This window comes from uncultured Acetobacterium sp., from assembly GCF_927416815.1.
In the GTDB taxonomy this organism is placed as follows: domain Bacteria; phylum Bacillota; class Clostridia; order Eubacteriales; family Eubacteriaceae; genus Acetobacterium.
Map to the genome: position 1 here is coordinate 1 of NZ_CAKMJU010000002.1, position 57,671 is coordinate 57,671.

At 44.5% G+C, this 57,671-nt stretch carries 51 protein-coding genes and 5 tRNA genes (1 of these 56 running past the window's edge); 46 read left to right on the forward strand and 10 right to left on the reverse strand.

What is annotated here, in order from left to right; all coding sequences use genetic code 11:
- Nucleotides 1-138: 138 nt before the first annotated feature.
- The 5 genes from QZ998_RS00020 to murC are packed head-to-tail and all read right to left on the reverse strand — an operon-like array spanning nt 139 to nt 5,065.
- On the reverse strand, nt 139-1,464 hold the full coding sequence (locus QZ998_RS00020; protein WP_296556958.1) for a patatin-like phospholipase family protein: 1,326 nt from the start codon (nt 1,462-1,464) through the stop codon (nt 139-141).
- Nucleotides 1,465-1,513: 49 nt separating this feature from the next.
- Nucleotides 1,514-2,371 (reverse strand): DUF4190 domain-containing protein, encoded by an 858-nt coding sequence (locus QZ998_RS00025; RefSeq protein ID WP_296556960.1) that lies wholly within the window; start codon nt 2,369-2,371, stop codon nt 1,514-1,516.
- A gap of 58 nt (nt 2,372-2,429) precedes the next feature.
- Nucleotides 2,430-3,278: a prolipoprotein diacylglyceryl transferase family protein gene (locus QZ998_RS00030; protein ID WP_296556962.1), complete on the reverse strand. Its 849-nt coding sequence runs from the start codon at nt 3,276-3,278 to the stop codon at nt 2,430-2,432.
- A gap of 21 nt (nt 3,279-3,299) precedes the next feature.
- On the reverse strand, nt 3,300-3,587 hold the full coding sequence (locus tag QZ998_RS00035; RefSeq protein WP_296556964.1) for a hypothetical protein: 288 nt from the start codon (nt 3,585-3,587) through the stop codon (nt 3,300-3,302).
- 59 nt (nt 3,588-3,646) lie between these two features.
- Nucleotides 3,647-5,065: a UDP-N-acetylmuramate--L-alanine ligase gene (gene murC, locus QZ998_RS00040; RefSeq protein ID WP_296556966.1), complete on the reverse strand. Its 1,419-nt coding sequence runs from the start codon at nt 5,063-5,065 to the stop codon at nt 3,647-3,649.
- 261 nt (nt 5,066-5,326) lie between these two features.
- Here murC and purR point away from each other — a divergent pair, with 261 nt between their 5' ends.
- From purR to dusB, 26 genes are all read left to right on the forward strand, one after another.
- On the forward strand, nt 5,327-6,130 hold the full coding sequence (purR, locus tag QZ998_RS00045) for a pur operon repressor (RefSeq protein WP_296556968.1): 804 nt from the start codon (nt 5,327-5,329) through the stop codon (nt 6,128-6,130).
- A 208-nt stretch (nt 6,131-6,338) separates the two neighbouring features.
- Nucleotides 6,339-6,662 (forward strand): septation regulator SpoVG, encoded by a 324-nt coding sequence (spoVG, locus tag QZ998_RS00050; protein ID WP_026394661.1) that lies wholly within the window; start codon nt 6,339-6,341, stop codon nt 6,660-6,662.
- 83 nt (nt 6,663-6,745) lie between these two features.
- Nucleotides 6,746-8,104 carry a bifunctional UDP-N-acetylglucosamine diphosphorylase/glucosamine-1-phosphate N-acetyltransferase GlmU gene (glmU, locus tag QZ998_RS00055; protein ID WP_296556974.1) on the forward strand — a complete coding sequence of 453 codons (1,359 nt, stop codon included), beginning with the start codon at nt 6,746-6,748 and terminating at the stop codon, nt 8,102-8,104.
- Nucleotides 8,105-8,165: 61 nt separating this feature from the next.
- Nucleotides 8,166-9,125: a ribose-phosphate pyrophosphokinase gene (locus QZ998_RS00060; protein WP_296556977.1), complete on the forward strand. Its 960-nt coding sequence runs from the start codon at nt 8,166-8,168 to the stop codon at nt 9,123-9,125.
- Between the two features lie 8 nt (nt 9,126-9,133).
- Nucleotides 9,134-9,781 carry an aminoacyl-tRNA hydrolase gene (gene pth, locus QZ998_RS00065; protein ID WP_296556979.1) on the forward strand — a complete coding sequence of 216 codons (648 nt, stop codon included), beginning with the start codon at nt 9,134-9,136 and terminating at the stop codon, nt 9,779-9,781.
- Between the two features lie 103 nt (nt 9,782-9,884).
- The gene (gene mfd / locus QZ998_RS00070) at nt 9,885-13,331 is read left to right on the forward strand and encodes a transcription-repair coupling factor (RefSeq protein WP_296556981.1); all 3,447 of its coding nucleotides are present in this window, start codon (nt 9,885-9,887) and stop codon (nt 13,329-13,331) included.
- Between the two features lie 80 nt (nt 13,332-13,411).
- Nucleotides 13,412-14,899: a SurA N-terminal domain-containing protein gene (locus QZ998_RS00075; RefSeq protein WP_296556982.1), complete on the forward strand. Its 1,488-nt coding sequence runs from the start codon at nt 13,412-13,414 to the stop codon at nt 14,897-14,899.
- A gap of 140 nt (nt 14,900-15,039) precedes the next feature.
- The gene (locus tag QZ998_RS00080) at nt 15,040-16,674 is read left to right on the forward strand and encodes a polysaccharide biosynthesis protein (RefSeq protein WP_296556984.1); all 1,635 of its coding nucleotides are present in this window, start codon (nt 15,040-15,042) and stop codon (nt 16,672-16,674) included.
- A 23-nt stretch (nt 16,675-16,697) separates the two neighbouring features.
- Nucleotides 16,698-18,170: a nucleoside triphosphate pyrophosphohydrolase gene (gene mazG / locus QZ998_RS00085; protein WP_296556986.1), complete on the forward strand. Its 1,473-nt coding sequence runs from the start codon at nt 16,698-16,700 to the stop codon at nt 18,168-18,170.
- 90 nt (nt 18,171-18,260) lie between these two features.
- A complete protein-coding gene (locus QZ998_RS00090) occupies nt 18,261-18,548 on the forward strand; it encodes an HU family DNA-binding protein (protein WP_296556988.1) in 288 nt (95 codons plus the stop codon).
- 92 nt (nt 18,549-18,640) lie between these two features.
- Entirely contained in the window at nt 18,641-18,880 is a 240-nt protein-coding gene (locus QZ998_RS00095) for an RNA-binding S4 domain-containing protein (RefSeq protein ID WP_296556989.1), read from the forward strand.
- Between the two features lie 24 nt (nt 18,881-18,904).
- Nucleotides 18,905-19,261: a septum formation initiator family protein gene (locus QZ998_RS00100; RefSeq protein ID WP_296556992.1), complete on the forward strand. Its 357-nt coding sequence runs from the start codon at nt 18,905-18,907 to the stop codon at nt 19,259-19,261.
- Entirely contained in the window at nt 19,251-20,237 is a 987-nt protein-coding gene (locus QZ998_RS00105; protein ID WP_296556994.1) for a Ppx/GppA phosphatase family protein, read from the forward strand. Before QZ998_RS00100 ends, QZ998_RS00105 begins: the two co-directional genes overlap by 11 nt.
- Before the next feature lie 89 nt (nt 20,238-20,326).
- Nucleotides 20,327-20,414, forward strand: a tRNA-Leu gene (locus QZ998_RS00110).
- Between the two features lie 57 nt (nt 20,415-20,471).
- Nucleotides 20,472-20,548: transfer RNA gene (locus QZ998_RS00115), tRNA-Met, on the forward strand.
- A 22-nt stretch (nt 20,549-20,570) separates the two neighbouring features.
- Nucleotides 20,571-20,647, forward strand: a tRNA-Met gene (locus QZ998_RS00120).
- Nucleotides 20,648-20,670: 23 nt separating this feature from the next.
- Nucleotides 20,671-20,745, forward strand: a tRNA-Glu gene (locus tag QZ998_RS00125).
- 36 nt (nt 20,746-20,781) lie between these two features.
- Nucleotides 20,782-20,857: transfer RNA gene (locus QZ998_RS00130), tRNA-Val, on the forward strand.
- A gap of 59 nt (nt 20,858-20,916) precedes the next feature.
- Nucleotides 20,917-22,050 carry a tRNA lysidine(34) synthetase TilS gene (tilS, locus tag QZ998_RS00135; protein WP_296556996.1) on the forward strand — a complete coding sequence of 378 codons (1,134 nt, stop codon included), beginning with the start codon at nt 20,917-20,919 and terminating at the stop codon, nt 22,048-22,050.
- An 85-nt stretch (nt 22,051-22,135) separates the two neighbouring features.
- The gene (gene tilS, locus QZ998_RS00140; RefSeq protein WP_296556997.1) at nt 22,136-22,363 is read left to right on the forward strand and encodes a tRNA lysidine(34) synthetase TilS; all 228 of its coding nucleotides are present in this window, start codon (nt 22,136-22,138) and stop codon (nt 22,361-22,363) included.
- Entirely contained in the window at nt 22,332-22,868 is a 537-nt protein-coding gene (gene hpt, locus QZ998_RS00145; protein WP_296556999.1) for a hypoxanthine phosphoribosyltransferase, read from the forward strand. The genes tilS (QZ998_RS00140) and hpt overlap by 32 nt, the downstream gene beginning before the upstream one ends.
- 68 nt (nt 22,869-22,936) lie before the next feature.
- Nucleotides 22,937-24,793 (forward strand): ATP-dependent zinc metalloprotease FtsH, encoded by a 1,857-nt coding sequence (ftsH, locus tag QZ998_RS00150; RefSeq protein ID WP_296557055.1) that lies wholly within the window; start codon nt 22,937-22,939, stop codon nt 24,791-24,793.
- Nucleotides 24,794-24,882: 89 nt separating this feature from the next.
- On the forward strand, nt 24,883-25,284 hold the full coding sequence (locus tag QZ998_RS00155; RefSeq protein WP_296557001.1) for a thioesterase family protein: 402 nt from the start codon (nt 24,883-24,885) through the stop codon (nt 25,282-25,284).
- 67 nt (nt 25,285-25,351) lie between these two features.
- A complete protein-coding gene (gene fmt / locus QZ998_RS00160; protein WP_296557004.1) occupies nt 25,352-26,308 on the forward strand; it encodes a methionyl-tRNA formyltransferase in 957 nt (318 codons plus the stop codon).
- Nucleotides 26,309-26,424: 116 nt separating this feature from the next.
- Nucleotides 26,425-27,195, forward strand: a complete 771-nt coding sequence (locus QZ998_RS00165) for a type III pantothenate kinase (RefSeq protein WP_296557005.1) — start codon at nt 26,425-26,427, stop codon at nt 27,193-27,195.
- A 12-nt stretch (nt 27,196-27,207) separates the two neighbouring features.
- On the forward strand, nt 27,208-28,209 hold the full coding sequence (dusB, locus tag QZ998_RS00170) for a tRNA dihydrouridine synthase DusB (RefSeq protein ID WP_296557006.1): 1,002 nt from the start codon (nt 27,208-27,210) through the stop codon (nt 28,207-28,209).
- 88 nt (nt 28,210-28,297) lie between these two features.
- Here dusB and QZ998_RS00175 read toward each other — a convergent pair whose 3' ends face one another.
- Together QZ998_RS00175 and QZ998_RS00180 are read right to left on the reverse strand one after the other, a co-directional pair.
- A complete protein-coding gene (locus tag QZ998_RS00175; protein WP_296557007.1) occupies nt 28,298-29,596 on the reverse strand; it encodes a folylpolyglutamate synthase/dihydrofolate synthase family protein in 1,299 nt (432 codons plus the stop codon).
- Between the two features lie 6 nt (nt 29,597-29,602).
- Nucleotides 29,603-30,178, reverse strand: coding sequence for a 5-formyltetrahydrofolate cyclo-ligase (locus QZ998_RS00180; RefSeq protein WP_296557009.1), 576 nt, complete (start codon nt 30,176-30,178; stop codon nt 29,603-29,605).
- 199 nt (nt 30,179-30,377) lie between these two features.
- Here QZ998_RS00180 and QZ998_RS00185 point away from each other — a divergent pair, with 199 nt between their 5' ends.
- From QZ998_RS00185 to QZ998_RS00200, 4 genes are all read left to right on the forward strand, one after another.
- Nucleotides 30,378-31,049: a DUF1638 domain-containing protein gene (locus tag QZ998_RS00185; RefSeq protein WP_296557010.1), complete on the forward strand. Its 672-nt coding sequence runs from the start codon at nt 30,378-30,380 to the stop codon at nt 31,047-31,049.
- Between the two features lie 32 nt (nt 31,050-31,081).
- Nucleotides 31,082-31,726, forward strand: a complete 645-nt coding sequence (locus QZ998_RS00190; protein WP_296557012.1) for a hemolysin III family protein — start codon at nt 31,082-31,084, stop codon at nt 31,724-31,726.
- A 183-nt stretch (nt 31,727-31,909) separates the two neighbouring features.
- On the forward strand, nt 31,910-33,514 hold the full coding sequence (locus QZ998_RS00195) for a CTP synthase (protein ID WP_296557014.1): 1,605 nt from the start codon (nt 31,910-31,912) through the stop codon (nt 33,512-33,514).
- A 355-nt stretch (nt 33,515-33,869) separates the two neighbouring features.
- Nucleotides 33,870-35,816 (forward strand): NAD(+) synthase, encoded by a 1,947-nt coding sequence (locus tag QZ998_RS00200; protein WP_296557016.1) that lies wholly within the window; start codon nt 33,870-33,872, stop codon nt 35,814-35,816.
- Nucleotides 35,817-35,903: 87 nt separating this feature from the next.
- Here the strand turns inward: QZ998_RS00200 and QZ998_RS00205 are convergent, their stop codons facing one another.
- A complete protein-coding gene (locus tag QZ998_RS00205) occupies nt 35,904-36,308 on the reverse strand; it encodes a helix-turn-helix transcriptional regulator (protein ID WP_296557017.1) in 405 nt (134 codons plus the stop codon).
- A gap of 250 nt (nt 36,309-36,558) precedes the next feature.
- Between QZ998_RS00205 and QZ998_RS00210 the strand changes: the two genes are divergently transcribed.
- Both QZ998_RS00210 and QZ998_RS00215 read left to right on the forward strand, forming a co-directional pair.
- Entirely contained in the window at nt 36,559-38,238 is a 1,680-nt protein-coding gene (locus tag QZ998_RS00210; protein WP_296557019.1) for a DEAD/DEAH box helicase, read from the forward strand.
- Between the two features lie 124 nt (nt 38,239-38,362).
- A complete protein-coding gene (locus tag QZ998_RS00215; protein WP_296557022.1) occupies nt 38,363-39,748 on the forward strand; it encodes an MATE family efflux transporter in 1,386 nt (461 codons plus the stop codon).
- A gap of 65 nt (nt 39,749-39,813) precedes the next feature.
- Here the strand turns inward: QZ998_RS00215 and QZ998_RS00220 are convergent, their stop codons facing one another.
- Nucleotides 39,814-40,287 carry a ribonuclease III domain-containing protein gene (locus QZ998_RS00220; RefSeq protein WP_296557024.1) on the reverse strand — a complete coding sequence of 158 codons (474 nt, stop codon included), beginning with the start codon at nt 40,285-40,287 and terminating at the stop codon, nt 39,814-39,816.
- On the reverse strand, nt 40,272-41,669 hold the full coding sequence (cysS, locus tag QZ998_RS00225; RefSeq protein WP_296557025.1) for a cysteine--tRNA ligase: 1,398 nt from the start codon (nt 41,667-41,669) through the stop codon (nt 40,272-40,274). The genes QZ998_RS00220 and cysS overlap by 16 nt, the downstream gene beginning before the upstream one ends.
- 153 nt (nt 41,670-41,822) lie before the next feature.
- Here cysS and QZ998_RS00230 point away from each other — a divergent pair, with 153 nt between their 5' ends.
- The 14 genes from QZ998_RS00230 to brxC form a co-directional block, all read left to right on the forward strand.
- On the forward strand, nt 41,823-42,113 hold the full coding sequence (locus QZ998_RS00230) for a YerC/YecD family TrpR-related protein (RefSeq protein ID WP_296557026.1): 291 nt from the start codon (nt 41,823-41,825) through the stop codon (nt 42,111-42,113).
- Between the two features lie 40 nt (nt 42,114-42,153).
- The gene (locus QZ998_RS00235; protein WP_296557028.1) at nt 42,154-43,371 is read left to right on the forward strand and encodes a pyridoxal phosphate-dependent aminotransferase; all 1,218 of its coding nucleotides are present in this window, start codon (nt 42,154-42,156) and stop codon (nt 43,369-43,371) included.
- Between the two features lie 20 nt (nt 43,372-43,391).
- Nucleotides 43,392-43,703 carry a PspC domain-containing protein gene (locus QZ998_RS00240; RefSeq protein ID WP_296557030.1) on the forward strand — a complete coding sequence of 104 codons (312 nt, stop codon included), beginning with the start codon at nt 43,392-43,394 and terminating at the stop codon, nt 43,701-43,703.
- A gap of 1 nt (nt 43,704) precedes the next feature.
- Nucleotides 43,705-44,166 carry a tRNA (adenosine(37)-N6)-threonylcarbamoyltransferase complex ATPase subunit type 1 TsaE gene (gene tsaE / locus QZ998_RS00245; protein ID WP_296557031.1) on the forward strand — a complete coding sequence of 154 codons (462 nt, stop codon included), beginning with the start codon at nt 43,705-43,707 and terminating at the stop codon, nt 44,164-44,166.
- 117 nt (nt 44,167-44,283) lie between these two features.
- Nucleotides 44,284-44,988 (forward strand): 2-C-methyl-D-erythritol 4-phosphate cytidylyltransferase, encoded by a 705-nt coding sequence (gene ispD / locus QZ998_RS00250; protein ID WP_296557032.1) that lies wholly within the window; start codon nt 44,284-44,286, stop codon nt 44,986-44,988.
- Between the two features lie 188 nt (nt 44,989-45,176).
- Nucleotides 45,177-46,139 carry a thiamine pyrophosphate-dependent dehydrogenase E1 component subunit alpha gene (locus QZ998_RS00255; RefSeq protein ID WP_296557033.1) on the forward strand — a complete coding sequence of 321 codons (963 nt, stop codon included), beginning with the start codon at nt 45,177-45,179 and terminating at the stop codon, nt 46,137-46,139.
- Nucleotides 46,140-46,153: 14 nt separating this feature from the next.
- Nucleotides 46,154-47,155, forward strand: coding sequence for an alpha-ketoacid dehydrogenase subunit beta (locus QZ998_RS00260; RefSeq protein ID WP_296557056.1), 1,002 nt, complete (start codon nt 46,154-46,156; stop codon nt 47,153-47,155).
- Nucleotides 47,156-47,170: 15 nt separating this feature from the next.
- A complete protein-coding gene (locus tag QZ998_RS00265; RefSeq protein WP_296557035.1) occupies nt 47,171-49,171 on the forward strand; it encodes a 2-oxo acid dehydrogenase subunit E2 in 2,001 nt (666 codons plus the stop codon).
- Nucleotides 49,172-49,363: 192 nt separating this feature from the next.
- On the forward strand, nt 49,364-50,821 hold the full coding sequence (gene guaB / locus QZ998_RS00270; protein ID WP_296557036.1) for an IMP dehydrogenase: 1,458 nt from the start codon (nt 49,364-49,366) through the stop codon (nt 50,819-50,821).
- An 8-nt stretch (nt 50,822-50,829) separates the two neighbouring features.
- Nucleotides 50,830-52,377: a glutamine-hydrolyzing GMP synthase gene (guaA, locus tag QZ998_RS00275; protein WP_296557037.1), complete on the forward strand. Its 1,548-nt coding sequence runs from the start codon at nt 50,830-50,832 to the stop codon at nt 52,375-52,377.
- A gap of 313 nt (nt 52,378-52,690) precedes the next feature.
- The gene (locus QZ998_RS00280; protein WP_296557039.1) at nt 52,691-53,842 is read left to right on the forward strand and encodes a Fic family protein; all 1,152 of its coding nucleotides are present in this window, start codon (nt 52,691-52,693) and stop codon (nt 53,840-53,842) included.
- A 174-nt stretch (nt 53,843-54,016) separates the two neighbouring features.
- On the forward strand, nt 54,017-54,610 hold the full coding sequence (locus QZ998_RS00285; RefSeq protein WP_296557040.1) for a DUF1819 family protein: 594 nt from the start codon (nt 54,017-54,019) through the stop codon (nt 54,608-54,610).
- A 1-nt stretch (nt 54,611) separates the two neighbouring features.
- Complete coding sequence (locus tag QZ998_RS00290) at nt 54,612-55,187, forward strand: DUF1788 domain-containing protein (RefSeq protein WP_296557041.1); 576 nt, start codon at nt 54,612-54,614, stop codon at nt 55,185-55,187.
- A 64-nt stretch (nt 55,188-55,251) separates the two neighbouring features.
- On the forward strand, nt 55,252-57,671 hold the 5' portion of the coding sequence (gene brxC, locus QZ998_RS00295) for a BREX system P-loop protein BrxC (protein WP_296557043.1). Its footprint extends 1,153 nt past the window's final position; only the first 2,420 of its 3,573 coding nucleotides appear in the window; it begins with the start codon at nt 55,252-55,254; the stop codon falls past the right edge of the window.

Sequence of the window (57,671 nt, forward strand, 5' to 3'; positions counted from 1 at the left end):
CGAATCAGGTCATAATAATCAGAAAAAATATGCTGTAAAATACTCATGCTTTAATTTTACAACAAATCAAAGATAAAGAAAACCAAAAAACCCCTCAAGATTGAGGGGCAGGGGTGTTGACGTGCCGTAGGCACTTTTTTAGTGGTTGATTATTTCATGAATATAGAAAACGGTAATCATCGAAAGGGCAATATCCGGTGAAAATTTACTTAAGAAAGTCGACATCCGTTCTGGACTGAGATCGCTTCGGATACTCAAAAATACGATATAAAAGGTAATGAAATTATACCACAGAAGGTTGCTAGTGGCGGGGGTTAAAAAACTTCCGATGATTTTAGGATTGTCCAATAGGGTGAGGTTTTCATCTAAAAGCCGGTTTAGCTCTTTAAGGATTGCCTGAATGAAAAAATCAACAGGATAGTTTTCCAGTCGTGGCACACCAACGCTTTTTCCAGTAATTTCCAGCATCGCAAGGCCAAGGGGCTGATTTTTAAAAGCGGTTTTCTGCAACAGACTTTCCAGCGCTTTTACAACATCGCTTTGACTGGCATCGGCCGATAGGCTGAGTAAGGCCAGCATTTTGTGCATTTGTTTTTGGTTTGATAGTGGTTGCCCCAGCTTGTTGATAAATTTTCTAAAAAAGGCACTACTTTTATTGGTGTTCAAATAAAAATATCGGCCTTCCAAACGGCCAAAGACTTTTAAAGCATCCAGATAACCTAATTGGATATTCTGCTCGATTTGCTTGGAATTAAAATCGAGCAGCCCACCAAGATATTCGGAATTATTGACCGTAATGATCTTGGCATCTTTATCCCGTACCGATTTGCGCATCCCGATCACCGGGAATTCCACCGAAATAATCTGGTTGAAATGCTGGTCCAGCATAAAATTGATCGGAACATTATCAAAAAATCCCCCATCGAGATAGGTTTTACCATCGATTTCCTGCTTCTGAAAAATCGGTAGCGCAGCACTGGCCAGTAAATAGTCAATCAACTGGCCTTCTGGAATATCTTCAATCATCAGTTGACGTGGTTTGAGGCTGCTAATATCAACCGTTACCAGTCCGAACCGAATCGTTGAACGTCGGATGCTGTCTTCGCAGATCAACCGGGTCAGATTGTGGCGCAACGGCGAGATATCCAAACCGTCGGAAAAAAGTGCGGCTAGAAAACCGGTTCTGAAAATATCAAAACTCTCTTTTGACCACTTCTCCACATAGGTATTGGTCATTTTTTTATTTAAATCAAGAACCTGGTTAATGGTCAGATTAGACCAGAATTCCATGGCAATTTGATAGTCATCCTGGGCAATCATGGCAGCGTTTAGTGCCCCGACGGAGGTTCCGATTACTGCGCCAAGAGCGTAATCACTTTCTTTAAGCGCCTTCCAGACACCCATTTCAAAGGCTCCTTTAGCACCACCACCACTGAGAACCAGACCGTACTGTTGTTGCGACATTGAATGTTCACCTCTCTGTTATTAAGAAATGCCAGCTAAAGAATCTTTATTAGTAATACATACCGTTCATCAGACCACCTAGCATTCCCATACCACCAACTCCGATACAAGCGATGCAAGCAAAGACCATCAGTACCGTAAAGGCTATCCCGATAATAGAACAAATCAGACCAGCCATGGCCATGCCGGTAGGTAAGCCTTGAAGTTTTTGTTCCTTCATCGCGATCATCCCAAAAATAAGACCCACGGCTCCGGTGACCAGACCGCTGCCAATCAAGGTGATAAAGCTGACGATTGAGAAGATCCCGAGAGTCAGCGCCAGGATTGATTTTGAATCATAGGTTTCGACGATAACCCCTTCCGGATGGCGTTCATCGTAAGCATCGCGATTACGGATAATAAAGACAAAAATAGGACCGAGAAAAGGGAAGATAATGCTGAGAACCAGATATAGTACCCGGTGATCTTTGTCATAAATACTGTAAAGCCAGAACTGGGCGGCATAATAGTAGACGCTTAGTGCCAGCGATAGCAGGATTCCGATAAAGGCACCCAGATAAGGAATGAAGCCGAGAATCACCATGACAGCAGTTAAGGCCAGACCCATCAAGGGAAGAAAGAGTTTGGCATAGGGAATATGCCAGCTGCTGATGGAAACATCATCATTGATCAGTTCACCCATTAGATAGCGGTTGGCTAAGGGAATCCAGGCTAACCAGGGGTTATCGATATTGCGGTTTTTAGCCATGGTATAAAGACCAAGGGAATTAAAAATGTAGCAAATAAGTCCGATGACCAGACTAATTGCTAAGATAATACCAAGAACTGACATAATAACTGGCATAATTGCCCAAAAACTGTCCGGCTGGGAAGAAAAATCTCCCAAATAACCATCATAAAGATCCATAATAATACCTCCTAATAATTTCGGATACAGTGATTATACCCTAAAGCGCTGCAAATATCTAATCTTTCAAGTGTTTTTGATAAAGGGTCTGGGGAACTTTAATGATAAAAAGTAATCCTAATGCAATAATAATCAGGCTGATAAATTGCGAAGTGGAGAGCATTCCAATGTTACCGCGGGGATCCGAACGAAAAAATTCATTGATAAAACGAAAGATTCCTGAAGCGATTAAGTAGCACCCGGTGGTCAAGCCAGGGGTTTGACTTTTATTAAGCACGATCACCAAAACCAGGGTCAGGATAAAAAGAAAGCTTGACTCGGTTAATTGAGCGGGAAACAGGCCCACGCCTGAAGGCGGGTAGGCACCGATTGGATAGTGAACGGCGTAGGGGCCATCGTAGGGAATCCCGTAGCAGCAGCCATTAAAAAAACAGCCGATCCGACCAAAGGCCTGAGCAAGAGCCAGGCAGGGAACCGCAATGTCGAAAAATTTTACCGCATCAAGATGATAAACCTGGGTATAGAGAAATCCCCCCAGGATTCCGCCAATCAGTCCGCCATAAAAAATCGCTCCGCCAGTGGCAAGCCGAATCAAGGCGGTTTCCGGGCTGGCAATCAGATTCGGTAAATCGATCAGAATGTATAGCAATTTAGCTCCTGTGATGCCACCGATGATGCCAAAAAGTCCAAAAAACATCGCATCCATGGTCGTAATATCATATTTTTTAGCGGTTGGAATAGCCAGCAGAAAACCGCATCCGGTGCCAATTAGAAACAGGACGCCAAAGGTTGGAATGGTGCATTGAAAGATACCAATAAGGGGGTACATAAAACTCCTTTCATGGGGAAGGTAGGGATAAAAATAGCTCCACTTGATTCTCAGATAAAAAAAATAGACGATTCTCATCGTCTATTTTTAGCGCATCAATCAAGCGAACATCGCGGCTGTGCCTAATAATCCGACACAGGCCACACAGGCAATCAGAACGAGTGCGCACAGGGCAAGCCCGATGATATTAAGCACCAAACCGGCGGTAGCCATGCTATTTGGCTTAAAGCCTTCCATCTCACCAGCTTTACGGATCTGGATGGCAAAGATTAAACCAATGACCGCACAAATAATACCGATAATGGTAAAATAACTAAACCAGATGCTAACCAAGGATACGATTCCCAATACCAGCGAAGCAATGGCCTTATTATTATACTGTTCCATATAAGCCTCCTAAAGTAAAATTATTTCTCTCCTTAGAATACTCCTGTTGCGAAAAAATGTCAAGAATTATGAATTTCCTTTAACTTATCGACCAGATCAAAGGCAACGTGATTGATCGTTTGGGAACCGGCCACAAGAACCAGATCATTGGGCGATAGGTGGTCAGTCAAATGATTGACAATATCCTCAAAGGCTGAAATGGTGACAGTTGGGATACCATACTTTGCTTCAATCGCTTTTTGCAGATCTTCAGAATAAATATTCCAGTCATTGCCCTCCCGATCGGAATAAATATCGTTGAGAATGACGTAATCGGCTTTGGCAAAGGCGTCGACAAAATCATCAAAGAAAAAGAAGGTTCGGGAATAAGTATGGGGTTGAAAAACGACCCATAGTTTATGGTGTTCATAATTGAGACAGGCATCTACGACCACCTTTAATTCGGTCGGATGATGGGCATAATCCTCGTAAACGTTGATGCCGTTGACCTCACCGCGGAACTCAAAACGGCGTTTGGCGCCGCTGAATTTTGCCATCCCCGTGATCGAGGTTGCCACCGGGATATTGAGGAAGTCGCCACAGATAATCGCCGAGAGCGAATTAAGGACATTATGTTGACCGGGAATAATGAGTTGATAATGGCCATAAAAAGCACCGTTTTTGTAAACATCGAAGCTGGGTTTGCCAACCTTGTCATAGGTAATATTTTCGGGATACCAGTCATTGCTTTTATCCAAACCATAGGTAACCACCGGACAGGCTAAATCAGTGACGACATCGAGCGCATCCGGGGAGTCGCCATAGGCAATCATCAGTCCATCCGCTGGTAGGATTTTGCCAAAATTAGCAAAAGATTCCTTGATCTGTTTTAAGCCACCGGTAAAATAATCGAGATGATCTTCTTCGATATTGGTAATGATGCCAATCGAGTGGGAGGTTGTCAGGAAACTGTCAACATATTCACAGGCCTCAACGACAAAAAACTCTTTTCCGTCAATTACGGCATTGCCACCGAATTCATCGAGCTTGCCGCCAATACTGAGGCTGGGTCGTAGTTCGGCATGTTGGAGCAAGCAGGCAACCATCGAAGAGGTCGTGGTTTTGCCATGGGTGCCGGAAACGGCGATGGTTTTATCAAAGATATGGGAAAAAAGACCCAAAAAATCAGAACGTTCGATTTTGGGAAGATTCAAATCGCTAGCTTTAACCATATCCGGGTTATCCTCATGAATGGCAGCAGAATAAACGACACAATCGGTATCCGCAGGAATGTTTTTATAGTCGTGGCCGATATGAATCGTAATGCCCAGACTTTCCAATTTTTCAGTGTAGGATGAAGCAACCATATCAGAACCTTCAATGATGAAACCCTGAGATAAAGACATCGTCGCAAGACCACTCATGCTGCTTCCGCCAATGCCAATGAAAAATAATTTATTAATCGGTCGGTTAAATTTGTTTTCTAGTTGTGCTTTCAAATAATTAGCTCCTTTGTCGGTAATAAAATCTTAATTATTTCTTAACGATTTAGCTAAAAGTGTTGATTGCCTGGTCAGGCATAGTCATGAAACAATCAGAATACCAATCATAATTGGGAAAAACACTTTGAACCGAATTATAACACAGGTCTTTCCACCGAGTAAAGATTAAAAAAAACTTGCACTTTCATTAAAATATGAATAATATTATAGAGAATGAGAATAATGTTCGGATTTTAAAAAATCGATCATAGGTGAAAAATGAAAAAGAATGAAAGAATCAGTGTTATCACAAAAATTTTGTCAGACCATCCCAACCAGGTTTTTAGCTTCAATTATTTTACCGATTTACTAGAAGCAGGAAAATCAAGTGTCTGTGAAGATGTGGCGATCGTCAAGAATGCTATCGAACTAACCGGTAGCGGTTATATCGAAACTTTTTCCGGGGCATCGGGGGGGGTTGTCTATCATCCCCAGGTTACCAGCGATGAGGAGCTGCTGATCCTCAAAGATATTGCTGATCAGCTCCAGTCTCCGACCCGAAAAATTCAGGGCGGTTTTGTTTATTATAGTGATATCCTCTCGAATCCGCGCTATTCTAAAAATATTGGTCGGATAATTGCTTCAAAATATGGACAAATGGGGATTGAATATGTCATCACCACCGAAACCAAGGGAATCCCTGCGGCGATGGAAACAGCCCACTACCTAAATGTGCCAATGGGCTTGATTCGGCGTTCCAACCGGGTAACTGAGGGGGCGACGACCAGTGTAAATTATATTTCCGGGTCATCCAACAAAATTAATACCATGTATCTGAGCCGGCGCATTGACCTCAAGAACAAAAAAGTGCTGGTGATTGATGATTTTATGAAGGGCGGCGGAACCGCCAAAGGAATGACCAACCTGATGGAAGAGGTGGGCGCTGAAGTAATGGGAATATGTGTTATCTTTGTGACCCGGTCGCCGGCTGAAAAGCTGGTTGAACAGTTTACTCCGCTGATCTGGATGGATGACGAAAATCTGGAAGCTGGATTGCAGGTTTTTCTGCATTCTGAAAGCTGAAAAATTGAAAGAAGCATCGCTCATCAAAACGCACATTTGAACATTAAAGAGACGCTTAAATGAAAGAAAATTTTTGTTTTTTTAAACCCTTTTTGAAAATAATAAGAATCGAAAAAATTTAAGGTTTTTGTTTTAATATAGTTGAATTTGTGTTAGTATATACCTAGAATTAGACATGTGACTTTATTTCAAAGGGGAGGCTTACGAGATGGAAATAACGGACGTAAGAGTACGGAAAACGTATCCAGAGGGAAAAATGAGAGCAATTGTCTCAGTTACTTTCGATGATCAATTTGTTGTTCATGATATTAAGGTAATTGAGGGTCAAAGCGGATTTTTTATTGCGATGCCCAGTCGAAAAACGCCGGATGGTGAATTCAAGGATATTGCACATCCCATTAACATGGGTACCCGTCGCGAGATGCAGGAGAGTGTCCTGCGAGCTTACGAAAAGGCCATAGAAGAGGATAATCAAGTAACCAATGAAGAAGAAGCAGCAGTTGAACTAGAAGTAGATTACGAAGAAGAATAAAAAATTAAAAATTTAAAAGAAAAAGGGGAAGTACTTCCCTTTTTTTGTTGTTGTTAATAATTATTACAGTAGTGGAGATGAAAATGAACCATTCTAAAACCATCATATTGGCAGCCGGGGAAGGAACCCGGATGCGGTCTCACAAACCCAAGGTGCTCCATCAGGTCTGCGGCGAGAATATTCTGGATTATGTGATTGCCGTCAGTCAGGCATCAGGAATTTCAGAGATTGGCGTGATTGTCGGGTTTCAGGCCGAACTGGTCAAAGAAAGCCTGCCACCACAGATCTCTACCTATCTCCAGCAAGAACAGCTGGGTACCGGACATGCCGTTTTGCAGGCACTGCCCTTTTTTGAGGCGCTTGAAGGAAACCTGATCGTGTTAGTTGGCGATGCCCCGCTGATCAGGGCAGAAACCCTGACCGGTCTGATTGCGGCGCACGAAACCGGCGGCTATGCCGCAACGGTTTTAACGGCAGAATTTGATCAGCCGCGCGGCTATGGCCGGATGATCAAAAACAGAAGTGGGGAGTTACTTAAAATTGTTGAAGAGAAGGATGCTGACCCGGCTGAAAAAGAGGTCAAAGAAATCAATTCGGGGATGTATTGCTTTGACGCCCAGGCGCTGATTCTGGCGCTTAAGGAATTAAAAACAGATAATGTCCAGGGCGAGTATTATCTCACCGACGTCATCGAAATCCTGCGGAAAATGGGGAAAACTGCCGGTACCTATGTAACAATCGACCCCGAAGATATCCAAGCCGTCAATTCCCGGGTGCAGCTGGCTGAAGCTGAAACAGTGATGCGAAAACGGATTAATCGAAGGCTGATGGAGGCTGGGGTGACCATCATTGATCCGGCAGCCACCTATGTAGGATCCAGAGTACAGGTTGGACAGGATACGATCCTCTATCCCGGGGTTATCCTGGACGGTGCGACCGAGATTGGGAAAGATTGTGTCATTGGCGCAAATAGTCGGTTAGTGGACACCAAAATTGGGAATAATGTTACTATCCAGAGCTCGACAATTTTAGAGAGCAGCATCGATGATTACACCAACGTTGGACCTTACGCTTATATTCGTCCAGGCAGCCAGATTGGCAAGCATTGTAAAGTTGGCGATTTTGTCGAGATTAAAAATTCCACCATGGCTGATGGCGCAAAAGCTTCACACCTGACCTACATTGGCGATGGCGACGTCGGTGAAAATGTCAACCTGGGTTGCGGCACCGTTTTTGTGAATTACGATGGCAAAAATAAACACCGGACGATCGTCGAAAAGAATGCCTTTGTTGGTTGCAATACCAATCTGATTGCCCCGGTAACGGTTAAAGAAGGTGCCTATATCGCGGCCGGCTCGACCATCACGGACGATGTCCCGGAAGACAGTCTGGCAATTGCCAGAGCCAGACAGGTTAATAAGGTCAATTATTTAAAAAAGTAACACACCAGATGATTAACAAAAAAATAGAAAATAGAGAAGATTAAGAAGAGGTAAAAAACGCATGGATGGAAAGTATAGTGGAATTAAGATTATTGCTGGGAACTCAAATATGCCATTGGCACAGGAAATTGCCGAATATTTAGAAGTCCAGCTCTGTAACGCTGAGGTGGTTTCCTTTAGTGACGGAGAACTTGGCGTCAACGTTTTTGAATCAGTTCGGGGGGCAGATGTTTTTGTGATCCAGTCGACCGGCACCCCGGTAAATGAAAATTTGATGGAATTGCTAATTCTGATCGATTCCATGAAACGTGCTTCGGCAGGACGAATTAATGCCGTGATCCCTTATTATGGCTATGCCAGACAAGATCGCAAGGCGAAATCCCGGGATCCGATCACCGCTAAACTGGTGGCAAACTTGCTAACCACCGCTGGTGCTGACCGGGTTATCACGATGGATCTGCACTCGAACCAGATTCAGGGTTTCTTCGATATTCCCCTCGATCACCTGTCAGGCAGTGCCCTGATCACGGAATATTATAAAGAGAAAAAATTGGAAAATATGGTGGTAGTTTCTCCTGATGTGGGTAGTGTTAAGCGATCAAGAACGCTGGCCAGAAACTTAAACTGTCCCTTTGCGATCGTTGACAAGGAACGTCCCCGCCCGAATGAAACCGCGGTGATGAATGTTATTGGCGATGTTAAAGGGAAAAACTGCATCATGATCGATGATATGATTGATACCGCCGGAACCATTACCTCTGGAGCCAATGCCCTCCTTGATCTTGGTGCCAGTTCTGTATTTGCGGCTTGTAGTCATGGGGTATTTTCCGGTCCGGCAATCCAGCGGATTCAGGATTCCGCGATTGAGGAACTGGTCACGCTCAACACTTTGTGTATTCCCAAAGAAAAACGCATCGAAAAAATAAAAATTCTTTCCACCGGAACCCTTTTCGGCCGGGCTATTGACTATGTTCACTTTGGCCGGTCACTGAGCAAGCTTTTTGTGGGAAGATACGTATAGGAAAGCCGATGCATCTGATTGTCGGATTAGGGAACATCGGTAAAGAATACCATGGAACCCGTCATAATATTGGTTTTGAAACCCTTGATTATCTCAGTGATAAAAAAGGAATCACGATCACTAAAAAAGAACAACACGGAGTAACCGGCGTCTATCGTGAAGATGGACGAAAAATTATGCTGGCCAAGCCGACCACCTATATGAATAATAGTGGACTTTGTGTGGCTGGGCTAATGAATTTCTATAATATCCCGATAGAGAACCTGCTGGTGATCTATGACGATATTGATCTGGCCACCGGCGATGTGCGGATCAGGCAGCGCGGTAGCGCCGGTACCCATAATGGCATGCGCTCGATTATTTCGCATCTGGGAAATCCGGAATTTTCGCGCATTCGGATCGGCATCGGCCGACCCCGGATCGGTTCAGAATTGGTTCACTATGTTTTGGGTCGTTTTCCTAAAAGCGAATTTCCGGCGATCGAAAATGCTGTGATCGAAGCCGCCAAGGGAATTGACATTTTTGTCAAAGACGGTGTTGATCTGGCGATGAACCGCATTAATGTCAGAAAAAAAACGGCAGAAAAGAAACCGCCAGAAAAAAAACTGGCAGACCAAAAGTCTGAAGCAAGAGCAGTGCAAGAAGAATTAAACTAGCATAAAAGACGCGAAAAATCAAAACAAAAGACAAAGATTAAGACGTGTGAAAAGAATACAAACAGGTGCCTGGGTTTAAAACCCGGGCTATCCGTGTTTTAAAATGAAAGAAGAGCTCATGGAATTACTTTATCAAAACCTCTTGAAGGCCGAATCGATCCAAACGATATTGAACAGTTTATCGCCAGGAGAAATCATCAATCTCTCCAATGTCAACAACAGCTTTAAAGAAGTGCTTACCGGACTGATCATCAGACAGCAGCAAAATCGGATTCTATATGTTACAGCAAGCGATTATCAGGCTCAGAAAACAGCTGAAAATCTGGTGAAAATTCTGGGAGATCAGGTACTTTACTTGCCGGCAGAGCCGATTCATGACTATTTTGCCGATGTTCATAGCCAGGAAATCAATCATCAGCGCTTGCTGGTGTTTGAAAAACTATTGTCAACGCAGCGCTTTGTGGTGGTGATGGGAGCAGAAACCCTGTTAAAGAAACAAATGCCCAAAGAAAAATTTCAGGGACTGGGTTTTTCGCTGGCAGTCGAGGATAGCTGGGATCCGATGATTCTGAATAAAGGTCTTTTTGAACTGGGGTATGAAGCCGTTTCTCAGGTCGAGGCCAGAGGCCAATTTGCTCACCGGGGTGGGATCATCGATGTTTTTTCGACTACTGGTGGAGAAGCCTACCGGATTGAATTTTTCGGTGATACCATTGAATCGCTGCGAACCTTTGACCCCCAAACCCAGCTATCAACCGGTTCGGTTGAGCAAGTGTCGATTTTACCTGGTCGGGAAATAATTTTAAATGAAGATGAACGGGCTAATGCGCTAAAAAAAATAATCAAAAGTTATCGCGATAACCCCGGTTATCAAGCGCTGATCGAACGGATCAGCGAAGATCCGGGGAGTCATGATGAGACCCTGTTTTCCTTTATCAAGTCCGAGGGGATGCTGTTGGATTATCTGGGAGATGTTTTGGTTATTTGGGATGAACCGCCCCGGATCAAAGAAGCACAGACTGTTTTTGTCAATAAACTGCACCGTGATTTTTTGACCCTGACGGATGAACAGTTGATGTTTCCTGAAGAAAAAAATAAATTCTACTCATTTTCAAAAATTGAGAAGGCCCTCGAGCACCAGGCCCAGTTAAGGCTCCACCTTTTCACCGCCAGGGGCAAAAAAGGGATGGCCCTCGATTTAGGGGTCAAGGAAAACGATTCCTTCTTAGGTCAGGTTCCCCGCTTTATCGAATTTGTCCAAAAGCAGCTCGAAAAAGATGCCATTATCCATCTGCGGGCTCGTGATGAAGCGGGGCGCGAAAAGCTCAAAAGCATTTTAATCGATGCCGATATTCACCGCTTTAGCAATGAGGCGTCACCAGGGGTTCAGCTGGTCACCGGCGAAATCAGCGGCGGCTTTGAAATGACTGCAGAAAAGCTCATCTGTATGAATCAAAGTGAGATCATCAAAGAAGCACCCCGCGAAAAAAAACGTCGCCGCCAAAAGGGACGCAAGATCGATTCCTTCACGCAATTGAATCAGGGTGACTTTGTCGTCCATGATACCCATGGCATCGGGGTCTACCGGGGCATTGAACAACTAAAAATCGATGAGACCATTAAAGATTTACTGGTTATCGAATACGCCAACGATGCTAGGTTCTATTGTCCGGTGGATCAGATGGATGCGATCCAGGTTTATGTCGGAACCGGTGAGAAAAAACCGAGAATTAACCAGTTGGGTACCAATGACTGGAATAAATCCAAATCCCGGGTCAAAGCCGCCGTTGAAGAAATGGCCGATGAACTGATTGCCCTTTATGCCAAACGGCAAAATTTAAAGGGCTATGCTTTTGGTCCGGATTCCAGCTGGCAGCAGGAATTTGAGGATTCTTTTCCCCATGAGGAAACCAACGATCAGCTCCAGGCCGTCGACGAGATCAAGGAGGATATGGAATCGACCCGACCGATGGATCGGCTGCTCTGTGGCGATGTCGGCTATGGTAAAACCGAGGTTGCCCTGCGAGCCGTCTTTAAAGCGGTGATGGAGGGAAAACAGGTAGCCTTGCTGGTGCCGACCACGATCTTAGCCCAGCAACATTATCAGACCGCCTTAGACCGGTTTAAAAAATATCCGGTCAGCATTGGTCTGCTCAGCCGCTTTCGGTCTAAATCCGACCAGGACAAGACTTTAAAGGAACTGGCCGCCGGCCAGGTGGATCTGATCATCGGCACCCATCGGCTATTATCAAAAGACGTCATTTTTAAAGATCTGGGGCTGTTGGTGGTAGATGAGGAACAACGGTTTGGCGTCGGACATAAGGAACGGATCAAACAACTCAAAGAAAATGTCGATGTTTTAACCCTCAGTGCCACCCCGATTCCCAGAACCTTGCACATGTCGATGATCGGGGTCCGCGATATGAGTGTCATCGATGAGCCGCCGGCCGGTCGTCGGCCGGTACTGACCTACGTCATGGAATATAATGAAGCCATCGTCAAAGATGCGATCGAGCGGGAACTGGCCCGACAGGGTCAGGTCTATTTTGTCCACAACCGAATCCACGATATCTTTGAAGTGTCGCGAAAAATTCAGAAGCTGGTTCCTGAAGCCCGGATTGTGGTCGCCCATGGCCGGATGACCGGTCAGGAGCTGGAAGACATCATGGTCGATTTTTTAGAGCGGGAGTATGATGTCCTGATAACCACCACCATCATTGAATCGGGACTGGATATTAAAAATGCCAATACCCTGATCATCGATAACGGTGATTATATGGGTCTGTCGCAATTGTATCAGCTCCGCGGACGGGTGGGGCGGTCTGATGTTCAAGGCTACACCTATGTGACCCATCGGCCCAAGGTGCTCTCGGAAATTTCCCAGAAGCGCTTAAAGGCCATCAAAGACTTTACTGCCTTTGGTTCGGGCTTCAAAATTGCCCTTCGGGATCTGGAAATCAGAGGCGCTGGGAATATTCTGGGTGCGGCTCAGTCGGGCAATCTGGCCATTATTGGTTATGAACTCTATTGCCGGATTCTCGATCAGGCCATTCATGAGCGGCTGGGTAAAGAAATCGATTTCCCAACCAGCGAGCTGATGATCAATCTCAATGTCAGCAGTTATATTCCCGAAAATTATATTGCCGATGAGGAACTCAAATACGATATCTACAAGAAGTTGTCCTATGTGAAGTCACGGATAGATTATGACGAGCTGGAGGATGAGCTGTTGGATCGCTTTGGGGAAATCCCTGATGGGGTCTATAATCTGATGGCTCTGGCGATGATCAGACATCTGGGCAGATCGCTGGGGATGATCGAAATTCGGGAACGGGGCAACAGTGTGTTACTGACCTTTGACAATACCAGAGAAATTCCAATTCCTGATCCACAACTGATGCAGGCGCTGTATAATACTTATAATATTAAGTTCAATGCCGGAAAAGGCGATCAGATCCGCTGGCGGATTGTTTTAAAACATGAACAGGATCAGGCTTATCTTAAAGCCCTGGGTGAATTTCTGGGACAACTGGTTTCATCGAAGAATTAAGGTAAAGTCCAGTTGTAGTATGTTAAACTGGGCAAGGTTTAATGATATAATAATTTATTAAGAAGAGGAGAACGACAAAAATGAAGAAATCTCGGATCGTGGCGCTAATGCTGACAGGTGTTATCTGTGTCAGTCTTTTTGCTGGAGGTTGCAGTTTGGTTAAGGTAAATCCTGAACAGGATAAGAAGGTGGAAATCGCAGAAATTGATGGAACCCCTTTGTTAAAAGAGAGTTTTAATAACTATATGGCCTATTATCAGATGTATTTTGATGCCAGCGGGATGACCTTCCCAACCGAAACGGAGCTGACTGAGCTGAAAAAAGACATCCTGGATGATCTGGTTCGGGTCGAAACCCTTACTGCTAAAGCAAAAAAAGATGGGGTGACCGTTGATGAAACCGGGATATCAGACAATGCCACCAGCATGTTGGAATCCTTAAAAACAACCCTGGGTGAAGAAAAATATGCTGCGGTTTTAGAAAAGAATAATACCGACTCCGCATCATTTGAAGCATTTTTAAATAAATTTCTGTTGGATTACAGTTATGCCAATACCATGGAAACAAACTACAATAATACCTTAAAAGCTGATCCCAGCAAAGAACTAGATACTGTTGTGGGAACAGTTGGTAAGGATGAGGTTAAGAAAGATGTATACAATTATCGGCTGGCCAATGAGGAGTTATTAACCTATTACCAGACCCAACAGGCATTAAAAAGCGACGATGAAAGCATGAAAGCTACTAATGAAACGATCTTTAATACCATTGCGGAGCAAAAAGCGCTGGCTCAATACGCGGAAGAAAAGAAACTGACAGCTGACCAGACTAATATCGACAGCTATGTGACGACCCAGGAAGCATTTGTCAATTATCTGCTACAGGGTGATGAAGGGCTGCAAGAGTTCCTGGATACAAAGTTTTTAACGATTGCCCAGTTTAAAGAGTTTATGAAACAGGATGCGACCGCATCGGCTATTTCGAAAGCGGTTCAAGCTGATCTGGAAACGACCGTAAAAGTTACCGATGGCGAAATCAAAAAATACTACGATGAAAACAAGGCCTCTTATGATACCAGTACCGTTTCAGCCAAACACATTTTAGCGACTGAACAATCCCTGGCTGATCAAGTTTATGCCGAAGCCAAAAATGCCAAAACAGTGGCAGAGTTCGATGCAATTATGGCAAAATACCAGACCACTGAGGGTATTTCGGAAGCAGCCGATCTGGGTGCCTTCGCCAAGAAAACCATGGTTACTGAGTTTTCAGATGCGGCCTTTGATATGGATGTGAATACCGTCAGTGAACCGGTTAAAACCGATTATGGTTACCATGTGATCTATCTTTATGATAAAAAAGACGGCGAAATACCAAGTTTGGAAGATAAAAAAGAAGAAATTACAACAACTTTAAAAAGCGAAAAAGTCACCGCAGAATTTGACAAGCTTAAAAGCAAACTGATGACTAAATTCAAAGTTAAAATTAACGACATCGTTACCCCGGCTCAAGCATATCTGCAAGAGTTAAAAACCGAACTGAATGTCAAAGTCTACGAAAAAAAAATCTAAAGACAATTTAAACATAATTGCAAAAAGCACTGGTCTTCAGTGCTTTTTGGTTGTGTATCGATAGTTGGTAAGATATAATAAAAAACAATCTGCAAAGAAGCATTAGTCAACTTGCAACAAAGCACAAAAGAGGTTTATCTATGTCAAAGCGAACATCAAATTACTTAAAGGGTGCCAGTATCCTGGTCGCGGCGGGGATCTTTTCCCGGCTGTTGGGCCTCTTTTTTAAGATACCTCTCTACCAGATGGTCGGAAGCTACGGAAATGGTATCTATGGGAATGTCACCAGTATCTACAATTTGCTGCTGATGGTTTCCACGGTTGGCTTTCCGGTGGCGATCTCCAAAATGGTGTCCGAGAGTATTGCCAAAAATGAATATGCAACTGCCCATCGGGTCTTTAAACTGTCGATTCTGATTTTAGGAGTACTGGGCGCCTTATCGAGCCTGTTTTTATTTTTTGGCGCCGAATGGATTATTGAAACAGCCAGTTGGACGGCTGAAAGTTATCCAGCTTTGGTAGCGATTGCCCTGGCACCCCTGTTTATTTCCTTTGTTTCGGCCTTTCGGGGCTTTTTTCAGGGCTTTCAAATCATGACCCCGACCGCTGTTTCACAGATTTTGGAACAGCTTGTTCGGGTTTTTCTAGGCGTTTTGTTATGCTGGGTCTTTGTCGGTCAGTTTGGGATTGGTCTGGGAGTTGGTGGAGCGGTTTTTGGTGCCACTGCCGGCGGTCTGGTGGCGGCTATTTTACTGGCCTACCTATACCGCAGCTTTGTCACCCAAAATAGACGGCTGTTAAAAACAAGAACCCGGAAACCGCAGCGTTCTAACCGGGCGCTACTCAAAAGACTGGTGATTATCTCGATTCCGGTCACCTTGACATCAGCCCTGGTGGCAATGTTTTCGACGGTCGATTCATTTATCTACGTGTCCCGCCTGGGCGTGGCTGGCATCGATGAGATAACCGCTACGATGATGTTTGGCGATTTTACCAATGCTGAGATCCTGATCACAATTCCCTTAATTATCAGCGGCAATCTGGCAGTGGCAATGATTCCGGCGATTTCGGAATCCTTTGCGATGCGCGATCGAAAAGCTATGAATCAAAAGATCGTATTGGCGATTCGGGTTATTCTATTGGTAGCATTTCCCTCCTGTATTGGTTTGTCGGTGCTATCCTACGGCATCTTTGATCTGCTCTTTCCGGGTTCACCCTATGGCGGATTTATTTTATGTACCTTTTCCTACGCGACGATTTTTATGATGCTTTCCAATACCTTTCAGAGCATTCTCCAATCGATCGACCGCTTTCGCATCCCGCTGATCAATTTGGGGGTAGCGATTATCATTCGCTTCATTACCGGTTGGATATTTTTGTCGATTCCATTTTTTAATATCCAGGGGATCGTCATCAGCAGCATGATCACCTTTGTTTATCTGACAATCGCCAATTACGCGTCGGTTAAGCGCTATACCCACATCAAGGTAGATTTTATCCACACTGCATTAAAACCCTTGATTGCGGCCGTCGTGATGGGGATTGCGGTATTCTTTAGCTATAAGTCGATCACTTCATTATTGGGGGGATTTATGGGAATTATCTTAGCAGTAATCATCGGCATCTTGATTTACTCCTTTGTGCTGGTTTTAATTAAAGGAATAACCGAAGCTGAAATAAAGCTACTGCCGGGAAGTCGAACCTTATTAAGCTATTTTCGGCGGCTTGAGCGATTAATCCCCGGCCGCAAAAATCGTCGCAGTAGACATCAGTAATCGATTCAGAAAGGAAATAAAACATGCACCAAATAGATATAGTCGGTTTGGGGCCGGGCAGTCCGGGCCAGATTACCCTCGAAACATTAGCATTATTAAAAGATCCCAGTCCCAATTTTTTCCGCACCGCGGTTCATCCGGTGATCGCTTTTATTCATGACCAAGCCATCAGATATCAGAGTTTTGATTGCTATTATGAGCAGGAAGGCTCCTTTGAAGCGGTTTACGACAAAATCGTGGCAAAGCTTATTGAAACCGCTAAAACGGTTGAAAAGCTGGTTTATGCGGTTCCTGGCAATCCGCTGTTTGGCGAAAAAACCGTTGAAAAGTTGATTTTAGCTGCGAAGGCAGAAGGGCTCAATTATCGGATTTATCCGGGCGTCAGCTTCGTTGATGTGACCTTGAATAGTCTTGAAGAAGATCCCATTCATGGACTTAAAATTATCGATGCCTTTGATTGCCTCAAAAATCCGCCCAATCCCCGGATTGGGGCGTTAGTGACCCAGGTCTATGACCAGCATATGGCTTCAGAGCTCAAGCTGCAACTAATGGAAATTTATGATCCCGAAAAAAGAGTGATCCTGCTAATCAATTCCGGGATTCCCGGCCATGAAAAAAGAGTGGAAATTTGTCTCTATGAGCTCGATCGGGTGACTGCCATCAATCACTTGACCAGCCTGTATATTCCGGCCGAAAACAAAGCCTATCAGGGATTCCAGGGTACCATTGAGATGATGAAAGCACTGCGAGCTGATGGCGGTTGTTCCTGGGATCGGAGCCAGACCCATGAAAGTCTCAGGAATTATCTGCTTGAAGAGAGTTATGAGGTTTTAGAGGCGATCGAAAATCAGGATTGGGATAATCTGGCAGAAGAATTGGGGGATGTCTTATTTCAAATTGTCTTTCATGCCGAAATTGCCAGTGAGGCTGGTCGCTTTAATATCAACCAGGTAATTGACGGGATCAATGAGAAAATGATCAGACGTCATCCCCATGTTTTTATCGATAAGGAAAGCTTTAATCCCGATCAGGTTGAAACCAACTGGGATGCGATTAAGCGACTAGAAAAAGGTGAGCCAGCAGAATCGTTGGAAAGTCCCGGATTGGCCGCTGAAATGAAAAAAATACCCAAGGCATTGCCCGCCTTAATGGAAGCTTGCAAGGTCCAGAAAAAGGCTGCCAAAGTCGGTTTTGACTGGCCGGATCCAACCGCCGCGCTTAAAAAAATTGATGAGGAAAGCCTCGAATTAAGGGCGGCACTACAGGAAAATAATGCAGAAAAGAGTGCAGAAGAGTTGGGTGACCTGCTTTTTTCAGTCGTTAATGTGTCTCGTTTACTTAACCTTCAGCCGGAAATGGTGCTCAGGAAGGCGACAGAAAAGTTCATTGGACGCTTTGAAAAAATGGAAAAAATTGCGAGTCAAGAGAAAAAATCTTTGAGTGACTATACTTTTGAGCAGTTGGATCAGGCTTGGAATCGCTCAAAAGGGCTTTAGTAGTGGAAAAAACCGAAAAAAGCAAAAAAAACTTGTAATTTACAGGCGAACGCGCGTATAATATTAAAATAGAATACTGGAAACTATCAGATGGAGGAAAAAATGAACAAATCAGAATTAATTGCCCAAATGGCAGAAAAATCGGATTTATCAAAAAAAGATTCAGAGAAAGCATTAGCTGCTTTTTTAGACACTGTGGTAGATGCCTTGAAAAATGGAGACAAGGTATCGTTGGTAGGTTTTGGAACCTTTGAGGTTAGAGAACGTGCAGCTCGTACAGGTCTTAACCCACGCACAAAAGAACCCATCGAAATAGCGGCCTCTAAAGCCCCTGGCTTTAAAGCAGGTAAAGGCTTTAAGGATGAAGTAAATAAGTAAGCAAAGTTACAGAAGCCGGGGCGATGCTCTGGCTTTTTGTTTTATTTAGGGTCTTGTTTTAAGATTTTTGATTTAGAATTGATGAGGGACACATGAGAATTGATAAATTTTTAAAGAATGCCAGAATTATCAAACGTCGGACAGTGGGAAAAGACGCCTGTGATGGGGGTCGGGTTTCCATTAATGATCAGGTCGCTAAACCGGGAGACCAGGTCAAGCCCGGGGATATTATTACCATTCGTTATGGTGATGGAGAACAAAAGGTGGAGGTTCTTTTATTGCTGGAACATGCTCCTAAGGACAAAGCAGCAGAGATGTACCGGGAATTATAAAACCGCTCCGCCGGAAATGAAGAAATGAAGATGAATGAAAAAACCAAAAGTCTGATCAGGCGTCGCATGATCATTGCCTTGGCAATTCTTGTGACAGTGCTGTTTACGGCCTACATCTATCTGGCTAATGCCATAAAAATATTTGAACTGGATCAGCAAAAGCTCCAGATCACCCAAGAAATCGAAAACGAAAAAATAAGAAGCAATCAATTAGACGAACAGGTCAAACAAATGGGCAGCAAAAACTATGTGGAAAATTTTGCCCGCAAATACCTGGGATTATATTATCCTGATGAAACCATAATCATTGTGGAAATCCAGGAAAAAGTTATAAACCAGGAAAATGTGGCAGAAAGCGAGGGGCAAACAGTTGAACAATAAATGCAATAGTGACTTAGATGGGGCTGCATTTGAGCAGAGCGAAATAAAAGAAAAGAAGCGACATCTGGCCGTGATTGATATTGGTACCAATTCGACCCGGATGCTGATCTTTAGAAACGACCAGGGGAATTTGGTGCGGGTTAATAAATCCGTCCGCTATACAAGGATGGGTCAGGGTGTCAATCAAACCGGGCGACTTCATCCCGATGCCGAAAAACGAAATATCGAAGCACTCGAAGAATATAAGAACATCGCTGCCGACTATGAGGTGGAAGAATTTTATTTATTTGGTACGAGTGCCATGCGCGATGCCGATAATACGGCCGCTTATCTTGACGTTGTTAAAGAAAAGTTGGGCTTTGAAATTGAGGTTGTCTCAGGAGAAGCAGAAGCAGAGCTTGGATTTGTTGGGGTGTCGCAGTGCTTTGATGAAAAAATTCTCATTTTTGATATCGGCGGTGGTAGCACCGAATTGATCTATGGCGAAGACAATGAAATAAAAAGAATGATGAGCATCAATCTGGGCTGTGTTCGCTGTACCGAAGAGTATCTTTTTTCTGATCCGCCAACTTTTCAGGAACTGGAGCGGATGAACGAAAGGATTTATGCTGAGTTTGAAAAAAAGACAAAGGGATTTTTGCCGAGCAAGCCCTATAAACTGATCGGTATTGGTGGAACCGCGACCAGTCTTTCGACGATCAAGCAGGAGCTTAAGACCTATTGCAGTGAGATGGTTCATCAGAGTACCATCACCAAAGATGAGCTAGAACAAATGATTGACAGTTTGGCCAGTAAAACCATCAAAGAACGGCAAAATATGGTAGGTCTAGAAGCGAAACGAGCCGACATTATTCTGGCCGGGGCTTTTTTGCTTTTGAATATATTCAAAATTACCGGTGAAAGTGTTTTTACGGTTTGTGATTATGATAACCTTGAGGGCGCAGCCTATCGCCGTTTTGTGATGGAAAATAAATAATAAAATAAATTTCTAAAAAAGCTTGACATTAGGTTTGAATGGGCGTATAATAACACTTGTCCCTCGAGCAAGGGGACAGACGAAAAAGTGCCGGGGTGGCGGAACTGGCAGACGCACAGGACTTAAAATCCTGCGGTCCTTTCGACCGTACCGGTTCGATTCCGGTCCTCGGCACCACTTTTTTAATGATCACTTTTTAAAATGATCACATTAAACTTGCTCAATTAATTATATCGCGGGATGGAGCAGCTTGGTAGCTCGTCGGGCTCATAACCCGGAGGTCGTAGGTTCAAATCCTGCTCCCGCAACCAAATTTACAAATTCTTTTTTCATGGCGGCGTAGCTCAGTTGGCTAGAGCATACGGTTCATACCCGTAGTGTCAGCGGTTCGACTCCGTTCGCCGCTACCATAAAAAAATTCATACTTATCTGTGGCCCCTTGGTCAAGCGGTTAAGACACCGCCCTTTCACGGCGGTAACAGGGGTTCGAGTCCCCTAGGGGTCACCACTTGTTTGCATGAATTGATAATACCAGTATTTTCGTGGTCGCATAGCTCAGCTGGGAGAGCACCTGCCTTACAAGCAGGGGGTCACAGGTTCGAGCCCTGTTGCGACCACCATTTTTTATTTATAGAGTATTTATAGAGTGAGTTGAAGAATTTGTTGAAGTGGTGAAGCCATGGAGAAAAAAGTAATTCAGTATATTGAAGAACAGGGAATTTTAGAGGCTGGCGATCATGTTCTCATCGGCGTATCCGGGGGAGCAGATTCGCTGGCTTTGTTGTATTTTTTGGACAAATTTGCTGACCGATTTCAAATTTCGATTGGCGTCGCGCATCTTCACCATGGTCTTCGGGGTCAGGCAGCTGATGCCGATGAAGCGTTTGTGAGAAACTTTTGTCAGGATCGAAACATTCCTTTTTTCTCAAGGCAACGGAATATCCAGGAGATTTCCCGAACTGAAAAGATTTCTGTTGAAGAGGCTGGCCGCAAAGAGCGTTACGATTTTTTTATGGCCATCGCCGAGCAGCATCGCTATAACCGGATTGCGATGGGTCACCATATCAATGACCAGGCCGAAACGATGCTGATGCGGCTGATTCGGGGCACCGGCGTAAAGGGTGTGTCGGGCATTAAATCCAGTCGCGACAATTTATATATCCGACCCTTTCTCTGTCTTCAAAAAAAAGAAATCCTGGAGTATTGTGAAATTCACAAACTGGCCTTTCGAACGGATGCCAGTAATTTTCAAAGAGATTATACCCGCAACAAAATTCGCCTGGATATTATGCCGATGATTTTAGAGGTTAATCCCAAAGCCGAAGTCCATTTTAACGAATTTACAAAAATTGCCAATGAATACGAGGCATTTTTTGAGAAATATGTGGATCAGATCGAAGCCCAGATTCTGACCGCTAAAGAGAAGATGGTGTTGATTGACCGTGATTTGTGGTTAAATGAAGAGGCGGTCGTTCAGAAAGAAATATTGCGGCGGTCGATTTTTAAATTTAAGGGTAGTTTAAAGGAAATTGAGTACAATCATATCACTGCTCTAAGTAGTTTACTAAAGAGCAATAAAACGATATGGGAAATCCACTTTCCTAATAAGGTTCAAGTAACCCGCCGTTATCATCGGGTTATGGTGACAGAAAAACAAGAAGTTAAGGACGACATGATCGTTCCGAAACGGATTCACCCAAATAAAACCTATATTTTTTCGAAGGAACACCTGATTATTGAAACAGCGTTGATTAGTCAGGATGATTTTAGAAAAAAAAGGTGTTTTTTTTTCCAAAGAAATAGAAAATCATAGTGAAAAATATTTTGATTATGATAAAATAAAGGGCAGATTGATTTTGCGTAGCCGGCGATCGGGCGATTATTTTTACCCCGCTGGTATGGCAGGAAAGAAATCCATAAAAAAATATTATATCGATAAAAAAGTCGACCGGAATCGAAGAAATGAAATTCCGCTGTTGGTGATCGATAACGAAGTGTTGTGGATTCTCGGTCATGCGATCAATCAGCGATTTCTGGCCGATGATGATTCAAAAAATATAATTAGGGTAACATACCTTATGTTAGGAGAAAAGTGTGATAGCCGATATTCAGGAAATTTTGGTTGATGAAAAGGCATTAGAAAAACGTGTCGCAGAACTTGGAGAAAAGATTACCGAAGATTACCGGGAGAAATACCCCATCTTGATTGGAGTCTTGAAAGGATCGTCAGTTTTTATGGCAGATTTAATCAGAAAGATTCCAATTCCGCTGGAGATTGACTTTTTAAAAGCATCCAGCTATGGGGCTGAAGCACGCAGTTCGGGAGAAATTAAGCTGGAGGCCGATTTATCGATGGATGTTAAAGGCCGTAGTATTTTGCTGATTGAAGATATTGTTGATACCGGCAATACCCTGAAATATTTATTGAACCGCTTTGCAGCTCTAGGAGCCAAAGATGTCAAGGTTTGTTCGTTGCTGGATAAGCCGGAACGTCGCGAACAGCGGGTCATTGCCGATTATATCGGTTTTGAAATACCCAATGAGTTTGTGGTTGGGTATGGTTTGGATTATGCCCAAAAGTATCGAAACCTCCCATTTATCGGAATTTTAAAACGAGAAGTATATGAATAAGTATAGCAGAGCAATGAAAAAAAATACGAAATTGAGAGGAGTGATGTTTTTTGAATAAATACCTTAAGATGATCGGGTTTTATTTAGTAATTCTATTAATCATAATTGTTGCGGTAACCTTTTTAAACCCGATGAAGGAAGAGGTTAAAACCATTGTTTATAGCGAGTTGCTCACTGAACTAAAGAATAATCAGGTCACTGAGATTGAAATAAACAATTCCAATGTCACTGGTGTTTTGCGAAACGGAGAAACATTTGAGGCGGTGGTTCCCCAATATGTAATTGATGAGCAGGTAACACCTTATATTTATGAGAATGATGTTAAGGTAACCATTACCAAACAGCAGGATTCCTGGTGGATTTCATTAATTCCATCGGTGGTACTGATCGTTTTAATGGTGGTGTTTTTCCTCGTCTTCAGCCAACAGGCTGGCGGCGGCGGCGGTAAGGTGATGTCCTTTGGAAAGAGTCGGGCAAAGCTTCACGTTGAGGGAGAAACCAAGGTGACCTTTAAAAACGTCGCCGGTGCGGATGAGGAGAAAGAAGAACTTGAAGAGGTTGTTGATTTCTTAAAGGCACCGGATCGTTATCGTAAACTGGGTGCCCGGATACCTAAGGGAATCTTATTAGTCGGCCCTCCGGGAACCGGGAAAACGCTTCTGGCGAGAGCGGTGGCTGGGGAAGCGGCGGTACCGTTTTTCACCATCAGTGGTTCGGATTTCGTGGAGATGTTTGTCGGGGTCGGTGCTTCTCGAGTGCGAGACCTTTTTGAAAATGCCAAGAAAAACGCCCCCTGTATTATTTTTATTGATGAAATTGATGCGGTCGGTCGTCATCGTGGCGCTGGCCTCGGCGGCGGACATGATGAACGGGAACAAACCCTGAATCAATTGCTGGTTGAAATGGATGGATTTGGAGTAAACGAGGGGATTATCATTATTGCCGCGACCAACCGGCCTGATATCCTTGATCCGGCGCTATTGAGACCGGGACGTTTTGACCGACAGGTTACGGTGGGCGTACCGGATGTAAAAGGTCGGGAAGAAATTCTCAATGTTCATAAAAAAGATAAACCTCTGGCGCCAGAAGTAGAATTGGGCATCATTGCCAAAGGAACGCCAGGCTTTACCGGAGCTGATCTGGAAAATCTGATGAACGAAGCGGCACTATTGACCGCCAGACATAATGGTAAATTTATCACCATGACCGAGCTGGAAGAAGCCATTAAACGGGTTATTGCCGGCCCTGAAAAGAAAAGCAAGGTGATCAATCAGGATGATTTACATATCACCGCCTATCACGAAGCCGGCCACGCGATTGTTATGCATCTGCTACCCAATTGCGAGTCGGTTCATGAGATTTCGATTATCCCTCGGGGCATGGCAGCAGGTTATACTCTGTCACTACCGGACGATGATCGTCAGCATATGAGTAAAAGTAAATTATTAGAAAATATTTGCGGTTTGCTAGGCGGACGGGCAGCTGAAAAGATTGCCCTGGATGATATCTGCACCGGCGCCAGCAATGACATTGAACGAGCCACCCGGATTGCCAGAAGCATGGTAACCGAGTGGGGCATGAGTGAGCATCTGGGACCAATGACTTTTGGACATCCCGAAAGCGGCGAAGTATTTCTGGGTCGCGACCTGGGAAGATCGCGTAATTACAGTGAAGAGGTTGCTGCTGTTATCGATAAGGAGATCCGCACCATTGTCGAAAATGCCTTTGATCGAGCCTGCGCGATTCTCGAAACCCATCAGGAAAAGCTGGAAGAAGTTGCTACCCGCCTGCTCAGAGACAAAACCGTAACTGGTCAAGAATTTAGAGCCTTGTTCGAAGAGTTGCCAGCAGAAGAGCAGCCAGAAGAAGAGCAGCTAGAAGACGAAAAAATGGTTGAAGTTGCGATTGAAGCCGAAATTGAATAATTAGTATAGAGAAAGCCGTTAATATAACGGCTTTTTTTAAAAGATGATATAGAATAATAAAATCAAATTATCAAGAGTGAGGGATTAAAATGGAAGAGTTCAGAGTAGGAACCTGTTATGAGAAAAGTTTCTTTATCAATAAAGAAGATACCGCATTAGCACTCGGAAGTGGTGGCGAAGAAGTATTGGCTACCCCTCGTTTAGTGGCATGGATGGAAAATACCGCATTTGAAGGCCTTGATATTTCATTGCCAGAAGAAAACACAACCGTGGGAACCCATATTGATTTAAAACACATTGCAGCTTCTCCGGTTGGGATGGAAATTAACGTTCGCGCGAAACTGGTCAATCATGAGAAAAGAGCCTTGAATTTTGAGATTGAAGCATGGGATAAAACCGAAAAAATCGGTGAAGCAAGCCATCAGCGTTTTATTGTCGAAAGAAAGCGTTTTATCGAAAAAGTACAAAAAAAAGCCGGGATTAATAACTGAATTTCACATTCTTGGGTATAACATTAAATGTATAGTAGCAAAAAAATAGTAACAGGAGGTGCTTTGAATGAAAATCATTTTGATTGGACAGGCTCTCTTTGGAAAAGACTGTCTGGAAGCCTTGATAGAGCAGGGTGAAGAAGTAGTTGGTGTGATGACGATTCCCGATGATCCGACCGGAAAACCCAATCCACTAAAGGCGTTCGCAGCTGAAAAAAATATTCCGATATTTCAACCGCCAGGAAAAAGTCCCAACCGCCTTAAAGACCCGCAGGTGATCGAAATTGCCAAGGATTTAAAACCGGATCTATTTGTGCTGGCTTTTGTTAGTGACATCATACCCTACACGGTCATAAAAATGGCCAAACAGGGAGCGATCAATTACCATCCGTCACTGTTACCAAAATATCGGGGTGGTTCGGCAATTAACTGGGCAATAATAAATGGTGAACATCAAACCGGTGTGACAATCCACTATGTTGATGAGGGCGTTGATTCTGGAGATATTATTCTTCAGGAAAAAGTCACCATTACTCCAACAGATACAGTCGGTTCAGTTTATTATGACCAGCTATACCCATTAGGGGTAAGGCTGATTGCTGAGGCAGTCGAGCTGATTCGTAAGGGAATCGCACCGCGAATACCGCAAGACCAAAAAAAAGCGACATATCAACCGATAATTACTGAAAATGATGTGGCAATTGACTGGCATGATTCATCAGAGACGATTGTGAATTTGATTCGCGGCGCTAATCCTTCACCTGGAGCGCATACAGTTTTTCGCAGCCAAAAACTCAAAATTTGGGAGGCTCAAATTTTTGAATCCAGTCTGGAATCCGATCCCGGTGAAGTCGGTCAAGTAATTAACGAGCAGGGCTTTACAGTTGGGACAGCTAATGGTAGCATACTGATAAAGAAGGTGCAGGATCAGGGAAAGAAAAAAGTATCGGCAGCCCAATTTGCCGAAGCGTTAAACATAAAATCCGGTGAATATCTGCTTTCATCAATGAGCCGAGCGGACTGAGATGAGATCAACTTAAAGCGGGGAACGTTCTATTGCGCAACGTATAAAAACAAACACTGAGGGCTAAGGTCGGGGTGCTTTTGTAATAGCGAAACATAGGGATAGTAGGAGGAAAAATGATTCTAGGGATTGATGTCGGAAATACAAATACAGAACTGGCAGTGCTGGTTGGGGATGATATCCCCTATTCCTGGCGCTTTGTCACTAAAACACCGCGAACCTCAGATGAGTATGGGGTGCTGATTAAATCCTTTTTCAGAAACTCGGGAATATCGGTTGAAGTAGTCACTAGTGTGATCATTGCTTCAGTGGTACCAAACATCATGTATTCACTGACCAATGGAATCAAGAAATATATTGGTGTTGAACCGATGGTGGTGGGGCCGGGAATCAAGACCGGGATGCCCATTAACACCTCGGATCCGTCGGAAGTCGGAGCAGACCGGATTGTCGATGCGGTAGCGGCCTATAACATCTACGGTGGCCCGGTGATCGTGACTGACTTTGGCACAGCAACCACCTTCGATTATGTCACGAGTGATGGTGCCTTTGCAGCAGCGGTGACCACCCCGGGGATTCAGATTTCAATCGATGCCTTATGGAAGAATGCCGCCAAGCTACCTAACATTGAAATTAAAAAACCACCCTCAATATTGGCTAGAGATACAGTTACCAGTATGCAGGCTGGTTTGGTTTATGGTTATATCGGTCAGGTTGAGTACATCATCGAACAAATCAAAAAAGAAACTGGGATCAGCGATATGAAGGTGGTGGCAACCGGTGGATATGGCCGACTGTTTTACCAGGAAACGAAATCCATCACGGTTTATGACCCGCAACTGTCACTTAAAGGGCTGAAGATTATCCACGATAAAAATTTTAGGTAAACAGGTCAAGCGATGAACATAGAATTAAAAACAGAACAAAGCAATAAATCACTTAAAATTGGGGACGTTTCAATTGAAACCCCTCTTTTTTTAGGACCGCTGGCCGGTTATACCAACCTGCCCTTTCGGCTGATCGCCAAAGAATTTGGAGCTGGTCTAGTCTTTTCAGAAATGATTAGTGGCAAGGGTCTGTATTATAAGGATCATAAGACGGCTGATTTAATGCTGACCTGTAAGGATGAAGCGCCAGCAGGTATTCAACTGTTCGGATCCGATCCGGATATTCTGGCAGAGGTTGTTAGCCAGTATATCAATGCCACTGACTATGCTTTTTTAGATTTCAATGCCGGCTGTCCGGCTCCTAAGATTACTAAAAACGGCGAAGGTTCGGCCTTGCTAAAGACCCCGGAGCTATTTTTTGAAGTCGTTAGAGCACTGGCACAAGCGTCAGACAAGCCCCTGATTGTTAAAACCAGAATCGGCTGGGATGATCAGAGCATCAATATCCGGGCAATCGCTGAAGGGGTCGAGGAAGCCGGTGCGGCGGCCTTAACCATTCATGGACGTACCCGCGAAGCTTATTATTCGGGCTCGGCCGACTGGGAAATTATTGCTGAGGTCAAGAAAAATGCTGGAATTCCGATTATTTTAAACGGCGATATCAACAGCGGTGAAGCGGCTCAAAAAGCGCTCGAATTGACCGGAGTGGACGGCTTGATGGTTGGCCGGGCAGCGATTGGCAATCCCTTTATTTTTCGCGAGATCAACCATTATTTAAAGACTGGTGAAGCCTTGGGAAAAGCAACTCCGGCAGAGCGGGTCGCGGTTGCGATCCGCCATCTTGACTTGCTGGCGCTGCTTAAAAATGAAGACGCCGGGCTGCGCGAAATGCGCAAGCATCTGGCCGCTTATACCAAGGGGCTTGATCATGCCACGGTGATCAGAAATGCGCTTTTTCATGCGCCCGATAAAGAAGCGGTGATCCGACTGCTGACCAGCGCGCTGAAAGAATAAAAGCAGAGTAATAGCATAGAAAAAGGGGCGATCCGTGATCGCCCCTTTTTTATGCGTTAAGGGTTACAATGTAAGAAAATTAATTTTCTTACAACAAATGTTTTCGAATCAAACTCCGGGCTTCACCAATCATGTAAAGTGAGCCGACAAAAACATTGACCTCATCGCTTTTGGTCAGATCGATGCTTTTGATCGCCTCCTCGATGGTATCGTAGAAGTCGACACTTTTTCCGTAGCTATCTTGAATCAGGGCGGCCATTTTTTCAGCTGGCATGGCGCGGTCACTGTTAGGGGTTAGGGTATGAATGGTGCTGGCGACGGGAACCAGATAAGATAGCGATTCTTCGATATCTTTATCTTCCAGCATCCCAAAAAACAAGTTGATGATGCGGTTAGGGAAATACTGGTTCATATTACGGACAAAGGCCTGAATGCCGTTGCTGTTATGGGCTCCGTCAATCAGAACGACCGGCTTTTCAAGGAAGATTTCAAAACGTCCAGGAAAAACAACTGCCGCCAATGCTTTTTTAATCTGACTCGAACTGACCGGGTAACCCTTACGGATAAGCAGGGCAATTACTTCCAGTGCCGTGAGGCAGTTTAGTGATTGGTGATCGCCGAGGAGTTTTAAGGAAAAACCATCAAGATAAAGATGATCGCCCTGGTATTTGAGGGTTTGGTTGTGGGTGGTATGGCTGAGTATCGAAATATCATCGGGGTTAACCAAAACGACATTGGCATTTTTGGAGGCACCAAAATCCAGGATAACCTTTAAGGCTTCCGGTTCCTGGGGATAAACAATGACATCGGAGCCTTCCTTGATAATCGCGGCCTTTTCATAAGCGATTTTAGCCAGGGTGTTTCCCAGGTAATCGCTATGGTCATTACTGACGCCCATAATCACAACCGCCAGCGGATCTTTGATGATATTGGTGGCGTCAAGTCGTCCGCCCAGACCAACTTCAAGAACGACAAAATCGACCCTTTGTTGGAAAAAATATTGTAGTCCTACCGCGGTAACCATTTCAAATTCGGTGGGATGGGGTTCGCCCTCTTCCATCAGGGCTTCAATCCGTTCCTTAACAAAAATGGTCGCAGCAACCAGACTGTCATCATCAATGGGTTGGTTATTTAATTGAATCCGTTCGTTAAAGGCTTCCAGAAAGGGCGAGGTAAACAAACCGGTTTTGTATCCGGCGGTTGTTAAGATGGTGGCGATCATCGTCGAGGTAGACCCTTTTCCATTGGTGCCGGCAATGTGAATAAACTTGAGCTTATCCTGGGGATTGCCCATCGCATCCAGTAACCGGCCCATACTTTCCAGACCCAGTCGGGTGCCAAACTTGTGCGTTGCTTCAATGTAGCGGATGGCTTCGGTAACGTTCATTTTAAATCAGGCCTCCTGGATCGGACAGCAATTGACACATTTTTCAGTAACCATGAACTGGACACTTTTGTCATGCGCTTCCATCGGGATTGTATCAAAAATAAAGTCTTCCCGGATCAGCGCAACAGTGATACAGTCGTCATTGATAGTTTCTAGAAAGCGGTCATAATAGCCGCCGCCAAAACCCATTCGGTGTCCGGAGGGCGAGAAGGCACAACCGGGAACCATCACCAGATCAAGTTTTTTGGGGTCAACAATCCGCATGCATTCTTCACGAACTTCTAAGATTCCGTAATGGCCTTCTTCCAGATCGTCGGGGAAATTGATCAGCTCTGACAGGGTGACTGTATGATCTTCGATGTTACAGATCGGAACGACCACGTGTTTACCATCGGCTAAGGCGCGTTTGATAAAATCATGGGTATAGATTTCGGTTCCAAAGCTGACATAGGCCATAATCCAGTCGGCATTTTTATAAAGATCACTATCTTGGAATTGTTCGATAATTTTAGCATCGGTGTCAGCACAGTAAATTTTTTTACGACGTGCCAGAATTTCTTTTCGAAATAAACTTTTATCCATTTTATTCTCCTAATATTAAGATTGATTGACGTTGCTATTATAACATAAAGTCGCTTATTGACAAAAAATTATCGAGGGGAAATTTTATCTGAAATTTTCCTTGAAAACAAAGGAATCTTGGTTATACTGGATATAGTGCAGAAAAATAGTACATAAATAATACTCTTAGTAGAGTAAATGGAAAAAAGGTGTAAAATAAATGAAGAGATTATTAATCGCTTGTGAAACCATCCGCGATGAGGTCGAAATGGCATTGCAACGAACCGGCGTGGAAGTGGATACGGTCTGGATGTCGAATCTCCTCCATGACTCCCCAGAACGACTCAAAAATGCCCTTCAGGAAGAAATTGATAAAGCTGAAGCAGGCTATGACCAGCTCTTGTTTGCCTATGGCAACTGCGGCAACGGGCTGTTGGGTTTAAAAAGCGACAAGGCCACCCTGATTATTCCCCGCTACGGCGATTGCATCGATATCCTGCTCTCAGAAAAGGAAAACCTTGAGCGGATCCGGACATCCACCTATTTCTTAACTCAGGGATGGTTAAAGGGCGAAAAATCGCTTGATAAGGAATTCCAGCACAATCTCGAAAAATATGGCGAAAGACGGGCCAGGCGGGTTATGAACATGATGTTTAAAAATTATAAAAACCTGATGCTCATCGATACTGGGGCCTACCCGGTGGATCAGCATCTTCCCCGGGTGAACGATATCGGTGAACTGATTGATTTAGAGGTGGTGGTCGAGCAGGGCAGCATTTCACCGCTGGAAAAACTGGTAACTGGCCAATGGCAAGAAGGCTTTTGTATTATTCCCCCGGGTCAGGCGACTACCCATCAAGATTTTGAGGGTGTGGCGGTAAGAAAAGCGTAAATCAACGATTGCGAAATGGAGAGGACAAAAGTATGAATCATTTTAGAGAACCAATGAATGCGTTAACCCATTTAATCGGAGCGGTTTTATCCGTGTTTGGTATCATTGCGATGCTCTTTTTAATCATCGCTAGTGATAATGTGACCCCATTGACCGTGGTTTCGGTGTTGGCCTTTGGGGTGGGATTGGTCTGCCTCTATGGCACCAGCTTTACCTATCATGCCGCTCAGGGGGATCAGCAAAAAATTCTGCATCTGAAAAAATTGGATCATGCGATGATCTTTATTCTGATCGCCGGCACCTACACCCCGTTTTGCCTGTTGTGTCTGACCGGAACGATGCGGGTAGCGATGATGGTGGCGATCTGGGGCGTCGCGCTGATCGGGATTGTTCTTAAAGTAGCCTGGATCACGATGCCCCGCTGGCTGGGAACCGGACTCTATATTTTTCAGGGCTGGTTTGCCCTTTTTGTTTTGGGACCGCTCTATCAAGCCTTGCCGTTACCAGGGTTTATGTTGTTGGTTGGCGGCGGGGTGATGTACACGATTGGCGGGGTCATCTATGCCATCAAAAAACCGAATTTTAGTGAAATATTTGGTTTTCATGAATTGTTTCATATTTTTGTAATCTTAGGTTCTCTTTGTCATTTTATTTGTATTTTTTTCTTTATTCTTTAAGAAAAAAATGGTATTATAAAAAAATTGTTATTAAAATCAAAATTCTTATTGTATTAAAAAAAAAAACTGTTAAACTAGTAGTATTGTTAATTGCATCACTGCAAAAAAAAAACTCATTTTTTGTAGTGATTTTTTTGTTGGAATAATCAAGAAAATGTAAAAGAAAAAGGAGCCTGTAAATTAATGCAAACAAAGTATATTTTTGTCACTGGTGGTGTGGTATCTTCTTTAGGAAAGGGCATTACAAGTGCTTCATTGGGTCGCTTGCTGAAGTCTAGAGGCTTGAAGGTCTCGATCCAGAAATTTGATCCCTATTTAAACTTCGATCCCGGAACCATGAGTCCTTATCAGCATGGAGAGGTTTTTGTCACCGATGACGGAGCCGAAACGGATTTGGATCTTGGTCACTACGAACGGTTCACCGATGAAAACCTGTCTAAATTCAGCAACGTCACCACCGGAAAAGTATATTGGAATGTCATCTCAAAAGAACGTCGGGGCGATTATCTGGGCGGCACTGTTCAGGTTATTCCTCATATTACCGACGAAATAAAAGATGGCATTCTGCGCGTCACCGATTACAGCCATCCGGATGTGGTGATCACCGAAATTGGCGGAACCGTTGGCGACATCGAAAGCCTGCCCTATCTGGAAGCAATCCGGCAATTCAAGGGGGATCTGGGGGCTGAAAATGTCTTGTACATCCATGTTACCCTGCTGCCCTATCTGGGAAAGGCGGGCGAACTAAAAACCAAACCAACCCAGCATTCCGTTAAGGAACTCCGGAGTATTGGGATTCAGCCGGATATTATTGTGCTTCGATCTGAAAAAGAAGTCGATGACAGTTTGAAAGGAAAAATATCGCTGTTCTGTAATGTTGATAAAAAATCCGTGGTTGTTAATATGGATGCGGCAGAACTTTACGAAGTGCCATTGATGCTTGAAAAAGAAGGTCTGGCTGAATTGGTTTGCGAAAAACTCCATATCGAGTGTAACGAACCAGAACTGAGCGAATGGAAAGACCTGGTTAAAAAAGCCAAAAGCCTGGAAAACAAAGTTACTATTGGTCTGGTCGGAAAATATGTAGAACTTCACGACGCCTATCTGTCGGTAGCGGAAGCGCTCCGTCATGGTGGAATTGGTAATAACTCCGAGGTTGTCATCAAATGGATTCACTCCGAAGACATCAACGAAGAAAATGTTGACCGGGTGCTCAAAGATCTCGATGGCATCCTTGTGCCCGGAGGCTTTGGCCATCGCGGGGTGGAAGGTAAGATTCACGCGATTGAATATGCCAGAGAACACCAGATCCCCTTCTTAGGCCTCTGCTTGGGTCTGCAGTTGGCGGTCATCGAATTTGCCAGAAACGTGGCCGGACTGGCCGGTGCTCATAGTATCGAGCTGGATCCAGAAACTGCTTATCCCGTCATCAATCTGATGGAAGAACAGAAAAAAATCATTGATATGGGTGGCACCATGCGTTTGGGATTATACCCCTGTGAATTACTAGAAGGTTCAAAAGCTCGTGAAGCCTATGGTGAAAAAAACATTAGCGAACGACATCGTCATCGCTATGAGGTCAATGATGATTTCATTACGCAACTTGAAGAAAAGGGGTTGGTATTCTCAGGAATGTCTCCTGATCGGGTGCTTGTTGAAATGATTGAAATTAAAGATCATCCCTGGTTTGTCGCTACTCAGGCCCATCCTGAGTTTAAATCCCGTCCCAATAAACCCCATCCCTTGTTTTTGAGCTTCGTTAAAGCTGCTTTGACCACCAAAAAATAGTCGATAAAAAAATCGAGATCCTAGATCTTGATTTTTTTTATGGGATGACATACAAGATATGCCAACAAGAAAACTGTGGATAACTTTAAGTTTGTGGATAATATTTTCATAAAACTGTGGATAACTTTGGTTTCCCCTGTGGACAATGTGGATAACCTTGTTGATTAATTGGGGAAACCGCCAATAGCGCCAATGTAATGGTAAAACAACAAACAGGGCAATTGTGCATAATAAAATCAAGGTTAAACACAGGCTGTGGAAAATAAAATAAGATTGTCATTGATCATAAATGGCGATATAATAAAAGTCATCGAAAAGAGAAAAATGAAAAATATAAAAAGTTAGGGTGAAATAGATGCACAAATACGGATTTTTTAGAACGGCCTGTGCTGTTCCTAAACTAAAATTGGCAGACTGTCAATATAACGTCAGTGAAATCATTACGATGGCAGCCAAGGCTTGGGATCAGGGTGTTGAGGTATTGTTGTTTCCGGAGTTGGCAATCACCGGCTATACCTGCGGGGATCTGTTTTTTCAGCGCGAGCTTCAGATGAATGCGGTAAAGGCTCTTGATAGTCTGTGCCAATGGTCTGACGGTAAGAAGATGCTGATCGCAGTCGGCTTGCCACTGGCCATTAACGGGAGTTTGTATAACTGCTCGGTGCTGTTAAACGATGGTAAAATACTGGGTATTGTGCCTAAAACCTACATTCCCAATCATCAGGAATTTTATGAAAAACGGTGGTTTGCCTCGTCAAAATCGCTGAGTAAAACAGAAATTATCATTTGTTCGCAAAGGGTTCCAATTGGAACAGACCTGCTTTTTCAGCATGTTCATCGCGAAGAATTTGTGGTCGCGCTCGAAATCTGCGAGGATTTGTGGGTACCCATTTCACCAGGGAGCTTTCACGCCCTGGCGGGGGCAACTGTGATTCTGAATCCTTCCGCCAGCAACGAGGTGGTCGGGAAAAGTGATTATCGCAGAGAATTGATCCGCTCCCAGTCGGGTCGCTGTAATGCCGCCTATCTCTACACCTCAGCGGGATTTGGGGAATCCACCAGTGATCTGGTGTTTGGTGGAAATGCGATTATTTGTGAACGGGGAATATTGATTAAGGAACTGCCCAAATTTAATCTGGGCAATGAATTGCTAATCGCTGATATCGATGTTGAATCCTTAACCCATGACCGACAAATGCAGCATGGCTTTGGCGAATCGGTGCATCTGCTCAAGGATCATTCCTACCGCACCATTGCATTTGAAACGTTGAGCACCAATGATTTTGAACGGGAAATAAATCCCCAGCCCTTTGTTCCGGCTGACCCAAATCGCCGCAGTGAACGCTGCGAAGAGATCTTTAATATCCAAACCATCGGTTTGGCGACACGTCTGTTGCATCTTGGTAATGCCCCGATGGTGGTCGGGATATCCGGCGGGCTCGACTCCACCATGGCACTGCTGGTTTGCGTTAGTGTCTGTGATCGTTTTGGTATCCCGCGCGAAAAAATTCATGCCGTCACAATGCCCGGCTTTGGCACGACTGACCGTACCTATGATAACGCGGTGGCCTTGATCAAGGGACTTGGTGCGACCTTCCATGAGATTTCGATTGTTGCGGCCTGTACCGCACACTTTAACGATATCGGCCACCCGATCGATCTCCACAATGTAACCTACGAGAATTCCCAGGCTCGGGAACGCACCCAGATCCTGATGGATCTTTCCAATAAGTTGGGTGGGATCGTCATCGGCACTGGTGATCTATCCGAGTTGGCGCTAGGCTGGGCGACCTATAATGGCGATCACATGTCAATGTATAGCGTCAATGCCAGTGTCCCCAAAACCCTGATCCGTTATCTGGTTAAGTGGGTGGCAGACCATTCACCCGAAGCGGAGATTCGCAAAATTCTCTATGATGTTTTGGATACTCCGGTTTCCCCGGAACTGCTGCCTCCCGATATCGATGGAAAAATCGCCCAAAAAACAGAAGAAACAGTCGGTCCCTATGAACTCCACGATTTCTTTATCTATCAAATGGTGCGCCATGGTTTCTCGCCGGAAAAAGTATATTTCCTGGCCAGTAAAGCTTTTGACGGTATCTACGAAAAAGCGGTTATTTTTAAATGGCTAAAGAACTTTTACCACCGTTTCTTCAGCCAGCAGTTTAAACGCAACTGCCAGCCCGACGGCCCAAAGGTAGGCTCGGTATCCTTTTCGCCCCGCGGTGACTGGCGGATGCCCTCCGATGCCCATGCCACCCAATGGCTCAAGAGCCTCGAGAAAATGGAACCAAGAGATTAACAAGGGTCTGACCCCTTGGTCATTGGTCGGTACGGTAGTTTATCGATAACAAAAAAGAAGCTGTCCGAAAACAGCTTCTTTTTTGTGTTATTCTTTTTTAGCGTAGTGCTGGATCAGAACCTCATGTTTGAAGTTAATGAAATCCAGGATTTCCTTTTTACCCTCTTCGCTGGTCATCGCATATCCGAACAGGCCGAGCAGGTCTTTCATTTCTAATGGCTTAACGAGTTGTTCGGCCGAGTTTAGCGATCCCTCTGATTTGAGTTTGGCGTCATTGAGTGAGGTGGCGTTGTCAGTTCGACAAAGCAAATAGTCTACCGATACATCAAAATAATCGGCGATTTCAACTAGCAATTGGTTTTCAGGAAGGTTTTTATCTTTCTCGTACTTGGAAATCGAGCTTTTGTTTAAATCAAAATGCTCAGCAAAATCCTGCTGGGTCATATCCTTATTAATACGCAGTCGTTTTAATCGTGTGCCAAAAGTAGACATGGTTGTTTCCTCCAAAAATTATTCATAATCTTAGTATGAATGAGTAAGATCAATACACTTGTATTTAGTCAGATTATATACTAAGTGACCATCAATTGACTATAAGATTTGTAAAAAGGTGCCAAATCGGAAATAATTAAGGTGCTGCGTGAATCATAAGCATTATTTCTTAATGATTGTTAAATAAAGCTTGCTTTATATAAAAAGTTGGTTTAAAATTAGGTGTTATATATTCGAGAAAGGATACTAAATGAAATTTACAGAATTAGAAATTAATGAACAACTGCTACAAGGCATCGAAGAAATGGGCTTTGTAGAAATGACCGAAATCCAGGAACGAGCGATACCACAATTAATGATGGGAGGAGACCTGATTGGAAAGTCACAAACAGGAACAGGAAAAACTGTTGCGTTTGCCATTCCCGCCATTACAAAGCTTGACCCTTCCATAAAGAAAGTACAAGTTTTAGTTCTATGCCCAACCCGAGAGTTGGCAGTACAGGTCTCAGACGAATTTAAAAAAGTACTCAAATATCAAAAAGGTATCAAAGTGTTGCCAATTTTCGGTGGCGCATCGATTGAAAATCAGATTAGGGACCTTAAATCGGGGGTTCAGATCGTTGTCGGCACACCTGGCCGGGTGATGGATCACATGCGACGTAAAACCTTGAAGCTCAGTGAGGTATCAATGGTGGTACTCGATGAAGCCGATGAAATGCTAAACATGGGATTTAGGGAAGATATTGAATTGATTCTGGACGAAATCGCCCATGAAATTCAAACGGTGCTATTCTCAGCGACAATGCCAAAACCGATTTTAAAAATTGCCGAAACCTACCAGAAAAATCCGGTGCTAGTGGAAATTTCCCCGAAAAACATGGTCGCGACCAGCATTGAACAAAAATACTTTAACATTAACGATCATCATAAGTTTGAAGCACTCACCCGATTACTGGATGTCTATAAACCGCAACGATCGCTGATTTTTTGCAACACCAAGAAATATGTCGATGAAATCACCGATGATCTTAAGAAACTGGGTTATTCGGTTGATAAAATTCATGGCGATATGCGTCAGATTTCGCGGATGGCGGTTTTAAAAGATTTCAGCCGTGGTAATCTGAATATCCTGGTGGCAACCGATGTGGCAGCCCGAGGAATTGACGTCGATGACGTCGATATCGTCTTTAATTACGATGTACCGGACAATGAAGAATATTATGTCCATCGAATTGGTCGAACCGGACGAGCCGGAAAAAGCGGAATCTCCCTGACCCTGGCACGTTCGAGAGATCAGTTTAGACTCAAAAAAATCACCGACTATACCAAAAAAAGTATCGAACGGGATTTAATCCCAACGAGTGCCGTCATTAATGATATCAAGATTGCTCATTTCCACGAACGCTTCAAGATTCGTGCCGATAAGGGCGCTGAAAAGGGCACCCTAGAAACCTATGTGAAAATTATTGATGATCTGGTTGAAAAAGGCTACACCGCCGAAACCATTGCCGCTGTTTTGCTGCAGGCGCAATTGCCGCTGTCAGAAGCCGAAGATCTTAATACGATTGAACGACGTCCTAGACGTACTGATGGAGCTCCGCGCCGCGATGGCCGGGATGGCCGCGACGGTCGAGTTCGTCGCGAAGGCGGATCTAGAGATGGTGGTTCGCGTCGCGCTGGTCCAGAAAAAACGAAACGTCTTTTTATCAGTGTTGGCGAAAAGGATCATGCCCAAAAACGTGATATCCTCGGCGCCATTTGCGGAGAATGCGGTATCCCTTCGACAGCCGTCGGTAATATCGATATGTACGACAAATTTACCTTTGTCGATATTGATGAAGAACAAGCTAAAAAAGTAGAAAAGAAGTTAAACGGAAAAATCATCAAAGAACGCAAAGTAAAAGTAGAAATATCAAAAAAGAAAAAATAATTTAAGCATAATTAGAGTTTAAATAGAACCTGGGTGTGAGGCTGACTTTGTCCTTGGATTCAGGTTTTTCTTGATCATATTACGCGTGTGTTTTAAATGAATTGAATGAACAAGGAGGTGCCGCATGAAAGACATACAAGCAGAAAAAAAGAATAAATTGGGCGTGGTGCCAATACCGAAGCTACTCTTTTCAATGTCCATACCGGCGATCATTTCGATGATGATTCAAGCCATGTATAATGTTGTCGATAGCATCTTTGTGGCTCAAATTGGGGAAGAGGCCTTAACCGCGGTTTCGCTGGCATTTCCCATCCAGATAGTGATTATCTCCTGTTTTGTGGGCATGGGAATTGGCATAAATTCGTCGATCTCAAGGCGACTGGGCCAGAATAAAAAAAACGAAGCCACCAATGTCGCGGAGCATGGTTTTTTGCTGGCGATCTTGATCGCAGTGGTGCTGGGAATCCTGGGATTTTTTACTGCTGAAGCATTTATTAGTCTGTTTACTGACAATGCCAATATCATTGCCCAGGGTCGGGCTTATCTAATGATTGTGACGGTTTTTTGTTTTGGCAGTTTTATCACCCAGGCAGCTTATTCGACCTTGCAGGGTAGCGGCGAAATGATCCAGCCGATGGTCGGACAGATTATCGGTGCAGTGGTCAATATTATTCTCGATCCGATTATGATTTTTGGCTGGTTTGGCTTGCCCGCGCTGGGAGTAACCGGTGCTGCTATCGCCACGGTTATCGGTCAGCTGTTTGGGATGTCCTATATGTTATTGGTTATTTTCAAAAGCAGCAAGAATTATCTCAAATTGGATTATCGGGTGTTTCATTATGATCCCGTAATCGTCAAAGATATTTTCAAGGTTGGCTTGCCCGCGGCGATTATGCAGGGGCTGGCATCACTGATGATTACCGGCTACAATTTGATTCTGGCTGGATTTGGGATGTCGGCAGTGGCTGTTTTTGGGGTTTACTTTAAAATTCAATCGATCATCTTTATGCCGATCTTTGGCTTGGGACAGGGTGCCATGCCGATCTTTGGTTTCAATTTTGGAGCCAAAAACAGGGAACGCTTTAATGAAACCCTAAAGGTTGCGATCACTGCCGCCCTGAGTATCATGACCATCGGCACCCTGCTGTTTTGGATTTTCCCGACTCAAATTATGATGGCCTTTAATCCGTCTCCTGAAATGATGGCAATTGGAATCAAAGCTTTGAGAAACATCAGTCTGGCTTTTCCAATGGCGGGGATCTCGATTATGCTTAGTGTCAGTTTCCAGGCCATCGGCAAAGCCTATGTCAGTATGATTGCATCCTTTATTCGGCAGATGGTGGTGCTCTTGCCGGTTACCTATCTGTTGGCTCTGGCCGGCGGTTTGGATTGGGTCTGGTATGGCTTTATCATTTCAGAAATTGCCTGTCTGTCCTATGAGGTTTATATGTACCGGGGATTCCAACGGAGTATTTTTAGTACCTGGGACGCCAGTCCGGCAGTGATATAAAACGAGCAAAAACTAATAAAAAAAAGATCTTCAGAAAGCAATTCGCTTTTGAAGATCTTTTTTTATCATTTGCTGATTGAATTAATCACATCGATGCTCTGATAAATCAGATTTTTCATCCGGTCAACCTCTCCGCAAAGGAAGAGGTAGCCAATCAGGGTTTCAAACCCGGTGGCATAGCGGTAGTCTGACGGGTTGGCGTTTTTGGGAACCTGGGAGGCGGTGTTGCGACCCCGCTTAACGATGCGTTCCTCGGCATCAGAAAGCTGTGGCAGCAGTTCTCTGATAATTTGAGCCTGGGCACTGGCGCGGACATAGCAAATCGAGGTTTTAGTCATGACATTGACATTCTGGTGACCACAGCCGAGCAGATATTTGCGGACCAGATCCGAAAATATCCCATCGCCGATATAAGCCAGCGCCAGCGGGTTCATGGCAGCGGCTTGTTCCCGGCTATAGTGCGTATCGATGGTGGTTTGGATGGTTTTGAGGCGGTCTGAATTTTCTGATGTTGGTGTTGGGGTCAGGCTTTTTTCCATTTAACACCTTCCCGGGTATCTTCCAGGACAATGCCTTTAGCCAGGAGTTCATCGCGGATCTCATCGGCTCGTTTAAAGTCTTTGGCTTTTCGAGCCGCCTGGCGTTGCTCGATCAGGTCTTCAATTGCTTCATCCAGATTGCTTTCTTTTTCTTTTACCGCTAACCCTAAAACTCCGGTCAGTTCGGCAAAAAGGTTTTGCCCGGCAATCATTGCTGGTTTGGAAGAAGCGGCATCGAGATTGGAGTTAAGATCTCGGACCAATTCAAAAATCACGGCAATGGCATCGGCGGTGTTGATGTCATCGTTCATGGCGGCGATAAAATCGTGTTTGTACTTAGCCAGCGAATCGATCCAGCCCTGTTCATTTTCGGTTGCGGTATCGGCACTGGCGTTTGCCAGCAAGAATTCCATCTGAAATTTGGCGGTATAAAAGCGTTCCAGGGCACTGGCGGCCTGCTGTAGCAGCGGTTGACTAAAGTTAACCGGGCTGCGGTAATGAGCCATCAGTAAGAACATCCGCACCGCTTCCAGGTCAAAGCTTTTGGCGATATCCCTAACGGTGAAGAAGTTGCCCTTGGATTTAGACATTTTCTCGTTATCGATATTAATATAGCCGTTGTGCACCCAATAGTTGGCAAAGGGTTTGCCGCAGCAGCCTTCGGATTGGGCAATTTCATTCTCATGGTGGGGGAAGATCAGGTCTTGACCACCGCCATGAATATCGATGGTATCGCCCAGATGTTTTTTGGACATCGCCGAACATTCAATATGCCAGCCCGGCCGCCCCTGGCCCCAGGGACTGTCCCAATAGGGCTCGCCATCTTTTTTCTTTTTCCAGAGGGCGAAATCCAGGGGACTGTGTTTTTCGTCATTGACATCAATCCGAGCACCGGATTTTAAATCATCAATCGATTGTTTCGATAATTTGCCATAATCTTTAAAGGCATCGACATGATAGTAGACATTGCCGTCGACATTATAAGCCAGTCCTTTTTCTTCTAAAGTCTCGATCATCGCAATGATTTCGGGCATGTGTTCACTGACCTTGGGATGGACAGAAGCGCGTCTGATCCCGAGGGCGTCGGCATCGGTAAAATATTCGGCGATGTATTTTTCCGAAACATCACCGGGGGAAATCCCTTCTTCATGGCTACGGTTGATGATTTTATCATCAACATCGGTAAAATTCTGGATAAAGGTTACCTCGTAACCGGTGTATTCCAAAAACCGCCGCAGCACGTCAAAAACGATAAAAGGACGGGCGTTGCCGATGTGAAAATAGTTGTAAACAGTTGGTCCGCAGGAATACATCCGAACCTTGCCCGCTTCAATCGGGACAAAGGTTTCTTTCTTCTGGGTTAGGGTATTATATAATTTCATAAAGTTCACCTTTCAATTTATTTCTTTACTGCAATGTGTTATGATAACATATTATACACTAAAGATAAGATTAAGTGTCAATGGATAAAATTTTTTAGGAAGAAAATTTCGTATCGTCCAAAATGAAAGCTACGAAATGAATGAGGATTGTCGATGGAAGCAAATACAAAACGAAAAGTCCTGGCCCAGGCGATTTTAGCCCTTGAAAACGAAGCGGATTGTAATCTGTTGCTTGAAGACCTGTGTACGATCAAAGAAATTGAAGACATGGCTCACCGTTTTGAAATTGCCTATCTACTGTCCCAGGGAAAAACCTTCATCGATGTTGAAAAACTGACTGGAGCCAGCTCAGCCACCATCAGCCGCGTTAACCGCTGCCTCAAACACGGCAAAGGCTACCGCAACATCATCGAAAAAATGAAAAAGGACCATACATTGGAGTAGTCTTATCTAAAATTTAATATTAAAGGAGTTGAGTGTAGTGATGAAGGCTGTGAAAAAGTCGAAGAAGTTGGACAACGTTTGTTATGATATTAGAGGACCGGTGGTTGAAGAGGCGGATCGCATGGAACGGGACGGCATTGACATTATTATGCTCAACACCGGGAATACGGCCCCCTTTAATTTAAACGCGCCGGATGAGATTATCCAGGATGTCAAATATAATATGCGGCCAGCCGAAGGCTACTGCAATTCCCAGGGGATTTTCTCAGCCCGGAAGGCCGTGGTTCAGCATTATCAGACCAAGGGTCTGATGGATCTCAAGGTCGATGATGTTTTTCTTGGCAATGGTGTCAGTGAATTGATTCTTTTTTGTATGCAGGCGCTGCTCGATGATGGCGATGAAATCCTGGTTCCGGCACCAGACTACCCGCTATGGTCGGCTGCGGTCAACCTATCGGGAGGCAAGGCTGTCTATTATATCTGTGATGAAGAAGATGAGTGGAACCCTAACCTTGCCGATATCGCCAGTAAGATTACCCCCAATACCAAGGGGATCGTCGTTATTAATCCTAATAACCCCACCGGAGCCCTTTATCCCAGGGAGATTCTTGAGGGGATTGTCGATCTGGCCGTTGCTAACAACTTGATTATTTTTGCCGACGAAATCTATGATCGGGTTCTCTATGATGATGCAGTTCATATCCCGATGGCAACCCTGACTGAGGAGGTGCTGGTGGTGACCCTTAACGGCTTGTCAAAATCACATCGAATTCCCGGTTTTCGGGTCGGTTGGATGATCTTGACCGGCAACAAGGAAGGTGCCAGTGATTATATCGAGGGGATTAAAATGCTTTCCAACATGCGGATGTGCTCCAATGTTCCGGGCCAGCATGCCATCCAGACGTCACTAGGCGGTTACCAGAGCATGAATGATCTGCTTAAGCCCGGGGGGCGACTCTACGAACAGCGCGAGATTGTCTGTAAGCGGATCAATGCGATACCGGGTCTGTCTTGTGTCAGACCCAAAGCGGGATTTTATGTCTTTCCCAAAATTGATACGGAACTATTTAACATCACCAGCGATGTCCAGTTTGCACTGGATTTTCTCAAAGCAGAACATGTCCTGATGGTTCAGGGAACCGGCTTTAACTGGCCCCATCCCGATCATTTTAGAATCGTCTTTTTACCCCATCCTGAAGATCTGTTAGAAACCATGGATCGGCTGGAACGGTTTATGGAAAACTATCAACAAGAATAAGTGTGAAGAACGGAAGAATAATGAAAAAACAATTAATGAAAAGTAAAAAACGAGCAATCGTGGCCGGTGTTTGCGCTGGTCTTGGCGAATACTGCAACATTTCGCCCTGGGTTTTTAGAGGGTTATTATTAGTATTACCGATCGTCTTACGAACTTTTGGGTTAATGATTGGTGTTGGAATTTATATTTTCCTGGCGGTGGTTCTACCCGGTAATCGGCGGATTGCCGATCAGGATGTCGTCGAAGTGGATTATGAGATAGTTGATGATGAAGATGAAGAGATCATTGACTTCAGTGACGAAAAGACAGGCTCCAAAGAAAAGGTTGATTAAGATGCAAGAAAAAAGAATCATCACAAAATCAAGTCAGGAAACCTTTGATTTTGGAAAACATTTGGGGGAAGCCATCGACTTCCCCCTGATTATTTTTTTACAAGGTCAAATGGGTGCCGGAAAGACCCTCTTTTCAAAAGGCTTTGTAGCTGGAATGGGCATCGATGATGAGGTTACCAGCCCGACCTATACGCTTGTCAATGAGTACGGTACCCCCCCTAGAATTTTTCATTTTGATTTGTACCGGCTTAAGGATCCGGATGAGCTTTATGAGATGGGCTTTGAAGATTACCTCAGCCAGGGTTGTACCCTGTTGCTGGAGTGGCCGGATCTGGTGTGGCAAGATCAGCTTGAGCCGCGGCTTGAAATCTGTCTAAAAACCTGTCTGGAGACCCCGCAGCAGCGGGAAATTATTTTAAAAACAGACCACCCCAAAGTGGCCCAGATATTAAAGGCGCTATAAATATCCTGATCGGATAAAAACTCCGGTGAAGCGGCAATTGGCAGCGGTGGAGCCTGAGCCTTTATCTCTGGGCACCTAATTAAGGGGATCTTAATAATTAATAATAAGGTGACAAAGATGGAAAAACTTCAAACTAGCGTGATCATCCCCGCCGCCGGCTTAGGTCGGCGGATGAACGCCTCGGTCAGCAAACAATATCTCCGATTAAACGGAAAACCGATCTTAGCTCATACCCTGGATGTGTTTGAAAAATGCCCCCTGATTAATGAAATCGTGTTGGTTATCAATCCCGAGGAACGAGATCTCTGTCAGGATCAGGTCATCGCAGCCTATCCCTATACCAAGGTCAAATTGGTGGCAGGCGGCAACACCCGGCAAGAGTCGGTTTATGCCGGTTTGGAAGCGGTCGATCCGCAGACCCGGATTGTCCTGATCCATGATGGTGCCAGACCGCTGATCCGCGAGTCGGTGATTCGCAAAAGCATTGCCGAAACAGTCACGCATCAGGCCACGGTGGTAGGGGTGCCGGCTAAAAATACCATCAAAATAATTAATGAAGAAGGCTTTGTCGAACATACCCCGGATCGAAACCTTCTGGTGGAAATCCAAACCCCCCAAACCTTTGCTTATGATTTGATCAGAGCAGCCCACCAACAAGCCCGTGAAGCGGGAGTGGTCGGCACTGATGATGCTTTTCTGGTGGAACGGCTAAAGATCCCGGTTAAGATCGTGGTTGGTGACTATAGCAATATTAAAATCACAACCCCCGAGGATTTGATCATCGCCGAAGCGATCATCAGGCAGCTGGCCAAAAACGATTGATTGGACAAAAAATTAAAAGATTATTAATAGAAATAAAGAATGAAGTGAAAAAACTGTTATTTTATGTAGTTTTTCGCTTCATTCTTTATTTATTGGGGAATAAAAGATATAATGACAAAAGCAATTAAAACAAAATACTAAGGTTATTCACCTTTTTAAAATATACTTAAGAGAATGTGGAGGAAACCATGATTGAATTATCAGAAGAACTTCTATTAAGAATGTACTATAAAATGAATCAGGCTCGCTATTTTGAAGAAAAACTGGATGAACTTGTTTCAAAGGGAAAGGTTCACGGAACGGTTCATCTGGCCATCGGTCAGGAAGCCTCAGGGGTGATGCCTTGTCTGGCACTGGAAGAGGGCGATCTGGTGTCGATGAGCCATCGCAGTCATGTCCAGGCGATCGGTTTTGGATTGGATGTCAATCTGATGATGGCAGAGTGTCTCGGGAAATATACCGGCTACTGCAAGGGTAAAGGTGGTTCGATGCACATTGCCGATGTCGAAAATGGAAATCTTGGCGGCAATGGCATCGTCGGAGGCGGCTTTAACCTGTCCTGCGGGGCGGCACTGACCCAAAAATACCATAATACCGGCAAGGTTGTTTTGTGCTTCGCCGGCGATGGTGCCACTAATACGGGTAGTTTTCATGAATCCCTGAATCTGGCCTCGATCTGGAAGCTGCCGGTGGTTTTTTTTATTGAAAACAATCAGTATGGGATGTCAAATCCGGTTGAAAATCACATCAATATTGAAAACATCTCAGACCGTAGCGAGGCTTATAACATCCCCGGCCTTACGATTGATGGCAATGATTTTCTGGGTGTTTACAATACCGCGACCAAAGCCCTGCGTTATGCCAGAGCAGGTAAAGGTCCGGTGCTGATCGAAGCCAAAACCTATCGCTACAGTGGACACTCTAAAAGCGATAAACAACTGTATCGCGATAAACGCGAGCTTCTTGAATGGCAGAAGAAAGACCCGCTTTTGAAGATGAAAGAATACCTCCGGGAGAACCGCGTTTTTACAGAAAAACAGATCCTCAAAATGGAAGAGGAAGCCAGGGTTTCGATTGAACAGGCGGTCGAATTTGCTCAAAAAAGTCCACAGCCCGAGCTGACCACAATTTTAGAAGATGTCTATGCGTGAGAGGTTGAATAATGATGAAAACAAGTGATATGATAAAAATGACCTACCGCGACGCCATCCGTCTGGGAATAACAGAAGAAATGCGTCAGGATAAAGATGTCATTTTTTTAGGTGAAGATATTGGTACATACGGCGGTGCCTTTGGGGTGTCAAAGGGTTTGCTGGAAGAGTTTGGTGAAGAACGGATTCTCGATACGCCGATTTCAGAAGGCGCCATTGTTGGCACCGCGGTGGGAGCGGCAACCACAGGCCTGCGCCCGATTTGTGAGATGATGTTTATGGATTTTATTACCCTGGGCATGGATGCCCTGGTCAATCAGGGCGCGAAAATGCGCTATCTGTTTGGCGGTCAGTCTCAGGTGCCAATGGTGCTAAGGCTGCCAGCTGGATCCGGAACCGGGGCAGCGGCGCAACACAGTCAGAGTCTCGAAGCCTGGTTATGCCATGTGCCCGGACTAAAGGTAGTAACCCCTTCCAGCCCGGCCCAGGCAAAAGGGCTGATAAAAGCGGCCATCCGGGATAATAACCCAGTCTGTTTTATCGAGCATAAGATGCTCTATGATGCGGTCGGGCTGGTTCCAATCGATGAAGACTATATCCTGGAAATTGGAAAAACGATTGTCGAACGTCCCGGCAAGGATGTTACCATTGTTGCTTACGGTACCACCCTGCTAAAAGCCATTGAAGCGGCCGAGTTTTTAGAGGAAGAAGGGATTAAGGTGGAAATTCTTAATCCGTTGACCCTGTATCCGATCGAGATGCAACCGATCATTGATTCAGTTATAAAAACCGGCTGTCTGATTGTCGCCCATGAGGCGGTTAAAACCGGCGGCCTGGGTGGCGAAATTGTTGCCCGGGTGGTCGAAAGCGAAGCCTTCGACTACCTGACAGCGCCGATTATTCGTCTGGGCGGGCTGGATGTTCCGATTCCTTTTAATCAGGAATTAGAGGCCGCAACAGTACCCCAGCGAAACGATTTCGTGCATGGCGTCTATCGCCTCCTTAACCGGATATAAGGAGTTGGCAGAATGATGGAAAAAGAAATAATCTTACCGAAAGAGAAGCTTAATATGGCAGCAGAAAATGTGACAAATGCCGCAACCCTTGAGTCGGCAGAAACAATCATAAAAGAGGCCGTGTGCGATGATAATCAGCATCAAGACGGGGCGGCCGAGATAAGCACAGAGCCACCAGCCGCGGTCACCCCAGAAAGCTTAGAAGAGCATCAACAATTAGCTGAGGATATCGTAACAGAAGATCCGAAAGAAGAAAATCTGGAAGAGAAACTGACAGCGGCGATTGCAGCACTGGAAAGAAACTTAGAAGAAACCATCAAAGAAGGCATCAAAACAGAAGCTACCGAAGAGCTACCCGCTAACGCGATTCGGGGAATCCTCAAAGATGAAGAAATTGAAGAGCCGCAGGAAAACCCCGGTCAACCCGATCCCCGCGCGGGAAAGGTCAGAGCAACCCCGGCGGCAAGACGGATTGCCCGGGAATTTAAGGTAGAACTTGATCAGGTCATCGGCAGTGGACCAAAGGGAAGAATTGAAACCGATGATGTTAAGAAATTGGTGGTTATTCAACCGGGAAGTTTGAATTACAAATCAAAAGAACCGGTGGTAATCAAAACAAATCTGGAAAAAATAGCCGGGAATCCCAGCAATCTCTTTTCAACGCCAGTGAAGCTGGAAGAGGTTCCCGAACCACCGCTTAAACCCCGCAAAAAACTTAGAGATATGAACCAAAAAACAGAAAAGCTTCCCAATCCGGAGTTGGATTTTGTCCCCTTTGTCGATGAGAATGATGACAGGTTAAAAGTGCAAGACGTTGATGTAGTGACTAAAATATCAGAACTCGACTTTGTTCCCTTTGTCGATTTGAAAGCGGAACCGCTGCGGGAAGAAATCATTGTTAAACCAACACCGATGCATGTGCTTTATGAAAATGAAGAGCAGGATCAGGCGTTTATAAACCGTAAAAGCCGCGGTTTACCAAAAAGAACACCGAGTCAGGATCAATATCAAACTAAAGCCAAAGCGCCAATAAGTCCAGATCAAGCGGTTGTCAAAGCAGTCGACAGTGAAGTGAAAACCAGTGAAAATAAGCCCGTTAACAGCCAAATAACGGAACTAGTAAAAAATCAGCCGGAGGATCTTTTGCCAGAAACCGATCAACCAGAAGTTTTTGAGACTGCAGCCACTGATACCGAAAAGGTTGAACCGTTAGAGAGCCACGCTGATCCGGTTCAGCCAGCTCAAGAACTGATTCAGCAACCAGAGAACGTTAACAATGAGCAAGCAATGGCTGATCAAAATGATGATGAAAAAGATGTAAAAAACCTTGAAAAAATTATCGCCCCAACGCTAAGACCCAAAGCAATCAGAAAATACCTGGTAAAAAGCACCGGGGAAGTACCGGTCATCAGCTTAACCACGGAAATTGACATGACCGAAATTAAAGATCTCAGAAAGAAGATTACCAAGAAAATCGAGGAACAGGCGAAATATCGCTGTACTTATACCGATTTTCTGCTATTGGCAACCTCCCGGGCACTAATTAAGCATCCTTTGATTAACGCCCGACGGGAGGGCGATCAAGTGGTTGTCCATGATCATGTGAATATCGGCTTAACCGTTGAATCCGAAAGTGGTTTTATCGTGTCGGTGATTCCTAATAGTCAGACGATGAGCTTTGTCGAGATCGTCAAAAGTCGCGGTGATCTTTTAAAGGCAGTCAAAAACAAACATCTGCCCGAGGATCAAGAGGCCACCACCACCTTTACGATTACCAACCTGGGAATGTATGGGATCCGCGAGTTTACCGCGATTATCAATCAGACCAACAGTGCCATCCTCAGCGTTGGCGAAGTGGTTCAGCGGATCCGGATTCACCAGGGCGAACCGGTCGTTCGATCGGTGATGAAAATTAGCCTAAACCTCGATCAACGGGTAGCCAATGGGGTCGACGGCGCAAAATTCCTTCAAGACATTAAAGCCGACATGGAGAATCCGCCCCTATTATTATTTTAGCCTGAAAATTGCTTAACTCAAGAAAAGATAACGTTACCAAAAAAATAAGTATTGTCACATTTAAGCTAATTGTGTTAGACTAAACAGCATAATAGAAGATTACCGAACATACATGAAGCAGATGAAAAGCAATGGCCAATTGTCTGCTTTTTTTGTATCTAAACAAGAGTTGAATTCGAAAGGAGTACAAGGTTGGAGAAGATATTAAAGGAAGGCATTACCTTTGATGATGTATTGTTAATCCCAGGAAAATCAGAAGTGTTGCCAGGGGATGTCAACACCGGCACCCGTCTGACAAAAAAAATTGCCCTGAATATTCCCATCATGAGCGCCGGCATGGATACCGTTACCGAGGGACGATTGGCGATTGCGATGGCCAGAGAAGGCGGCATCGGGATTATTCATAAAAATATGACGATTGAAGAACAGGCTTTTGAAATTGACAAGGTTAAACGCTCAGAAAACGGGGTTATCGTTGATCCGTTTTTCTTATCACCGGATCATAATATCGGTGATGCCCTGGAGCTGATGTCCCGTTATCGGATTTCCGGCGTTCCCATCACCGTTGCAGGAAAATTGGTGGGAATCATCACCAACCGCGATCTGCGCTTTGAAAGTGACCCCAAAAAGAAGATCAAAGACGCGATGACAAAAGAAAACCTGGTGACCGCTGAAGAAGGTACTACCTTAGAAAAAGCCGAAGCCATTTTAAAACAATACAAAATCGAAAAACTTCCGATTGTCGATTCTGAAAACAATTTAAAAGGTTTGATCACCATTAAAGACATTGAAAAGAGCATTAAATATCCCAATGCCGCTAAAGACTATCGCGGTCGACTGATTGTTGGCGGTGCTGTTGGCATTAGCAGTAACACCTTTGAACGCGTCGATGCATTAGTTAAAGCCCAGGCGGATGTGATCGTCGTGGATACCGCTCATGGTCATTCGATTGGCGTCATTAAAACTGTCAAAGCGATCAAAGAAAAATATCCCGAGGTTCAGTTGATCGTCGGAAACATTGCCACTGGAGCCGCCGCCAAAGATTTAATCGAAGCCGGCGTTGATGCCCTTAAGGTCGGGATCGGCCCCGGTTCTATCTGTACCACTCGAGTGGTAGCAGGGATTGGCGTCCCACAAGTCACGGCGATCTTAGATGTGGTTGAAGTTGCCAAAGAACACGATATTCCAGTGATCGCCGATGGTGGGATCAAGTATTCCGGTGATGTCGTTAAAGCGATTGGCGCCGGTGCTGACGTGGTGATGATCGGCAGTCTCTTTGCCGGGACTGATGAAAGCCCGGGAGAAACCATTATCTACCAGGGTCGTAGCTTTAAAACCTACCGCGGGATGGGCTCTTTAGGAGCCATGAAAGATGGTAGCTCGGATCGCTATTTCCAGGAAGGTCAGAAAAAACTGGTTCCTGAAGGCGTTGAGGGTAAGGTTCCCTACAAAGGATCATTAGCCGATACGGTCTACCAACTCGTTGGTGGCCTCCGTTCAGGAATGGGCTATTGTGGTACGCCAACGATTAAGGATTTAAGAGAAAAATCACAGTTTATGAAAATAACCAGTGCCGGTTTGATCGAAAGTCACCCACATGACATTTCCATCACCAAAGAATCACCGAACTACAATAGCGCGCAATTTTAGGAGAATTTATGATAGCAAAGCATTATCAAGATGAAATTATTCTCATTGTGGATTTTGGAGCACAATACAATCAACTGATCGCCCGACGGGTTCGAGAAGCCCGGGTGTATTCTGAGGTTGTTCCCTATGATATTAGTCCCGATGAGATTCGTCAGAAAAATCCCAAGGGGATTATCTTCACTGGCGGGCCTTCTAGTGTTCATGAAGAGGGAGCACCGCTTTGTGACCCGGAAATTTATAACATGGGGATTCCGATTTTAGGGATCTGCTATGGCGCTCAGCTGATGGCTGAGCAGCTACAAGGTGCAACTAATTCTGCCGATATTCGGGAGTACGGAAAAAAAGCCCTGAAATTTGAAACAGACTCGGTGTTGTTTAAAGATATTCCCGATGGTTCGACCTGCTGGATGAGTCACACCAATTATATCCAGACAATCCCGGAAGGATTCTGTATCACTGCCACGACTGACTCCTGTCCGACCGGTGCCATGGAATGTCATGAACGCAAGCTCTATGCGGTGCAATTCCATCCCGAAGTGGAACATACCAAATATGGTAAAGAAGTGTTAAATAACTTTATCTACAATGTCTGCGGCTGCCAAGGTTTATGGACCATGCATAACTTTGCCCAGGAACAGATTGAAGCGATTAAAGAACAGGTTGGTGACCGGCGAGTCTTATGCGCCCTCAGTGGCGGCGTTGATTCTTCGGTTGCGGCAACCCTGGTTCACCAGGCCATCGGTGATAAGCTGACCTGTATTTTTGTCGATCATGGTCTGCTGCGAAAAGATGAAGGCGATCAGGTTGAAGCAATCTTTAAAAACCGCTTTAATATGAACTTTATCCGGGTAAACTGCGAAGAGCGTTTCCTTGGTAAACTGGCAGGCGTCAGTGATCCCGAACAAAAACGAAAAATCATTGGTACCGAGTTTATCCGCGTCTTTGAAGAAGAATCCAGTAAATTAAACGATATCGATTTTCTATTACAGGGAACCATCTATCCCGATGTCATCGAAAGCGGCACCAAAAATGCGGCGGTCATCAAAAGCCATCATAATGTTGGTGGACTGCCCGATGATGTTAATTTTGAACTGATTGAACCGCTTAGAAACCTCTTTAAAGATGAGGTTCGGGCAGTCGGTGAAGAAATCGGGTTGGATCACGATCTGGTCTGGCGGCAACCCTTCCCGGGACCAGGTCTGGCCATTCGGGTGATGGGTGATATCACCAAAGAAAAACTGGACATCTTAAAAGAAGCTGATTTTGTCTTTCGCGACGAGATTGCCAAAGCTGGCCTGGATGAAGAAATCTGGCAATACTTTGCGGTGTTGCCAGGAAACCGCAGCGTCGGGGTGATGGGTGATGAACGCACCTATGATTACACCATCGGCCTGCGCGCCGTTACCTCAGTTGATGGGATGACCTCCGACTGGGCGCGCATCCCCTTTGATGTTTTAGAAAGCATCTCCACCCGAATTGTTAATGAAGTCAAGCATGTCAGCCGGATTGTTTATGACATTACCAGCAAGCCACCCTCAACGATCGAGTGGGAATAGGCGGGATAAGAACAGTTAATCAAGTTATAGTCGCATACTAGCGGTTTACAAGGAATAGGAACGCTACGATCTTAATATGGATAACAATCAATAGGTGGTTATGATGTACTGCATGGAATGCATGCAATCATAGCCACTTATTTTTTTGACTATTTGTCCAAAATGCGTTAATAATAAAGATCCAGATCGGGGAGATTAAAAAAAGGTAAAATTGAAATATAAAAATGAATGGGGCTTTATATTTCAATATAATTGACTAAATGAAATAAAAGCGATATGATAATTAAATAATTTCATTTTAGGAGTATTGTCGATGAATACCAGAGCAGGTGAATACCGTATCAATTTAAAAGGGACAATGGAATACAAATATTTTCTGCCCAAGCCCCTCCCCCCAAATCCGGCAATTGAATATGATCAAGAGATGGTAGAATTGCTGTCAAAAGCAAATAGAAGTGTGGGAATTTTACAGGGAATATCAAGTCAGGTTCCGGATATTGATTTATTTGTATCAATGTACGTGAGAAAAGAAGCGCTGTTGTCATCCCAAATCGAAGGAACACAGGCAACATTAGATGATATTTTAGATCCAAACCTTGATGATAATACGAACCTTGAGGTTGAAGAGGTCATTAATTATATAAGGGCTGCGTCTTACGCAAAACAAAGAGTGAAGGCATTGCCGATATCCAGTCGATTGCTGAGGGAGATCCACGAAATTTTATTAGCAGGGGCAAGGGGAAGCGAAAAAAATCCAGGCGAGTTTAGACGATCGCAAAATTGGATCGGTCCCCAGGGAGGAAGTTTAAAAGATGCGCGATTTGTGCCGCCCAATGTTAACGATATGATTGATGCGATGTCAGATTTAGAGATATTTATCAATCAAGAAGATGCACTGGATCCATTAATCAAAACAGGACTCGTACATTATCAGTTTGAAACGATCCATCCTTTTTTAGATGGTAATGGTCGAATTGGACGTTTGATGATTAACTTATTTTTAATGGAAAGAAAAGTAATTAGTTATGAAACGCTATATATATCCTATTTCTTAAAAAGAAATCGAATTGAGTATTATGACAGGCTGATGGAAGTAAGATCAAAAGGAAATTTTGAACAGTGGATCAAGTTTTTCATATTAGCTGTTTATGAGTCAGCTGAGGTTGCTATCCAAACGATTGAAAAACTTGTTAAATTAAATGAGCAGAACACACGCCTCGTAGAAAATAATGTCGGGAGAGCTAAAAAGACCGTCAAGTTGGTGTTAAAATACCTTGAAGGTCACCCGATTATTGATATTAAGAAAACCAGCGCAGCCCTGGACCTTTCATATAATACTGTTTCTAGTGCAGTCAAGCAGCTTATCGATTTGGGGATTTTGGTACAAACAGTGAGTGGACAAAGAAATCGAGTTTTTGCTTATGAAGAATATTTGCAAATCATGAGAAAAGACACTGAATATTAGAAACAAAGCAGAAGCATGCAGGTGCATAATAATTCAGATGTGAATAATGTCATTAAATTCCACAAATGATTTCTTTGTCAACTTAGAAAAAATTGGTTGAGAAACTTAGGATTCAAAATAAACCCCATAAGTGGTACAATAATAACACGACAAAAACCGAATTGGAGGGTGATCATGGAATATAGCGCCGGAATGGTTTCAAGCCTGTTTTGGCTCAGCGAAACCCGAAAAACAGCCCTGCTTTTGCAAGACGGCAACGACGTTGTGGCGATCCGGGATCTTGCCCAGACCGAAAATATTTATCAGGTTAAAAATAAAATGCGGGCCCGAAAAATGGCCAATGTCATCATCAAGCGTCTTCACAGTCTGCCCGATGACTGTTTAGAATTGATCGTAACCGCTGATATTGCCACCGTCAAGCTGATTATTCTGATCAGCATTATGAAGACCGATCGGCTTTTTTTTGAGTTTATTCATCAGGTGTACCGCCCGGCGATTCTTTTAGGGGAGACAGTCATCACCGACCGAGCTATCAACAGCTTCTTTGATGAAAAAAAACAGCAAAACGAAACCGTGGCAGCATGGACTGAAATAACCACCAAAAAGTTAAAGCAGCAATATATAAAGAATCTGCTTGAAGCCGGGGTGATTCAAAACAAAGAAGAGCAAAGAAAAATTATCATTCCCCTGGTTGACTACAACCTGAGAAAAATACTAGAAGATCATGGCTTCACAGCTTACTTGAATGCCATAACTGGAGAGGCCTAACATGAACAACATCGAAACCCGCTTGGATCAAATTGAAGCGAAAATCACAACCGATGACTTTTTAAAAAACAAGGGTCTGGGCAATGAAGTGGGCTACTACATCTTTGACTATGCCCCCCAGAACGAACTAAAGGTTAGGCAGCACATTGCCTATCTTAAAGCGAAAATTAATAAATCAGCCAGCGGCGTAAAGATTGTCGAGTATGACCTCTACCAACTGGTGATTACCATTTTAAGAGAACGGGGCTATCTGGAAAAGTGCTTCCAGTTTGAAAAAACAAAAGGTCTGGATTATACCTACCAGGCCATTATTAAAATGCTCCGCCTGACCAGCAAGACCAATCTGCTAGTCAACCATATTGTTGAGCATACCCCAGATCATTCGGTGATTTTTATTACCGGGGTAGGAAAATGCTATCCGATTGTGCGGTCCCACAATGTCCTCAACAATCTTCATCAGGTGCTGGATTCTGTGCCAGTGGTGATGTTTTTCCCCGGTGTTTATTCTGGCCAGGATTTACAGCTCTTTGCTACCATTAAAGACGATAACTACTACCGGGCCTTCAAACTCATTTAAAGCTGCCCGTCATACCGGCCTAAAACTTAAAAACTTGTTAAATAAAAACTTTGGAGGAAAAAAGATGCGTATTGCAGAGATGTTTGTCAAACCGATTGATCGGGATATTAAAGGCGTCATTAAAGTCGGCCAGGACGACGATGTCAACATTTATCAGGAACTGGATGAATATGTGGTGACCAAAGAGTTGCTAAAACATTTCCGCAACTTTTTCGAAAGCTACAAAAATGGCATCACTGGCCATACCGATAAAATGGGGGTCTGGATTTCCGGTTTCTTTGGTTCCGGTAAGTCCCACTTTCTCAAAATCTTATCCTATCTGCTAGAAAATAAAGACGTCAATGGGAAAAAAGCCATTGAGTTTTTTACCGACGGCAGCAAGCTGAACGATTCCGTAGTTATGGCAAACATTCGCCTGGCCGAAAATGTCTCGAGCGATGCGATTCTTTTCAATATCGATTCCAAAAGTGAATCCAACTCCAAGTCCTCAAAAGACGCCATCATCGATGTCTTCATGAAAGTCTTTAATGAAATGCAGGGCTTCTGCGGTTCACTTCCCTTTCTGGCCGATCTGGAACGCAAACTCGCTGATGACGGCAATTTTGAAAGCTTTAAAGCCGCCTATCGTGAAGCTTACGGCAACGCCTGGGAGGATGCCCGGGAAGACTTCTATTTTATTCAGGACGAACTGGTGGAAGTGTTAGCAAAACAGGGGATTATGAGTGAGGAAGCCGCCCGCACCTGGTGTGAGAAAGCCGCTGATACCTACACCCTCTCGATCGAAAAATTTGCCAACCTGATAAGGCACTATTGTGACAAAAAGGGTAGTAATCATCATGTTGTCTTTATGGTCGATGAAATCGGTCAGTACATCGCCGATGATGCCCGGCTGATGCTCAATCTCCAGACCGTTACTGAAGATTTGGGTACGGCCTGTGGCGGTAAGGCCTGGGTGATTGTCACCAGTCAGCAGGATATTGACGCCGTTGTCACCGTCAAAGGCAGTGACTTCTCTAAAATTCAGGGTCGCTTTGACACCCGGCTCTCGCTGTCCAGCGCCAACGTCGATGAAGTCATCCGCAAGCGGATTCTGGAAAAAAATCAGGCCGGGATGGTAACCCTGCAGCTTTATTATGACCAAAAAGAATCGGTGATCAAAAACCTGATCACCTTTTCCGGCGAAGTGGAAAAAAAGCTCTACCGTGACCGTGACGAGTTCGCTGGGGTCTACCCCTTTATCCCTTATCAGTTCAACCTGCTGGGACAGGTTTTAACCGCCATCCGTAATCACAGTGCCTCCGGAAAGCATCTGGCCGAAGGGGAACGCTCGATGATTGCCTTGTTCAAAGAATCGGCGATGTCGCTGATGGAAGCGACCGAAGGCGCCCTAGTGCCATTTTATACCTTTTACAACGCCTTGGATCAGTTTATCGACCACACCCACCGCATTGTCATTAAGCAGGCTGAAGAAAATACCCTACTGGAAGCCCAGGATGTGGAGCTGTTAAAAATTCTCTTTATGATCAAACATGTCAAAGAGATTAAAGCCAATACCGAAAACATCACCACCCTGATGGTGTCAAGCGTCGATGACGACCGGATCAACTTAAGAAAAAAAGTGGAGGCGTCGCTAAGCCGTTTGATCGCCCAGACCCTGGTTCAGAAGAACGGCGACGTTTACATGTTTCTGACCAACGAAGAGCAGGATATTAACCGGGCGATCCAGAATGAAGCGGTGGAAATGGGTGAAATCATCAACGAAGCCGCGGCGATCATCTTCCAGGAAATCATTAAAGAAAACAAATACCGTTACAATAACCGCTACCATTTTCCTTATAACCAGATTGTCGATGGACGGTATTTTAAAAATAACCAGTCCGAAGAAATGGCGGTTCATATTATCACCCCCTATCATGATGAGGACTACAAAACCGAAACCCTCCGGATGCTGTCCGCCCAGAAGCCCCAGGTGCTGGTGCACCTCCCCGGGGACGCCACCTTTCTGGATGAAATCATCGAGCAATTGAAAATCAGTAAATATTTGACTAAAAGAGGAGTGGAGCTGGAGAAAAACTTTGCCAGCATTAAACGGGCTAAAGAGGATGAACTCAGCGAAAAGAAACAGCGGATTCGGATTTTTATTGAAGAAGCCATTAAGCATGCTAATATCTACGTGGCCGGCGATAAAACCAATATTCCAGCCAAAGATACGGAAAGCCGGATTAGTGATGGCCTGGGCAAGCTGGTCAATGCCCGCTACAATAAGCTCTATTATATGGAAACCCAGCCCCAGTCTGCCGATATTGAGCAGCTTTTCAAGTCAACCGGCCAGATTGCCATGGGTCAGTCCACTGCCCCGGCGGCCAACAACCTGGCGCTGGAAGACCTATTAAACGCCATTGAGCTGCTGTCCCGGCACACCAAAATTTCATTAAAAGCGCTGATCAAACATTTTTCCGATGCCCCCTACGGATTTATTGACTG

Bases quoted from the DNA above. Each gene is read 5' to 3' on its own strand.
- QZ998_RS00020 (WP_296556958.1), bottom strand. From the start codon at position 1,464: ATGTCGCAACAACAGTACGGTCTGGTTCTCAGTGGTGGTGGTGCTAAA.
- QZ998_RS00025 (WP_296556960.1), bottom strand. From the start codon at position 2,371: ATGGATCTTTATGATGGTTATTTGGGAGATTTTTCTTCCCAGCCGGAC.
- QZ998_RS00030 (WP_296556962.1), bottom strand. From the start codon at position 3,278: ATGAGAATCGTCTATTTTTTTTATCTGAGAATCAAGTGGAGCTATTTT.
- QZ998_RS00035 (WP_296556964.1), bottom strand. From the start codon at position 3,587: ATGGAACAGTATAATAATAAGGCCATTGCTTCGCTGGTATTGGGAATC.
- purR (WP_296556968.1), top strand. From the start codon at position 5,327: ATGAAAAAGAATGAAAGAATCAGTGTTATCACAAAAATTTTGTCAGAC.
- spoVG (WP_026394661.1), top strand. From the start codon at position 6,339: ATGGAAATAACGGACGTAAGAGTACGGAAAACGTATCCAGAGGGAAAA.
- glmU (WP_296556974.1), top strand. From the start codon at position 6,746: ATGAACCATTCTAAAACCATCATATTGGCAGCCGGGGAAGGAACCCGG.
- QZ998_RS00060 (WP_296556977.1), top strand. From the start codon at position 8,166: ATGGATGGAAAGTATAGTGGAATTAAGATTATTGCTGGGAACTCAAAT.
- pth (WP_296556979.1), top strand. From the start codon at position 9,134: ATGCATCTGATTGTCGGATTAGGGAACATCGGTAAAGAATACCATGGA.
- mfd (WP_296556981.1), top strand. From the start codon at position 9,885: ATGAAAGAAGAGCTCATGGAATTACTTTATCAAAACCTCTTGAAGGCC.
- QZ998_RS00075 (WP_296556982.1), top strand. From the start codon at position 13,412: ATGAAGAAATCTCGGATCGTGGCGCTAATGCTGACAGGTGTTATCTGT.
- QZ998_RS00080 (WP_296556984.1), top strand. From the start codon at position 15,040: ATGTCAAAGCGAACATCAAATTACTTAAAGGGTGCCAGTATCCTGGTC.
- mazG (WP_296556986.1), top strand. From the start codon at position 16,698: ATGCACCAAATAGATATAGTCGGTTTGGGGCCGGGCAGTCCGGGCCAG.
- QZ998_RS00090 (WP_296556988.1), top strand. From the start codon at position 18,261: ATGGAGGAAAAAATGAACAAATCAGAATTAATTGCCCAAATGGCAGAA.
- QZ998_RS00095 (WP_296556989.1), top strand. From the start codon at position 18,641: ATGAGAATTGATAAATTTTTAAAGAATGCCAGAATTATCAAACGTCGG.
- QZ998_RS00100 (WP_296556992.1), top strand. From the start codon at position 18,905: ATGAAGATGAATGAAAAAACCAAAAGTCTGATCAGGCGTCGCATGATC.
- tilS (WP_296556996.1), top strand. From the start codon at position 20,917: ATGGAGAAAAAAGTAATTCAGTATATTGAAGAACAGGGAATTTTAGAG.
- tilS (WP_296556997.1), top strand. From the start codon at position 22,136: ATGGCAGGAAAGAAATCCATAAAAAAATATTATATCGATAAAAAAGTC.
- ftsH (WP_296557055.1), top strand. From the start codon at position 22,937: ATGATCGGGTTTTATTTAGTAATTCTATTAATCATAATTGTTGCGGTA.
- QZ998_RS00155 (WP_296557001.1), top strand. From the start codon at position 24,883: ATGGAAGAGTTCAGAGTAGGAACCTGTTATGAGAAAAGTTTCTTTATC.
- fmt (WP_296557004.1), top strand. From the start codon at position 25,352: ATGAAAATCATTTTGATTGGACAGGCTCTCTTTGGAAAAGACTGTCTG.
- QZ998_RS00165 (WP_296557005.1), top strand. From the start codon at position 26,425: ATGATTCTAGGGATTGATGTCGGAAATACAAATACAGAACTGGCAGTG.
- dusB (WP_296557006.1), top strand. From the start codon at position 27,208: ATGAACATAGAATTAAAAACAGAACAAAGCAATAAATCACTTAAAATT.
- QZ998_RS00175 (WP_296557007.1), bottom strand. From the start codon at position 29,596: ATGAACGTTACCGAAGCCATCCGCTACATTGAAGCAACGCACAAGTTT.
- QZ998_RS00180 (WP_296557009.1), bottom strand. From the start codon at position 30,178: ATGGATAAAAGTTTATTTCGAAAAGAAATTCTGGCACGTCGTAAAAAA.
- QZ998_RS00185 (WP_296557010.1), top strand. From the start codon at position 30,378: ATGAAGAGATTATTAATCGCTTGTGAAACCATCCGCGATGAGGTCGAA.
- QZ998_RS00190 (WP_296557012.1), top strand. From the start codon at position 31,082: ATGAATCATTTTAGAGAACCAATGAATGCGTTAACCCATTTAATCGGA.
- QZ998_RS00195 (WP_296557014.1), top strand. From the start codon at position 31,910: ATGCAAACAAAGTATATTTTTGTCACTGGTGGTGTGGTATCTTCTTTA.
- QZ998_RS00200 (WP_296557016.1), top strand. From the start codon at position 33,870: ATGCACAAATACGGATTTTTTAGAACGGCCTGTGCTGTTCCTAAACTA.
- QZ998_RS00205 (WP_296557017.1), bottom strand. From the start codon at position 36,308: ATGTCTACTTTTGGCACACGATTAAAACGACTGCGTATTAATAAGGAT.
- QZ998_RS00210 (WP_296557019.1), top strand. From the start codon at position 36,559: ATGAAATTTACAGAATTAGAAATTAATGAACAACTGCTACAAGGCATC.
- QZ998_RS00215 (WP_296557022.1), top strand. From the start codon at position 38,363: ATGAAAGACATACAAGCAGAAAAAAAGAATAAATTGGGCGTGGTGCCA.
- QZ998_RS00220 (WP_296557024.1), bottom strand. From the start codon at position 40,287: ATGGAAAAAAGCCTGACCCCAACACCAACATCAGAAAATTCAGACCGC.
- cysS (WP_296557025.1), bottom strand. From the start codon at position 41,669: ATGAAATTATATAATACCCTAACCCAGAAGAAAGAAACCTTTGTCCCG.
- QZ998_RS00230 (WP_296557026.1), top strand. From the start codon at position 41,823: ATGGAAGCAAATACAAAACGAAAAGTCCTGGCCCAGGCGATTTTAGCC.
- QZ998_RS00235 (WP_296557028.1), top strand. From the start codon at position 42,154: ATGAAGGCTGTGAAAAAGTCGAAGAAGTTGGACAACGTTTGTTATGAT.
- QZ998_RS00240 (WP_296557030.1), top strand. From the start codon at position 43,392: ATGAAAAAACAATTAATGAAAAGTAAAAAACGAGCAATCGTGGCCGGT.
- tsaE (WP_296557031.1), top strand. From the start codon at position 43,705: ATGCAAGAAAAAAGAATCATCACAAAATCAAGTCAGGAAACCTTTGAT.
- ispD (WP_296557032.1), top strand. From the start codon at position 44,284: ATGGAAAAACTTCAAACTAGCGTGATCATCCCCGCCGCCGGCTTAGGT.
- QZ998_RS00255 (WP_296557033.1), top strand. From the start codon at position 45,177: ATGATTGAATTATCAGAAGAACTTCTATTAAGAATGTACTATAAAATG.
- QZ998_RS00260 (WP_296557056.1), top strand. From the start codon at position 46,154: ATGAAAACAAGTGATATGATAAAAATGACCTACCGCGACGCCATCCGT.
- QZ998_RS00265 (WP_296557035.1), top strand. From the start codon at position 47,171: ATGGAAAAAGAAATAATCTTACCGAAAGAGAAGCTTAATATGGCAGCA.
- guaA (WP_296557037.1), top strand. From the start codon at position 50,830: ATGATAGCAAAGCATTATCAAGATGAAATTATTCTCATTGTGGATTTT.
- QZ998_RS00280 (WP_296557039.1), top strand. From the start codon at position 52,691: ATGAATACCAGAGCAGGTGAATACCGTATCAATTTAAAAGGGACAATG.
- QZ998_RS00285 (WP_296557040.1), top strand. From the start codon at position 54,017: ATGGAATATAGCGCCGGAATGGTTTCAAGCCTGTTTTGGCTCAGCGAA.
- QZ998_RS00290 (WP_296557041.1), top strand. From the start codon at position 54,612: ATGAACAACATCGAAACCCGCTTGGATCAAATTGAAGCGAAAATCACA.